This window comes from Paraburkholderia sp. UYCP14C (genome assembly GCF_004197395.1).
In the GTDB taxonomy this organism is placed as follows: Bacteria; Pseudomonadota; Gammaproteobacteria; order Burkholderiales; family Burkholderiaceae; genus Paraburkholderia.
Window position 1 is genome coordinate 1 of sequence record NZ_SELS01000042.1, and the last position, 55699, is coordinate 55699.

Here is a 55699-nt window from a genome sequence, read left to right on the forward strand (position 1 = left end):
AGCATCGAGCGTACCGAAGCGCTTTCAGGCGCGGGCGTGACGCCCGTCATCCCACCGCCAGCTCACGCTGTCGTACACGGCGAGGAGCGAACCCGCCGGCATGACCAGATCGTCAGATACATCGAGGACAAAGGCATCTATGCATTTCACAAGAAATACGGCTACGGTGTGCGCTCGCTGGTCGAGGCGCAGATCTCGCGCATCAAGCGCGGCATCGGCGAGCGCCTGCTGACGCAGGAGCTTGCGTCGCAGGAAGGCGAAGGCGTAATCATCGCCAACCTGCTGAACCGGTGGAACGCCTTCGGCAAACCGGTTTGCGTCAAAAATGCATAGTCGCGTCCATAGCACGGGAACTCGTACCCATCCGGACAAAGCCGTTGGCATGCACCCCGCAGACAAATTCAGCAATCTCCAAAAACTAGCAACCAGTTGACTGTTAAGGATCGTCAGGCGCGAATCTCATCGTGGCGCGGGGAGCAATCCCCACAACGACGCCGAATAGATTTAAGCAAGCCAAACTCGCCATTGAAAATCAGGGTTGCAAAAATGGGGTGGACCATAGATTTGGCACATTGATGCCGCTTCGGGGGGGGGACGTCCATCCCATTAGTTCCGACTTTAGCTCCTGTGACGGTGGGCCTTACCGCATCGTCGATTCAGGTCCAAACGACAGAACGGGCTCGTGAGGATATCGTCCACGCGACTAGCAGGAAAAAGCGAGCGGAGCGCCACCTCAATTGCTTGCCAGTCGGTAAAGGCACCGCTTTCGGCGTATTCGAAGGCCTTCCTGCGGATATCCTCGCGCCACTCCAGCGTGTCGGCATTGATGATATTCTTCATCGTCGCATTCGCTTCTGGGCAATAGTTCGTGTGCCATCGTACGTAACCTCTGAGGCGTTACCACGGCCGCCGTGCGAGGTCGACTGCTTTCCGCTCCTAACCATGGTGCGCCATGCTTTGAAAGCCTGCCGCCTGCTCGCGCACCCACATTCGCAAAGATACGCGTGTGTTTCGCCTTCGACGTTGATATGCGTCAATGCTGAGAACAGGCCCCCCGGCGAAGTGAGGCCGGCCGGAAAAAGTGGAAGCCAACATTCCGTAAAATTCAGGAATGGAGGCATACATGAATCGAATCCCCAAAGCCGTCTACACGAAGGAATTTCGTGAAGAGGCAGTGAAGCTTGCAATGACCGAGGGTGTTGGTGTCTCGGAGGCTGCGCCTCAATACAACGCGCTTTCGGCCCTCAATGAAGGCCTGTCGTGGCGCGAAGCCATCCATGCGGCGATGGGTGATGGTCCATTGACGTTGAAGCGGGAGCGTCGAAGCAAAGAGGAGATGCGTGGCCACGTCGCGAGTCGCGTTCGTGAGTTTATGGACAAGCTGAAATAAGGATGACTTACCACGTGGCGGACCATGCCATGGAGGTGGACTGGTCCGTCGCATGTTCGGGCGTTCCAAGGAGAATTCCCATGATCACGTATTCGCCGCAGGTCCTCAACAGGAGACTGGCTATTTTTACCCATCCCCCGAAAACTGAAAATCCCTCTCAATCCCTTGTCTGGCAAGGTTGCTGGGCAAGATAGGCGGCGGATCCGGGCCCCAGGTGACGGAATTCCAGTCGCCGGGATCCTGCCCGTCGATCAGCAGGATCAGCCGTCGCTCGTGCCCGTTCTGGCGCGTGGACGTGGCGTCGCGGCGGATGAAGCGGCAGGCGCGGCAGGGATGGGTTCAAACAGTGCTTCGAGGTCGTCGGCCGAAAACTTGACGGCACCGGCGGCGTCCTCGGACAGGATTGCATCGGCGAGCGCGGCCTTTTGCTGCTGCATCACGACGATTTTCTCTTCGACGCTGCCAGCCGTAATCAGCTTGTAGACGAATACAGGCTTGTCCTGCCCGAGCCGATGTGCGCGATCGGTGGCCTGATTTTCGACGGCGGGGTTCCACCATGGATCGTAGTGAATCACGGTGTCGGCCGTCGTCAGGTTCAGGCCGACGCCGCCGGCCTTCAGGCTGATCAGGAAGAGCGGCACCTCACCCTGCTGGAAACGCTGCACGGGCGTCGCACGATCAGTTGTTTCACCGGTCAGGACTACGTATGGAATTCTGGCGGCATCCAGTGCGGCGGCGATGAGCTCGAGCATGCCGGTAAACTGGGAGAACAGCAGGATACGCCGACCTTCCTCGATCAGTTCTGGCAACATGTCGAGCAGCAGTGCCAGCTTTGCCGACTCCTTGATGTTGTCAGCCTGCTTAAGCTTGATGAGTCGGGGGTCGCAGCAAACCTGGCGTAGCTTGAGCAGCGCCTCAAGCACGATGATGTGACTGCGTGCGAGTCCTTTTGCTGTGACTGCGGCCCGAACCTTTTCCTGCATCGCTGCGCGTACGGTCTCATACAGATCACGCTGTGCGCCTTCGAGTTCGATGGTGCGCACGATGGTCGTTTTCGGCGGCAGTTCGGTGGCGACCTCGTCCTTGCGCCGTCGCAGCATGAAGGGACGAATGCGCCGCGCGAGCAGGTCCCGCCGCACGGTGTCGTCGCCTTTTTCGATGGGCGTGCGCCAGCGCCGCGTGAAATCCTTGTGAGCGCCAAGGAAACCCGGCAACAGGAAGTCGAACTGGGCCCACAGTTCGCCGAGATGATTTTCGAGTGGCGTGCCTGTCAGGCACAGACGGTGCCGGGCGCGCAGCTCGCGGATTGTCGTCGCTGCCCTGGTGGCGGCATTCTTGACGTACTGGGCTTCATCAAGGATCAGCAGGTGGTATTCGTGTTCGGCGAGTGCTGACTGGTCGCGCCACAACAGTGGGTAGGTCGTGAGAATGAGATCGTGTCCGGCGATTTCATCAAAGCGCTCATGCCGCTGCGGGCCGTGCAGGTCGAGCACGCGCAGATCCGGCGTGAATCGCTGCGCTTCCTCGCGCCAGTTATGCATTAGCGTGGTCGGCACGACGATCAGGGCGGGCCGATCCAGCCGGCCGGCTTCCTTTTCGGCAAGGATGTGGGCGAGCGTTTGAACTGTTTTGCCCAGCCCCATGTCGTCGGCGAGCACGCCCGACAGATTGTGTTCGCGCAGGAACTGCATCCAGCTGAGTCCCTGACGCTGATAGGTGCGCAATTCGGCCCGTAGTCCGTGCGGCACGGGTACCTCGCCCACGCCAGCCCCCGCCATCAGGCGCTGCGCAAGCTGTCGGATCGATGCGTCGCCATGAAACTGCCAGCGACCGGTCCGGTCCAAGGCATCGAGCCGGGCTGCATCCCACTCCGAAATGCGCAAATCGCCTTCACCTACGCGATCGAACAGGTCGATCAGCACTCGCACAACGGGTTTGAGGCGATCGGCCCGCAGGTGGAGCCGTTCATTGCGATCAGTCTTCAGAACGACCATCTCATCGTCCGCGATCGCGTCAAGTTCGCCGGAGAGCCAGCGGGCATCGCGCTGGAACAGGTCGGCCAGCAGCGGTTCGAGACGAACCTTCCGCTCGTTGACCGTGATCCCCATCTCGACATCGAACCAGCCGTCACCTGCCTGATGGAGCACGCCGTCGATTGCGTCGATCTCCGTCGCATTGAAGCGAAAGGTCTCACTCATCTCGATGCGCCAGCCACGGCGTTGCAACACGGGTAGGTCGTTCTGGACGAACTGAAGCCAGTCCCCGGCGGATCCTGGAACCAGCGAACCGGACGGGAAAGGTTTGGGGCCTTGCGCCTCGCTCGCCGGAAGTTTTCTGAAACCGGTCTTCTGTAGTTCCTTCAGGTACTGTTTCTCGACATCGGGCTGACGTTTGATCTGCACCACGTCGCCGCCTTCGGTTCGGACGAGGGTGACATTGCCCGTCGCATCGACCAGCTGGCCTGCATAATCAAAACTGACCGTGGCAAAGTCCAGCAGCGTGTTCGACGTGGCACGTGCCGACGACCACGCCGTGGTCCAGGTCGGTCGCGAATCGAGCATCAGCACGGGAGTGGGTGCCACGTCGATGACACGCGCCGTTGAAACGGATGCGGGAGGTGCGGGCAGATCGGGAGCGATCTCACGCAAAACGTTACCGACCAGGGCCGACTCGTCCGGTGTCAGGGGCGGCATCGACAGGTATAGCCGGAGCTGGCTCGCGGGCCAGGGGAGTTCAACGGGGCCCGCCTTTCCAGCGTCGAAATCCAGATACCAGCACGGTTGCGTGGCCGTCAGCAGCTGGATCGAGGGTGGATCGGTTTCCAGGACGGGCCTCACCCGGGCGTCGGGCGTCGTCTGCCACGCAACCTGCCCGTGGCGGATCGATCCCCGCCGCAAAGGACGGAATGCATCGGACGGTGCGGTGCCGCGTGGCGCAGCGGCGAATGCCCGGCCGGTCGCGACGAGTTGCTCCAGAATGGCTGCGCCGGCAATCCCCTGTAGCGGCAGATCGTCCCGATAGCTGTGTGTGCGGCTCTGCCACAGCCCCCGCAGAATCGGCATATCGTCGTCGACAATCAGCTTCGGGGGCTTGGCCAGAACCCGGTCGATGTTCCAGTTTACCCGGTCCATAGCGCCGAGCGTGCCGTCCGCCAGGACACGTGCCTTATACAAGACCACTTCCGCATATTCGCGATACGCATCGGGAACAATCACATAAACGAGCGTGAGCGTCGTTCGTGCGACCGTTGCCCGGCCATTCTGCATGGACGGTTGCGCGTATTTGACACGAAATCCTTCCAGCCAGCTCACCAGCGCGGGATGTACACCGGTGGCGGGTGCAGCTGGCAGATGCGCGAGTCCCGCGATGAGCAGCGCGGCCATGTGCTTGCAACGGTAGCCGACCGGACAGGTGCAGTCTCCTTCGATCTGCACACTCCCGCCCGTTCCGACAAAATGGATCTCCGTTTCATAGGGTCGGCGCTGTGAGCCTTGCACCTTCCCGCTCAGAACGTTGTCCCGCCAGTTCAGGTCCGACACTGCATGCGTATATGGCCGTGCCTTGAGCATGGTATGCGGACCCAGCCAGGCTTCGATCTGTTGACGGTTGTAGGAGACAGGCATGCGGAGAAATTCGGGTTGAACGGGCAGCGCCCATTTTACGCAGGGTGTTCGTCAGGCGGGATGATCGCGTCCGACCTGGGCATCATGTTCGTCGTCTGCGTGTGACGTCGATCGTCCTCGGCGTGCAGATAGATGCCGGTCGTCTCGATCGACGCATGCCGCAGGTTTTTCTGGATGAAGCGCAGATCGGTGCCGGCGTCCGCCTGATGCGAGGCCGCGCTGTGGCGCAGCCAGTGGGTCGAGGCGCGACGTAGCGTGGTGGCGCCAACTGGATCGATTGCATTGAGCGCGTCAGCGGCCCGACGAAAGACGTCCCTGACGATCAGGTAGATCGCCGCGGGTGTCAGATGCCGCGCATCGTCACCGGCGATGCTCATCACGGCAGGACCGGTCTCGCTCGCGGCCGGTACCGGCGACAGGCCGTGAAAGGCCCGATAGCGCGCAAAGTCGGCCATCAACGCATCGCCAACCGGCACCTCGCCCTCGGCGCCGCCTTTGCCGACGACGTGCAGCCACCAATTTCCACGGCGCTGATAGAAGTCCGCTGCCTTCGCGTGGGCGGCTTCCGAAACACGCAGCGCGGTGTGATACAGCAGGCGGATCAGCCAGCGGCTGCGCTCGTAGTGCTGCTCGTCGCGTTCGGTCAGACGCGGCCACTGTTCCACGCTCGCGAGCACGTGATCCCACAGCGTGTGATCGAGATAGCGTTCGACCCGGCGGGTTCGCCTGGCTGAAGTCGTTCGCCCGCGGCGCAGCGCGAGCGGATTGCCGGCCAGATAGCCGGCGCTCACCAGGTACGTCATCAGGCCCGAGAGGATGCCCAGAGCCTGATGCCGGCTACGCTCCGACAGCGGCCCCTCGAACAGTCGCCTCGTGCTTCCTTTGCGTGGCCGGTCGGGATCGGCCCAGTCGCCAGTTGGCGCCACCAGAAAGCGCTCGTAGAGCAGGAAGTCTTCGCGCGTGAGGCTCGACAGCGGCTTGCCCAGCGCCTGCGTAGCCCACAGCAGCAGGCGTACCGCCTCCTTGCGATAGCTGCGCAGCGTATGCGGTGACGCGGTGTATTCGGCAAGCCACAGGCGCACGGCCTCGACATCGGTGTCAGCGGCGATCTGACGGTGTCGGCCGCTCGCGCGGTTGGTGCCGAGGCTGCCGTCGAGTACGGCCGGCAGCGCGATAGTCAGAACGGGGTCGACGGGCGTGACAGGCAGGTTCATGGTGTGACGCGTTTCGAAATCGGGTTTTCGCAGCGTACAGCAAAGTAACTTGCGATTATGCGGATAATCATGAATTTCATGGCAGAATCGTTATGTACGTAATGTGATACGTGGATATATGATCAGGCTTTTCGCCGAAACGCCACTTCCCTGACCATTTTCGCGCCCGAATCTACCCATGAGCCGCATCAGTGACACCCGCTTTCGCACCCGCGACGCCGCCGCACGACTCGTCGCCGCCGGCCGGCTCCCGCATGAGCTCACCGTTGACCTGATCTACGCCGCGATCCGCCAGGGCAGCCGCACCACCATCAACGACGAACTCAAGCTCTGGAAGGACGAACAGGCGCGCAACGATGCCCTGAGCGCCGCGCTGCCGCCGGCGGTCGCCAGTGCGATGCTGTCCGTGTGGGCGGTCGCGGTCGAGCAGGGCGAACAGGTCTTTGCGCAACGCGGCGACGAACTTGAAACGGAAGCAGCGGCAGCCACCACGCGCGCCGGGGCACTCGAGACCGCCAATGCGGAACTTCAGGCCGAAGTTCGCACCGTTCGCGCCCAGCTTGACGATCAGCAGGCGCGCCTGAGCGCGGCGCTCGCCGAGCTTGCACGGGTTCAGGCCGGGCGCGACACCGCCATCCGGCAGGCCGAAGCCGCCGCGGCTGAACGCGACGCCGTTCGCACGCAATCGGAACAGGCTCTACGCGACGCACAGGCCGCCCATGTGCACGAACTTGAGGCCCGGCAGGCGGCACAAGCTGACCGTGAAGCCACGTTGCGGGAGCAGGTCGACCAGGCGACCGCGCGACTCGAAGGCGTCCAGAAACGCGTCATGCTGCAGACCGAGGAGGCGCGCGATGCGCAGCGACGCGCCGAAGCCGCGCTGTCGAAAACGCAGCAGCGCAACGAACAGCTCGCGGGCGACGTCCAGCGGCTTTCGGCCGAGGCGGCCGAGCACCGGCGCAGCGCCGGGCGCCACGAAGAACAGCTCGCCAGCGTCACGGGCGAGGCGCGCGAACTGCGGCGCGAACGCGACTCGCTGGCCCAGCAGTTTGCTTCGCTGCAGGGGGAACTCAAGGCGCGGGTCGAGCCGGTCGTCGCGCGGCCAACCAAACGCTCACGCTGAACTTGATGGCACAAGTCATCACCGCGCCTCCACGCATAAAAAAACAATTCCATCATGGCCGCCAACTCGCATCGACTGTCGATCCTGACCCGCCACGAGATCGACGAACTGTGCGCGTTTCCACGGTTCACCGACGAGGACCGGCATGCTTGGTTCGAACTCGGCGAAGCCGAGCAGCAACTTGTTCATTCACGCACTATCCAGGTCGCAGCCCACCTGATATTGCAGCTCGGCTACTTCAAGGCAAAGTCCCAGTTCTTCGGCTACAGCCAGGATGCGATCCGGGACGACCTGCGCTACGTTCTGGCCCGCTACTTTCCTGAGACTGACACCGATCCGGACACCATCAGTGCACCTTCGGCACCGACCCGGCGCGCATTGCAGCACTGCATCCTCGAATTGTTCCGCTTCCGTCTGTGTGACAGCACCGCAAGGGCTGAACTCGAACGCCGTGCGCAACGCCTCGCGATGCTCTCCACGCAGCCGCTCTTTATCCTGCGCGAAACGCTCCAGTATCTGAAGCAGCAGCGCATCGTCGTACCCATCTACACATTCCTGCAGGATATGGTCGGGCGTGTCGTGAGCGCCGAACGCCGGCGTGTCTCGGAGCTGCTCAGCCACGCGCTCACCACAGAAATTTCGCAGCAGCTCGACGCGATGCTCTGCGCCGACGAGTCGATGTATCAGGTCAACATCCTCAAGCGCGAGCCGAAAGACTTCAGCTACAAGGAGCTGCGTCAGGAGTCCGGACGCAGGGCATTTTTTGCGCCGCTGCATGAGTTCGCCAGGCAATTTCTCGCGACCGCCGGGATTTCCACCGAAAGCGTCCGGTATTACGCCTCGCTCGTGAAGTTCTATACCGTGTACAAGCTGCAGCGCATGCCGGTCGCCATCACGCGTCTGTACCTGCTGTGCTTTGCCTTCCACCGGTTTCGCCAGATCAACGACAATCTGATCGAGGCCTTCGTCCATCTGGTCGACCAGTACGAGCAGTCGGCCCGCCAGGCAGCCGGTGAAGCCGCGCAGAACACGCTCACCGAGGCCAGTTCTCACCTGAAGGCCGCCGGTCAGGTCCTCCACCTCTTTGTCGACGACTCGATTCCGCGTAACGCATCATTTGCCAGCGTCCGCAAGAAAGCTTTCACGCTGCTCGCGCCCGAACGCTTCGAGCCCGTCTCGCGATACATGCGCGACGTCACGTTCGACAAGACCGGCTTCGAGTGGTCGTACTATACCGCGCTCTCGCACACCATCAAACGCAACGTCCGGCATCTGTTCGCCGGTCTGGACTTCGCCGGTCGCGTCGAAGATGCGCCGCTGCTCGAAGCCGTCGACTTTCTGCAGGACCTGTTGTGCAACGGCAAATCGCCCCGCCAGTGCAAGCCGCCCGCTTTTCCCACCGCGTTCATCCCGAAGCCCCTGGAGCTCCATCTTTATCACGCTGAAGCCGGCAAAAAGAAACGGCTCGACGTCGATCGCTACGAGTTTCTCGTCTACCGGCTGCTGCGCAATGCCCTCGAGGCGGGCGATGTGTTCAGCAACAACAGCAACGAATATCGCCGCTTCGAGGATGACCTGATCAGCGACGCACGCTGGCAGAACCGGGACGAGATCCTGCGCGACATCGGCTCACCGGTCCTGCTCGCACCCATCGAGGAAACGCTTGCCACGCTGCACGACGACATCGAGGCCCAGCTGAAACTCGTCAACCATCACATCGAGCACCGCGACAACCCGCATATCAGGGTGCGCCAGCAGGGCGACAAGCGCCGCTGGAGCCTCGTGTACCCGGACACCGACGAATCGGTCAACCATTCGTTCTACAGCCAGTTGCCGGGGATCGACGTCGCGAGGCTGCTGTGGTTCGTCGCCGAACGCACTGACTTCATGAAGGCGTTTACCCATGTACTCGACCGCTATGTGAAGCATGACGCCGACCCGCGCGAAATCCTCGCCTGCGTGGTGGCCATGGGCACCAACATGGGTCTGAAAAAAATGGCCGAGGTCAGCGGCCTGAGCTATGCATCGCTCGCAAGCACCGCGCGAAACTATCTGCGCCCCGAAACCCTGCATGCGGCCAACGATGCCATCAGCAACGCCACCGCGGGTCTGCCGGCCTTTCGTCTGTTCGATATCGACGATCAGCTGCATTCAAGCAGCGACGGCCAGCGCTTCGAAACGCAGATCGACACCTTCAACGCACGGCACTCGCCCAAATACTACGGTCTCGACAAGGGCATCAGCGTCGACACGCTCGTCGTCAACCACGTGCCGGTCAACATGACCGTGATCGGCGCCCATGAGCACGAAAGCCACTACGTCTTCGATCTGCTCTTCAACAATACGTCCGACATCCGCCCACAGCTTCACTCCACCGATACCCATGGCACCAACCAGGTGAACTTCTTTTCCCTGTACACCTTCGGTTACCAGTTCGCGCCGCGCTATCGCGACGTGCATAAAAAGACCGGCACCCTCGTCGGCCGGCATCCGCCCGGCTACTACGGAAACTGGCTGATCAAGCCGTCGCGCAAGGCGAACGACGAGCTGGTCATTCGCGAGTGGCCCAACGTCCAGCGCATCATGGTCTCGCTCGCACAAAAGGATGTCAGCCAGGCCACGCTCGTGCGCAAGCTCAGCAGCTACGCACGCCAGAACCAGACAAAAAAGGCGCTCTGGGAACTCGATAACCTGTGCCGCACGCGTCATATTCTCCGGTTCATCAACGACGTCAACCTGCGCCAGGCCGTGCAGAAGGCCCTGAACCGCGGCGAAGCGTACCACCGGCTACGCCGCGCAATCTCGTACGTCAACAGCGGCAAGCTGCGCGTCAACACCGAAGCCGAGCAGCAGATCTGGAACGACTGTTCTCGCCTGATCGCAAACGCCATCATCTACTACAACACAACGCTGCTCTCGCGTGTCCATGACCAGAAACGGGCCGCCGGTGACCACGCCGCGATGGAACTCATCGCCGGCATCTCGCCCGTCGCCTGGCAGCACGTGAACCTGTTCGGGGCCTTCGAATTCGGCCACGCCGGTACCACCGTCGATATCGACGCGCTCGCTGCGTACTACAACGATCCCGCGTACTGGGCCCGCATCCTTCAGGCCACCACCGAACCTGACGAGCCCTGAGCTTCCGAGGCGAAAACCGTCCTGCCCGATCTGTCTGCCGCCCTGAAAACCTTGCCAGACATGGGATTGAGAAGGATTTTCAGTTTTCGGGGGATGGGCAAAAATAGCCGACTACGATAACCCCACGCTGCGGAAACCTCGGTCACCCGTAGCAGCGTAGCGGCGATTCGCTCCCTGCCGAAGATCTTCTCGGCCAGCGCAACCCGTTTCACCTCCCCCAGGCTGGGAATGTCGTGGAAACAGTGCAGCAGGTATGCGACGGCCATCAACGCCTGTCGCTCGCCACCAGCGTGGGGCCTTGGAACGTGAGCGGCGTAGAAGGCCTCCTGGGTGGTCCCGATGACCTTATGCCAGGTCGTCGCATCCCATGCCCACAGCGCCGTCCCTCGCATCGCACAGTGTCGAAGGAGCATCAGCTTTACGCGATCGTTGTATAGATGCTTGCCGTCAATCATGGCCAGCGCGTCATCGATTGGTGCGAGCAGACGTTCAAGGCCTGACAGTCTGGCGAGGACCGCCTTTACCGTCCGTTCACTGGCCATGGCGCGAGGAAGCTCACGCGTCAGCATCTTCCGCTCCGTAGCCGTCAGCTCGTTTCTGCGATCATAGTCCGTGATCTGGATCGGCCATGTCCATAGGCAGGCCGCAGGCTTGGCGATGCGGACCCGCCCGGGATGAGCTCATCATCTTTACTCCGCGTCGGCGACACACGTCAGTGCATCAAGACGCCACGCGTGAATCTGGCGCATGGTCTTCACGAACCGGTCGGCCAGATCCTGGCCGGACAGGTGTACGTATTGCCTGGTCGTCTCCAGATTCTGATGACCGGCAAACCGGGCAATCTCATGCAGTTGCCAACCCGATCGGGCGAGATCGGTCAGACAAAGATGGCGCAGCGTATGGGTCGAAAACGCCGGAACGTCGGCGCGAAGCGCAATGGATCGGACGACCTTGGACCACGTCCATAGCGTGATCGGCGCTCCATGGTTGCGGGGCGATTCGGACAAGAACAGCGCGTGTCGATCGCCGGCAAGGCCATGTCGGTGCCGAAGGTAGTCGCGCAACAGTTCGCCGGAAGTATCGGAATACGGAACGACACGCTCGCGGTGGCCCTTGGTCGTCTCCGCCCTGATACGCAGCAGCCGGTGGGCGGGATCGAGATCGCTGCCCCGAAGCTGGCATAGCTCCTCCCGACGAAGCGCCACATCATAGGCAAACGCGAGCATGCATCTGTTGCGCTTCGGCTCGTCGCGGACCACGGCCAGCAGGGCCGTCCACTGCGCCTCCGTTGGAATCCACGGCAGCTTGTGAAACTTCTGGATGAGGCTTCGTTCGCCGCGCGCGCCGAAGTGGCTGGATGCCGTATAGCGGCCACGGCTTACAGGGTTGGTCCTGATGAGCCCCTCGTCAACCAGAAACTCGAACAGCAACCGGACTGCGGTAAGACGCTGCTGCAGCGTTGCGTTTGACAGGAAACCACCTGAGTCGATGCGGACCACATTCGCATTCGCCCGTCTCGGCTGGCTCCTCAGTTCGCCGACATACTGCGCGATGGTTTCGCGCGACATGCTGCGCAGATCAACGGAGTGACCCTGTGCAAAGCGAAGGAAGCCTTCTGCCGCGTACATGTAGGCCGCGATTGTATTCCGAGCCAGGCCGAGCATCACGCAACTCTGTATCCAGCGTCGAGCATACGAGTTCGAGGCGATCAGTGGATACCGTTCCCAGACCGGTTCGACGACAGCGTTGCCTGCAACCATGATTTGCTCCTCTCGCGAGGGGATGCTGAGTCGTCACCAATAACGATTCAGCTCGAGCAGGTAAAAGCGGGCATCGCCTTCGGCACGGGTTATCCACCGGGCCGCTCGCCTCTCGCTACAGAAGAGCGGGCGGCGGCCCCGTGGATAACCCTGCGTGATCTCGTTTCAGGACGCTCAGCGTGCCACGCCAACAAAAACGTTGCCTTACCGTAGCACGAATCCAATTCCAAATAACTTATAGCAATCTCGACTTCAGCGAATGGGGCGATGCGTTCGCCGGCAACCGCATCCTCGGCGCTGCGACACTCGATCGCCTGCGCCACGGCGCCTATCGCATCGTGCTCGATGGTGACAGTTTCCGCACGCCCAGACCAATGCCCGAACCCGACCAGACGCGGCTTGCGAAATCGGCCAAAAAAACGCATTCTTGAGTCCGTTCGAATCCGCGTTTTACTTCACTTCAAACTGGCGCCATTACGGCGATCATCCCCGGCGTCATTACGCCGATCCGTGACAGGCCGCCAGAAAGCAGGCTGAGTTGGGGAACGACGAACGCATTTTGGGGCTTCTCCGCGACCGTTGGATCGACTACCCGCGCGCCACGCAAGCATTGCAGCAACTTGAGCGTCTATACGAGAGTAAGCGATCCACTATCGACGTCTACCCAACAGCACTCTGAGCGAGGAGCATAGGTGTCCACCTATTTGTGAGGTGGACACCTATGGCTGACAAAGACTCAGAGCTGAGAGTAGTTCGGCAAAGCAGCGACGGCCGTCGCCGCTACGATGAAAATGGCAAACGAGCATTGATCGAGGCGGCGTTACGCCCCGGCGTCTCGGTGGCCCGCATGGCGCAAGAGCACGGGATCAACGCCAACCTGCTGCGCAAGTGGATCACGAAATACCTGATGGAGCGCGAGAAAGGCGTCTCGCCGACGCCGCAGGATAACGGCGACGACTACTTGCCGCATTCGGGTGATGCGACTGACAGCCTGGCGATCGATCCTCCGAGTTCTCACCAACTCGTCGTTGCCGCGGCACCACCACCTGCGTTCGTACCTGTCGTTGCGGTACCGCCTGCGTCCACACCGCCGCCCCCGTCGATGACGCTCACGCTACATGTGCATCTCTCGAACGGTGTCGAACTCGAACTGGGCAAAGCCATCGCGACCATTGACGAACTGACAACCCTGGTTCAGATCCTTGGGAGGATGCCGTGTTCCGGTTCGACGACAAGCTGAAAGTGTATCTGCACCGCGATCCTGTCGACTTCCGGTACGGCATGAACAGCCTGTCGATTCTCGTTGAACAGTCGATGCGCCTGAATCCGATGGACTCGTCGCTTTACATCTTCGGAAACCGGCGTCGCGACAGGATCAAGATCCTTGGCTGGGACGGCAGCGGTTTCTGGCTGATGATGAAACGATTGGAGGCCAGCCGTTTCATCTGGCCCGACAACAAGGCTGAGGTCGTGACGATGACGACCAACGTGCTGCACGCGCTGCTCGATGGCGATGACATCACTACGATTCGACGACATCCGAAGCGGGAATATCTGCGTGTGAGCTGAACAGGCAGACGGTGTGCTGGTCTAACCCAGCATGCCGGTCAACGTCACGATCACCGCCGACGAACTGAAAGAGCTGCTCGCCGAACGCGATGCCGCTCATGCGTTGCGAGAAGAACAGGAGGCATTACGCGGCGCCCTGCGGCTCGTGACTGCGGAACGCGATCTCGCCGAGGAACGACTCCGGGCCTACCGTCACGAGTTGTTCGGCGCAAAGAGCGAGGCACGAGATTCGGATCAACCCAGCCTGTTCAACGAAGCCGAGGTGCTCGGCGCAAGCAGCTCACCTGCTCAGGAAGATACGCCAGAATCGACGGTCGGCGCACATACGCGCAAGAAGCGAGGCCATCGCAAGCCGCTTGATCCCAACCTGCCGCGCGACGTGGTGCGGCACGAGCTGCCTGAGGCTGAACGCTTCTGCATGAACGATGGTCACGCGCTCGTCGAGTTTGGCGTGGAGATCAGCGAGCAGCTCGACGTGATTCCGGAGCAGCTTCGCGTGATCCAGCACCAACGCGTCAAATATGCGTGTCCGTGCTGCGATCTCGGCATCAAGGTGACGCCGGCGCCGCCTCGCATCATCCCTCGCGGCCTGTTGAGCGAATCGGCGCTTGCATGGATCGCCGCCGGCAAGTATCAGTTCGGGATGCCACTGTATCGCCAGGCCGGTCTGCTACGCCGCTTCGGCGGCGACATCTTGTCGAACACGATTGCTGCGAGCATGGTCCGTGTGGGTCTCGGAACGCAACCCGTGATCAACCTGATGCGCGATGCGTTGCTCGATGCCGAGCTGATCTACTGCGACGAGACGACACTCCAGGTGTTGAAGGAAAAGGGCCGTCGACCGCAAACGAAGAGTTACCTCTGGGCGCAGATGACCGATTCGGGCGTGCCCATCCGATGCTTCACCTATACACCGGGGCGTGGCACCAGGCTGGCCGACAAGCTGTTCACCGGGATCCGCGAGGGCGCGGTCATGATGACCGATGGGTATGAGCCCTACAACGACATTGCCCGGCGTCACCAGCTCGTGCACCTTGGATGCTGGGTTCACCTGAGACGGTACTTCGTCAAAGCAGAGGATAGCGTACCAAAGGCTGCCCGAACGCCCGATCTGTTGGCGACGCGCTTCATCAGATTGATCGGCAAGCTGTTCGCGGCCGAGGCGCGCAGTACGACGTGGAGCGCACAGCGACGACAGCGGTTGCGACGACGATACAGCGCGCGCGTACTCAATGCCATCCACGCGCTGATGCTCGAGCAATCGGCCGGCGTCGTACCGAAAAGCCTGCTCGGCAAGGGACTGACTTACCTGCGCGCGCAGTGGCCCAAGCTCATCCGTTACGTCGAGAACGGCGACTGGCCTATCTCGAACAACGCTGTTGAGAATGCGATTCGACCATTCTGCGTGGGGCGCCGCGGATGGCTGTTCTCGGACACCGTCGGAGGCGCGAACGCGAGCGCCAATCTCTATACGCTCGTCGAAACCTGCAAAGCAAACAGCATCGATCCCTACCGGTACCTCACCTGGCTGTTCCAGCGCCTGCCTATGGCGAAGACCGTCGACGACTACGACGCGTTGCTTCCCTGGAAAATGCCGGCCGACCTCCGCTGACCCGCATCACTACCACACCTCACGCGCTCCGCCACCTTACTCTGAGGGGCGTCGTTCGTGGATCGCATACATACGAGACGCCTCGCCGCGACCGGATGCCGTGCCTGCTCTTGCATGGTGATTCAAATATCGGCAAGACAAAAATCACCGCCAAATTCCGGCGTGCCCATCCCAACGAATTTGACGACCGGAGCGGGGTCGAACGTTGTTCGGTCGTTTCCATGCAGATGCCGCCGACTCCGGACCAGCATCGATTTTATTCGGGCCTTCTTTTCGAGCTAGGCGCTCCTCACAATGCTGCGGCTGGTCTGGCGTCCCTTGAGCGACTGGCTCGTGACATTCTCAGACGCGTATCCCCACGGATGTTGGTTGTCGACGAGGTCCATCATCTGCTAGCGGGCAGCTATCGCGAGCAACGTGCGTCCCTGAATCTTCTCAAATTCCTCGCCAATGACCTACAGATCAGCATGGTTCTGGTCGGAACACGCGATGCAGTATTGGCGCTTCAAACCGATACCCAGATGATCAGCCGTTATACGCCATTTGAGATCCCTCGCTGGCGCGAAAGCGACGGTCTGCGGCGGCTGCTCGCCGCATTCGAGCGGGTGCTCCCGCTGCGCAAACCTTCGGATCTCGCGCGACGCGAGATCGTTCAGTTTGTCTTGAGCGCAAGTGGGGGATTAACCGGCGAAATATCTACGCTGCTGAACAATGCCGCGGAGCTAGCGATTCGCAACGGCGACGAATTGATCGACATGACGCATCTTGAGCATGTCTGCCGGATCACGCAGTAACTCGGCCCCGTGGCCGGTCGCTCCACGGCCATTTTATGAAGAAGCTTTCGGAAGCTGGCTAGGCAGGGTTGCTGCGCGCTATCAGATCAGCGTCGGGACGTTATGGGAAATCAGCGTTTCGGAAAAGATGCCTGTACTGGGAACTGCGGGCTGGATGCTTTTCCCGGCGATTTCGCACTCAGCGCTGCAGCGATTCGCGACTCTCGCGCGTCTTGATGACGACAGGTTGAGCCGCATACAGACGCCACCGGACTGGCTCACCGACCGTCGCTGCATGCCATACTGCTTCAGATGCTTCGTGCTAAATGACGCGGACGTGTCGGCTCCTCGCTGGAAACGTGAGTGGCTTGATCCGACAGCCGAATTCTGTCGCGTACACCACAGGCTCCTGGAAACGGTGCCGGCGTCCGTGTTCCGGCTATCAAATAACTTCGATGCCGCGCATCGGGCGATCAGCCGTTACCGAGAGAGATGCCTGTTGCAGGCCACCGGCCGGCTACGCTAGCAGAATTAACGGACAGCATTAGCGCTCCAATGGACACCGCTAGCAAAATTAACGATCTCCAACAGCAGGCGTAGCAAAGCGGTTCCAGCGTTTGACGAACTCGGGCGTATAACGCCTCACCCAGCGCAGGATCGTCGTGTGAGCCAACGACAAGCCCCGTTCGGCCATCATCTCAACCAGATCGCGAAGGCTGAGCTTGTAGCGCAGGTACCAGCGAACGCACAGAATGATGATCTCCCGATCAAAATGGCGTCCGCCGAACAACTTCTCCGGACTCTTCAGCTTGCTCATCGCGGCTCGTCGGTTCGTTTTGTTCCGACAACTCTAACCCATTCGCCGGCCCTATTTGCACCAGCGCCGTGCGACACGTGTCGCCGTCCGCCGAGCGTTAATCGGCAAGCCGTATGGATGGCAAAGTTCTTTCTTGTCTTGTCACACATTCGATGACCAATATGTCGGTGGTCGAGGCTGTGACCTGTTGTACGGCCAACAGTTGCCTACTTGGACATGCGCGATGGGTAACCGTCGGGTGTGAAGCTCCGGGGACAATGTACTTCTCGAAAGAAGACTCACCTCGGCGACGAGGAAGGAGTCGACACTGCCAGCAGCCGTGCGGTGTGAAGGCTAGGCAAGTTCCGCATGCACAACGTAAAGTGAACTGTCGTTCGAATTCTCGTAATGCAAGATGAGCCAAAGCTGCTGTTAGGCTCAAACCAAAAGGTGAATGGCTGGTTACGCTCCTGGCTCTTGAGCGTACGCCGTCGAAGTGCCATCGGGAAAGAGGCAGGTGCTAAACGGATAGGCTCGCGCAACTGGCGGGTCGGCAAGGAAGGGAACGTGGTAAGCCCGATTCTTCGCCTTGATTTCGGTTCATCGCAATCAAGGCAGGCAACCCGTGAGGGGCGCTGTTGAGGAAGCGGGTATGAGAACGTGGAAAAAGCGAACGGCGGCCGGTAATGGGCCGCATAGGGGTTCAAAATTTGCCCTGATCTGAAAAGATGCAGACTTCCGCGTGGTGCAGTTGTCGTAGGCCTACATTTGAGATTCCGCGAAGGGCAGCTTGTGAGTGGCCGGTCTGACTACGGTTCAGCGCCCTTCGCCTCAGTAATGAGGCGAATCAACGATGTGACGTTTGCGAAGGGCTTGCGCTGCAATGGCAAGACCGGCGTCAATACGACGCTTAACGCTGTGCTCGAGCTGTATGCAGGGAAACTTGCACGTACAGTTCCTCGGGGGCCGCGTTTCCGAGAGGGAACGTGGCTACCCTCTCTTGAGAGGATCTTTCATTCTCTAGTCTGAGGCTTGATTCAGATATGGCATCAACACGAACATCTGCGGCTTGTCGACCCCATTGGTTGGTTCAATCGAATATGGATAGTTGCCCCATAGCGGACCACCTGCCCAATATGCAAATCCTGTCCACACATGGGCGTTCCCGTGCAGGAATGCCAACACATTGCCAAGAGCCTGGTTGCAGGTATCATTTGCACCCGTGCCGATTTCTCCGAGGAACCCATGGTAACCGTTACTTTCCAACCACGTGGTGAAGTCTTGCAGACGCTCTACGCCGATGCTGGCGCTCACACAATCTGGCGAACTTCCCGCGCTGTTGCTGTCGAGATATTGATGCACCTCGAACACGAAGTTGTTCCCCGGATCCCTAACGTCCTTCATCACCGTTGCATTGGGAGTGCCGTACCAGTTCTGAGTCCAACTATGCGCCCCCGTCCACGCATTACCGGGTACGAACACCATATTGCTCGCGCCGGCAGCGCGTATCGCGGCCAACGCGGCGTTGGCCGCTGATAGCCATTGCTCGGTCGGCATGGAATTCGGCTCGTTCATCAGCCCGAACACAACTCGCTTATTGTCCTTGAATTGGGATGCGAGGCGCGACCAGAAATCGGCGTAGGCGCTATCAGGTACGGCGCTCGAGCCAATCACATTGCCGCGATAGCGTGCATAGTTGTGTGGATCTAACACTACGGTCTCGCCGGACGCCGTCACGGGTTTGACGAAGGCGACAAGGCGTGACAGCTCTGTGACATCAAACGGCCCATTGAGGGTCGGCTGCAGCCGCTCCCAGAGAAAAGGCAGACGCACAATGTTCATACCTTTGTTCTGGTAGTACGCCACACTGTCGGCAGTCGGATACCTATAGTCACTGCCGTAGTTGCCCGGTAGGCTGCCAGGCGCGAATTCGGCGCCGGCCAAACTGACGCCGCGCCAGAGCAGACCGCGAGTGCTCTGAAGCCGTTGGCAAACCTTCGGCGCACCGGAGAGCGGATTCTTCCCAAAGAAGCCAGAGTCACATCGCCCTGGATCATTTACGGTTTTCTCGACCCAGACGGCGCCTGCACCAAAACGCACGTTCTGCGCGGTGTCTACAGTGAGCGCGTCGCCCTCGTCAGCGACCGTCAGCCAGATAGGCGATCTTGATGAGAAAGGTTTCGCCGTCGCGTTATTGACGCTGTCGGTGCGAGACTGGCTTTGCGGGGGGGGTTGCTCCCCGTTGTCGCCACCACACGCGCCGAGCAGGACAGTGATGAGAGCTGTCCCCAAAAAGTTGCGCCAACGCCCAGATTCGATGAGCCAGTTTCCGGGTTCCAATTCCATGATGCAATGAACTCCACGACTAGGGTCTGTTTACATTCGATGAAATGTGTTTACATCTTGTCTTTTGCGCGAGCAGGCCAAGATGATTCGAACGTTGTTGAGCGATCAAGTATGGGCACGAATCGAATCCGTCTTGCGGGCAAGGAGGCGCGATCCAGGGCGAACGGCGACCGACAATCGTTGGTTTGTCGAAGCTGTCCTCTGGATCGGCCGGACCGGCTGCCCATGGCGCGATTTGCCGAAGGCGTTCGGCCGATGGCACACGGTGTACATGCGTTTCTCCAGGTTGCGTCGCAAGGGTGTGTGGGAACGCGTGATCCAGGCCGTGGCCGACCAAACCGAGATCAAGCATGTGTTGATCGATTCGACCATCATGCGCGCACACCAGCATTCGTCCGGAGCTCAAAAAAACGGACTGCAAGCGCTCGGTCGCTCGCGAGGTGGACTGACCACCAAGTTGCACCTGGCCGTCGATGATGCCGGACGTCCCCTGCGGTTGATTGCCACCGAGGGACAAGTTTCCGAAATTTGGTGCGCGAATGAACTGGTTGAGCACTTGCGCGCCGGCGCGGTCATCGCTGACAAGGGCTATGACTCGAACGCCTTTGTGGAGAGTATCCGCACTACGCTTGCAACGGCCGTAATCCCGCCGCGTTCGAACCGGAAAACCAAACGTGGCTATAGCCGCGTGCTGTATCGGACCGGAACATCGTCGAACCCTTTTTCAGTCGTATCAAACATTTTCGTCGTGTCGCCACTCGCTATGACAAGCTCGCAGGGAACTATCTCGCTTTCGCGTCGCTTGCCTGTGCCTTTGGACCGCTCGTGAGAATGTGAACAGAACCTAGAGAATGAAAGGGACTTCCCCTCTCGCTGGTGTCGCTGAACGTTCGCAACTTCATCTTGGCACATTGATGCCGACTCGCGGCTTCCGCCGCAGCCTCGGGACGGGGAAGTCCCTTCATTCGCTAAGCCTGTGCCTCGGAATGTAGTAATGCATAAACGAATAAACAAGGACCAAATCAGATAGGTGAAGCCTGAACCACGGCATTGAGGGGAATGAAAGCGCCGCTGCAATCGACCGGCGCAGCTTGACCGGGTGATCCGGACACCTGAACATCCTTGGACGTTGAGGTCACAATCTTGTCAGAAAAGCTCACTGGGCCGGGACCGAGCGCATAGTGCGTTGCAAAACTTTCCGCGAGAGCTGGCTGATTATCATCGAACACCACGTTGTCCAGGCTGATCACGAGCGGATTCTTCTGCTTCCGGTTTTCATACCCCGAGAACGTCAGCCGTCCGCCCCCATACTTCTTGCTGCCGAGATAGTGAAATCGGTGGACGGCAATCTGAAGGAAGTTCGGGTACTGTGTGCCTGAGGATGAGCTGTAATATGGGTCGAACACTAGTGGCTCCGCGACGTTGCGCATGCACACATCGCTGTACGATACATCGCTCACATTGCCACCTCGCGACGAACTAGACTTGATCCGCAAGCCGTTTCCGTTTGGACTGTCTCCTCCATCCACCGTTAGATCAATGACCGCGACGTTGCTGATTCCCGCATTCGTCTCGCTGCCAATCGACATGCCGTGTCCATAGTAGAAGTGGTTATGCGCGAACATCAGGTTCTTGCTGCCAGGTGATGCACTAGCCTTGATGGCGACGTGGTCGTCACCTGTGCTGATATACGAATAAGCCAGCAACACGTTGCGTGACTGAGCGGGATCGAAACCGTCAGTGTTCCTCACGGTGTCCGGCGTGAAACATGTAGCGGGTGTGTTCTTGTCAGGTGTGGTGCCAGAGGGACAAGCATACCCGCTGACGCTGTACGCGAGGCTTGGTGCTAGGATCTTTATATTCCATGCGACTACTCCCGCAACGCCATCGGTGACAACATGGAAATTGGGCGAGTTCTGCACGGTGATGCGATAGAGTGTGAAAGCGGAGCCTCCCGTCACCTGGACAAGCCGGGGATTTTGCTGGTGTAGTCCGGATATCTTATTTTGATAGGCGATGTCCCACCAGGTGCGCCCGCCCGTATTGGTGCCGCTGGTGAGCAAGCTACCACCACGACCGTCAATCGTCCCGTCACCCAGAATCGCGCTGCCCGTGGTTGTCTGTGCAAGTATGAGCGGATTGCAAGATTTTTTATTAGATGTAGTCGCAGTACCGCACGTTCCCGCACCATTATCGAAGTCTGCGGGATTGCGAGAGGCGAATAGCGTCACGCCTCGGTCGATCCACAACGATACTCCGGATTTTAGCCTGAGCGGACCGCTGAGAAAGCCGGTATCTCCTGATGCACCGATGACAAGCTTAACCGCTTGGCCTGCCGGGCAGGCGTTGATTGCGTCTTGGATGCGCGCGGTGTCCGGATTGGACGAAGATGCATTCGCGTCCCACATATCGATGGAGCCGTTGACCGGCGCAAGCGATGCTTCGAGCCGCTTGCAGACGGTTGCAGGTAGTGACGGTTCGTTGACTGTGCCCCATTGTGTCTTTATGGGCGGTAACTTGTCCGCTGACGTTGATGCCAACGCGGGCGCAATCACGAGAAGTGACCATATTGCGATGCGCGCGAGCCTTTTGCCGGCGAGTCCACGCAAGACGATCCCGGATGTTGGCATTGTGTTCTCCTTAGGGTCCTGTTTCAGCGCTTCTGTAACAGGATGTACAGTTCAGTCCCGTGCTCATCGACTACACGCCATAGCAGGTAAGGTTTACCGCTCAGCTTCTGCATCAGCTCATCCCGATGCTAGGTCGAGCCCGGCGCGCCGCGTCTTTCCCGTGAGGTATGCAACCCTGTTTATTCTCTTCACTTCAATCGGCCCCTGTTGGTTGGCCAGGAGCATATGCAATAGCTGAGCCAACGTCACGATATGCGCATTGATCACCAAGGCACTTCGAGAGCAGCCGGATCGGACGCTTATGCAAAACGGTTTCTGGGACACTGGAGGGGCGGGATCAATTGTCTGGATGGTCGTCCTGTTTGTCCAACTCCCGACGACATAAGTCGACATTGTCGCGTTAAAGCGTTCTCTGAAGTTGCAGTTGGCCTGTTGCAGAAAACTGCAGAACACAACTCCGACGAGCATTCCTGTCGGATCACCATCACGTCGCTTCTTAGCCTCGCCCGGAGTTTGCGTGTCCTAGCCCGCAGGCGTCGGCCGAGGACAGCTTGCTCGGCGGGGAGGCATCATGGACACAAGTCACGTTTCTGGAGTAAATGCAGGTTGCGCTTCAACACGGATTCACGACGAAGTCGGCCGTTCATACGGTCAGCGCCGCAGGGCGGAGGACGTGGGGTTGCAGGCCGTTCTCGATCTGATCCGGGCACGAACAGAAGTGGTCAAGCAGTCGCAGCGCATTGGCCCGCTCGGCAAAGCCATCTGCATGGCTTACCACGGCACCGACCACCAGCCCTGAGCGATTCTCGATCAGGATATGCCCGGGTAGGCGTAAGGATTCGTGCGGAAATGCGTATCATCGCCCGGCAAGCCTTGCCAGGCGAGGAACTGACGGCACTCTTCGCATCCCACTCAATGGCGGATGACGTTGGCCGGTGCGGCGCCGATCACGGATGCGATGCCTTCGCCGTCGATCGTGTTCAATGCCTCCGCGAGTGCAGCACTGTCGGTAGCAAACGCATCATCCCATACGGTTGAATTGCCGAACTCGTCGACAATTTCGAGCAGCCAGCCGCCTTCGCCATCGTCGTAGATTTCGATCTCGACGGCCGTGCCGTCACGTGCCAGGCGCTGGCTCAGCGGCGAGTGAACCGGACCCTCTTCGATGCCGCTGGGAAGGTGTTCGGCGTGCGACCAATCGAAGTGCTCGCCGGATTGTGGCGAGTCGCTGGTTGCCTCCACTGCGCCGTGGCAGCGTTTGTATTTCTTGCCCGAGCCGCATGGACACGGGTCGTTACGTCCAATCTTCGGTGTAGGGGTAGTGACCACATAGCTGCCAAAAGTGCCATTTGAGTCGTCCCTGTCGCTGGCGGAAATGAGTCGACCTGTCTATCATATGCTTCTTTAATTAAATAGAGAGACAGTCCGGTGAAGCGACAATGGGATGAGACCGAACTCGATGCGCACTGGACGCTGACCGCAGAGGAGCAGGCACTGCTGCCCGGGCGAACTGGCCACGGCCGGTTCGCGTTTGCCATACTGCTCAAATATTTTCAGTACGAGGGCCGGTTTCCTGACTCGCGCCGTGAGGTGCCAGCCGAGGTTGTGCGTCACCTGGCCGAACAGTTAGCGATTCCCATCAAGACGCTCGACAGCTTCGACTGGCAAGGACGAACCGCAAAGCGTCAGCGTACCGGGATCCTGTCGTGGCTCGGCATCCGGCGGATGACGGTCGCCGACTGGGACGCCCTGGCGTTGTGGTTGCGTGCCGAGTTGCTGCCCGGAGCTCATTCCCTTGAGCAGTTGACGGAACGAACGGACGACTGGTTACGAAGTCAGGGTCTCGAATCGCCCGGCACACATCGACTGGACAGGTTGTTACGCGCCGAGGCACATGCGTACGAATCCAGGCTGTTGACGGATATTGCCGATCGCATTTCCGATACGTCACGCACTGCACTGGATCGCCTGCTGGGTGCCGCAGATGATGGTGTCGACGAACCGGAGAGTAGCGATACGTCGGCGCCGGAGCGGGAGATCAGCTTTTCGCATTTGCGCCGCGATGCGGGGCGCAACAGTCTCGAAACCCTGTTGCAGGAACTGGCGAAACTGAAGGCAATCCGCGAACTTGTGCTGCCGACAGTCACGCTGGCAACTGTGCCCCCGAAATGGCTGCAGAAATTCCGTCAGCGAGCAAGCGTTGAATCGATCTGGGATTTGCGGCGACATCCCACACACATCCGCTATGGCCTGGCGGCCTCGTTCTGCTTTCAGCGGCAGCACGAAATCGTTGATGGCCTCATTGATCTGCTGATGCAGATCATCCACAAGATCGACAACAAGGCCGAGAAGAAGGTCGAAGAGCAACTGCTGGAGGACTTTCGTCGTGTGCGCGGCAAGACCGGCGTGCTGTTTCGTCTGGCGGAGGCCGCCGTTGATCATCCTGACGACTCCGTCAAACAGGCACTCTATCCGGTCGTCGGGCTAGAGACGCTCAAGGATCTCGTCAAGGAGTTCAAGGCGACGGGGCCGGCTTTTCGGCGCGTCGTTCATACCGTTCTGCGGGCTTCGTATAGCAACCACTATCGCCGCATGTTGCCTCACCTGCTCGATGCGCTGGAATTTCGTAGCAACAACGAAGCGCATCGGCCGGTAATCGACGCACTGAACCTTCTGCGCCAGCACCGCGATAGTCGCCAGCAGCATTTCGCCATCGACGAAGTGCCGGTCAAAGGCGTTATCCGCGACAAATGGCGTGAGATCGTGATCGACGAAGACAAGGGCGGCAAGGAGCGCATCAACCGGATCAACTACGAAATCTGCGTACTGCAGTCGCTGCGTGAGCGCCTGCAGTGCAAGGAAATCTGGGTGGTCGGTGCCGAACGCTACCGCAATCCTGATGATGATCTGCCGGCGGATTTCGGCGAACGACGCGAGGCTTACTACGAAGCGCTTGGGCACCCTGCGGATGTCGAACTGTTCATGGCCGGTATCCGGCAGACGATGATCGATGCACTGACTACGCTGAATCAGGGACTGCCAAAAAATTCGCGTGTCACCCTGCGCCCGAGCGGCAAGAACCGCATCTGTCTCACGCCGCTCGACGCACAACCCGATCCACCGAACCTGCAACGTGTGAAAACGGAGATATTCAAACGCTGGTCATCAACCGGCCTGCTCGATGTGTTCAAGGAAGCAGATCTGCGCATCGGATTCAGCGATGCGTTTCATAGCGCAGGGACGCGCGAAGTCGTGGATCGCGCGACGCTGCAGCGCCGACTGCTGCTCTGCCTATATGGTTTGGGCACCAACACCGGACTGAAGCGCGTGCTAACCGACGAACACGCAACCACCTACAAGGAACTCCGCTACGTTCGCGAGCGTTTTGTCCGCAAGGACGCGCTGCGCGATGCCATTGCTCGCGTCGTGAATGCCACATTCGCTGTGCGGCAAACCGCCATCTGGGGAAACGGCAGTACCACCTGCGCGTCCGACTCCAAGAAATTCGGAGCGTGGGACCAGAACCTCATGACCGAGTGGCATATCCGCTACGGCGGTCGCGGCGTCATGATCTACTGGCACGTCGAACACAAATCAGTCTGCATCTACTCGCAGCTCAAGCGCTGTTCGTCGTCCGAGGTCGCGTCCATGATCGAAGGCGTGCTGCGGCATGAGAGCGACATGGAGATACAGAATCACTATACCGACAGCCATGGCCAGAGCGAGGTTGGTTTCGCGTTTTGCCATCTGCTCGGCTTCGAGTTGCTTCCACGCCTCAAGGCGATCGCCTCGCAAAAGCTGTATCTCCCGACTGCGGGCAGCGGTATTGACTACGCGAATCTTGAGCCGGTACTGACGCGCCCGATCAACTGGATACTGATCCGGCAGCAATACGACGAGATGATCAAATACGCGACGGCGCTGCATCTCGGCACTGCCGAAGCAGAAGCCATCCTGCGTCGCTTCCAGCGCAGCAACCGGCAGCATCCAACCTATCAGGCGCTTGCCGAGCTCGGCAAGGCAATCAAAACGATTTTCCTGTGCCGCTATCTGGATTCGGAAGCGTTGCGCCGAGAAATTCATGAAGGGCTCAATGTCGTAGAAAACTGGAACAGTGCGAACAGCTTCATCTTCTTCGGCAAGGGCGGAGAGGTCGCGACGAACCAGCTGGAAGACCAGGAACTGTCCGTGCTGGCCCTTCACCTGCTGCAGATCTGTCTGGTCTACGTCAACACGCTGATGATCCAGCGTGTACTGTCAGAGCCACGTTGGTGGCGAATGATGCAGGCCGCCGACTTCCGCGCACTATCGCCGTTGATCTACGCCCACATCAATCCATACGGTCGGTTCGATCTGGACATGGGAAAGCGGCTGCCGCTCGAGGCGTTAGCGGCCTGAGCGAAAGCGCCCTACTATCAATAGGGCTTGCCCTAATGATCGATTGGAACACCCATCAAGAAGCCTATCAATGAAGTCAATTTTTGTTTTTGATCGACATGCCGTCGCAACCTCTCAGATTCCTGTGATCGGAACATGATTGTCGGCTACGCACGTACTTCCACCGTCGATCAGCGGGCCGGGTTCGACGCCCAGCTCAAGGAGTTGCGCGCGGTTGGTTGCGAAAAGCTTTTCCAGGAACAGGTTTCATCGGTTGGCGAGCGTATCCAGCTCGCCGCAGCGCTCGAATACGTGCGCGAAGGTGATGTGCTGGTTGTCACGAAGCTGGACCGGCTGGCCCGATCGGTCACCGACCTGATGATGACGGTGCAGACCCTCGATCGCAAGAACGTCGGATTGCGCGTGCTCAACCTGGGAATGGACACGCATACACCAACCGGCAAGCTGATGCTGACGGTCCTCGGCGGTGTCGCACAATTCGAGCGGGAAATGATGCTTGAACGCCAGCGCGAGGGTGTCGCCAAGGCCAAGGCAGCCGGCAGATACAAGGGGCGCAAACCCATTGCACCGGAGCTCCGGGATGCGGTGCTGCAACTGGCCGCAAGCGGAACGACGAAAGTCAGCATTGCCCGCCAGCTCAACCTCGGCGAGGCCACAATTTATCGGATTCTGGCTGCGGCGAAGGCCGCGGCCTCCGAATGAACATGGCGTTGGCGACCACTCGCATCTGCAAATGGCACTTTTGGCAGCTATGTGGTCACTACCCCATATAGTCAGCTTTACCGACAAGGCGCTGCACACCCGCACCGGCACGATCGTACGGCTCAACCAGAAGACGGCGGCCATCACTTGCGCCGAAACCGAAGGACACTGGCGAGTCTCCTACACCTTGCTACGGCGGAGCAAGGCAACGGAATGATGAGACCGCCACCAGATTTCGCTTCGGCGGGCTGCATCTATTTCCCCAGGGATTAAGCATGGCTAACCCACTGAATCAAAAAGACTTCCAGCAAATCTGGGCGTCCGGCTTATAACCCCTGAACGGCACGCCAATACGCTCATCGAACTTGTTCAACCGGCCATACAGCGCATAGTCGTCCATGTTGCGGATCTTTTCGACGGCGGCGACCTTATGGTTGTGGCCCCACTGCGGGATGAAGTACAGATGACGCGGCAGGCTTGTGTCAGCCTGGTATCCCTCTGAATCCTGTGGCTCGAATACCCATCGCCGGCAGATCCGTTCGCCGCTCATGCCCGCGCTGGACTCAGACCAGTCGTCAAAGAAGCGTTGCGATTTGTTCGGATACTTATCGAAGTCCGGATTAAATTCGGCAAACGATTGTGTCCCGGATTCGCCCGTCTGCAAATTGGTGAATTTGAGGCGGCGAGCTGCTGCGACGCGCCGTTCCTCATCGGCACACGTCGCGGCCACACGAAGGAAGATCTGCATGTCGATTGCATCATAAAGACTGTATCGCTCTGCGCCCAACGGCCGAGGCTCAATCGTATCCCCGAGATAGTCGTGATACACCAGAAGGTCATTTGGAGTCTGCGGCCGCCGCCAGTCAGCGGTTGTAAAGAGGTTTCGGGTGATCGCCTCGGTCTCCGTGAAGATGCGCAACTGCGTGAAGTTGTCGAGGGAGCCGCCGCGGTCGTGCGTGAAGAAATGCAGTACCGGCTGGACCTCGGACAGCAGATAGCCCTTGTCCTTGTTGCGCTCCCACACTGCGGCGACGTCGCCGTTGTGCGCCTCAATCTCGGCCTTGACCCATTCGCGATAGCTTTCCGCGATCTTCGTTCCGGACGCGTCAAAGACAGCGCCTGGATGCGCCGCATAAGTGTCGCGCGACGTCACATACGCGACCGACCTGTACTCACTGCGAGTAGCAAGCGTGGCCAGCAGTGCGGCATGTCGCGGCTCGACCCGGGCCGCGGCTACGATGGTTTCGAGGGCATCCGTCTGGACGCAGTATTCGTGCTTCATGTCTGTACCTTCGTTCGAGCCTACTCGTCGTCAATCGGGTCGTTAAAGGTCGGGCTGTCGCCGCCTGTGCGGTTCACGCCGGGTGTGACCTTGTGCCAATGGAAATCGTCAGCGGACTTCCCGGCGGTATTTGCAAGATGTACGGCTTCCTCGAACGTCGTCGCGGGATCGAGCCACTCTTTGGCCTCTTCGAGCGTCAGCACAAGAGGGCGCCGGTCGTGAACGTCGAGCATGCCGCTATCGGCCGCTGCGGTCACGATGACAAAGCCGAACACAACCCCGGGCGTTTCTGACGGAACTGCGTCTGGCCGCACGCTGCTTAGCCCCGCAAAATAGACAGGAGGCCCGTCATTCGATTTGATGAAATAGGGCTGTTTTCTGCCGTCAACGGTGACCCATTCGTACCAACCGTCAGCGGGAACCAGGACCCGCCCCGAGCTGAACATCCATTTCCACGTGCTCGATGCAGCTTTGTCAATCCGCGCGTTGATCATCATTTTGGTCTTTCTAGCCACCGCCCATGCGGGCCGAAATCCCCATATTTCAAGCCGTGGGCCGTCCGGGCCGATGATCGGCTGTTTTGTGCCCGGCGAAACGTTCCAGCTCGGGCGGAATATCTCTGCGTGGCCGGCAAATCGCTGATCGCCAGCGTCAGACATCAGTGGCTCGACGTAAAACAGATCTTTCTGCCCGCGTGAATATCGCCCACACATGAAGAACCTCCGGCGACGCCGTTTGCTAGAAGAGCGACTGCTGTTGAGACGGCTGTATAACCGCCTTTTGTGCCTCGCCTGACTCGCTCATACGGACCATCAGCGGCACGCCCATGCGGTCGATCGTCAGACTCAATCCGTAGACCCCGGGGCCGAGGTGCGTCAGCCGCTTCCAGCTTGGCATGAAGCCCCGATCACGGGCCATCCTGGTGATGTCTGTCCGGCCGATACCCTTCACGCAGTCCCGTACGAACTGAGCCCCGGCCGCTGGCATCAGATAGGCAGGAAAGGTGTCCGGCAAACCGAACGATTCAAGCCGCTCCATGGGCGACCCCTGCGTGGTGCGTGGCGAATCTCATGCGACCAATCTGGATCATGAAAACTCCCGATTCCCTGAAAACCGTCGTTAAGGGGTTCGATGCAGTAACGCAACTAACTATCAACCTTTCTGTCTACCCTACTGCACGCGCTCCCGAGCGACGCCCCGCCCCAAGCATCCAGGCGGACCGGTTGCAGTCTCGCGCTTAATGCTCGACACGCCCGAGACGCACCAGGCGGGAGTCGATCGCACCCTTTGTGCGCCCGTGTTTCGCGGCGAGTTGCTTCGGCGACATGCCGGCGTCGAAGTCTCTAAGCAACGCCTCGTCTTCTTCCGGTGGCCACGCCCGGCCAGCGTTCTTTGGCCGTTCACGCTCCGCTCGCGCAGCCGGATCCGGTTCTACGAGCTTTTCGATCTCCTTTGCGGCAAAAAACAACGCCCGGATCACCTGCGGGTTGTTGAACGGGCTCTGTTCGGGCAAAAGCTCGCCAGTTGCGGGATCAATGCCCCGTGCCAGCGTCTCCAACGTCGTTTTTGCTTCAACTGGATTCATGCTCAACCGCTCCGCCTGTCTTGTCCTGTTCGCGTGGCGATCGTGCTGAGATCGCCACTGGTTCATTTGAAAAGCCGTCGGTCCAGCTCAAAGCGCTGCTTGTGAAGCACCACTACATGCTTCATACCCGCATGCGCCGGATTCAGGATCAGATTGTGATCATTCGGGCACACCACTGATGGAACCCGCATCACAAGCCGCTTGCCGTCCTCCAGCCACTGCCGCGCAAGGTCTACCGTCGACGCCGGATCATGATCGAGTGCGTTCCAGTCGTCGGGCAGCTCGGGCACGTAGGCGCTCGATACGGCCTTGTCCGGCACCTCCAGCGTAACCAGATAAAAGTTGGCCACCGGCAGCAGGCCCGACGCATGAACGCGCGCTTCGAGTACTGCAGTAGAGGCGTGGCAGCACGTGTAGACCACGGGCACGCCCCGCGGATTCCAGCGGCCGCCGGCAAGAGCAGCGCCGTTGCCACTTAGGTCATCGGCCCGGTACCTGCCGGGCTTCTCTTTTGCGAGACGGAACACCTTCATACGGTAACGCCGTGTTCGAGTCGCACCAGAATGTCACGTACACGGTCGAAACCTGTCTGCGTATCCAGCATGTCCAGCGGACGCTCGCCCCGTAGCTGGACGTTAGGCCGGAGCAGCCATTCGGCGGCCAGCTTGTCGTCTTCGAGTACGTCCCTGGCCTGTGCATATGCCAGCATCGTGCGCGCAGCACGGTCCGACTCGCTTGCGCTGAGACGCTCGCCCTGCGAAATCTTGCGGTTGATCGTGCTGCTGGGCAGGCGCAGACTGGACAGCAGCGTTTGCACCGGAATATCCAGCAATTCATTGGCGATCCGGCTGACAATCACCGCCTCCATGCCGTCACGAATCAGTTGAGACTGTTCGATCGGGTCCAGACCAAGAAAAAACGTGAAATCGTCGTCCTGCGCTCCGAGTCCGTTGGTGCCGATATGCGCAAGCCGAGCAGCTGCTGCTGATTTCGCGGCCGAGGCGCCTTTTCCCCGGCGGGCGTGCTGCCGTCCCGCGATTGCTTCTGCTGACATGATATTCTCCCGAATGAGCAAGCGTCTTTGACCAACTGGTAGAGAGTATATACCTATACCAAACGGGAATCAACGCAATCCCGTTTGGGAGTTTTTCGCGTTTTTCGGGTTGGCAAGTCTGGCAGCATCTATGCTGCTATATGTCACCCAGGCGCACGGAGAGAATTATGGTGGATCTGACCCCGGAAGCATGCAATTACCAGATTGGGATGCTGTTGCGGGACTTGCCGCGCGGCACGGTTGCTGAATTGACGGATTTCGCGGTCGCGTATTGGGATGGGCGACGCGTGGTGTACGCGTATTTGCGGGACGACCGTCCCGAACAGATCGAAGAAGAATTCGATCTGTTGGACTGCGTCTGGCTCGACCTGCAACCCGGGTTTGCTGCATGGATCGCAGCGCCGAGATTTAGCGTACGAGACGAAGTGATGAACTGGCTGAAAGACACACCGCCTTTCGACGAGGCATCAAGCCGTTAGTAAGGAGAGCAGGCGAAAAAAAGCCGACCGCAATAGTCGGCTAAAGGTTCTGCCAATTCCGAGGGCCGTAGCAGAACCTGAGAGAGGCCGAATTATGCCAGCATGCCGGCCGCGCCATTTCGTCCCTTTTTTCGCATCCGAAAGAGTTTGCTCGCCATGCTCCTGCATTAGCCGTGCGAACCGGAAATATCCGAGTACCGCGGCAACAGATCCTGATCAACAAGGCGTACCTCGATGCGGTTGGCAATCTCGACGTGTTCAGGATGGACCAGGGAAAAGACCGCGTCCGTCACGCTCACGATGATCGTGCCGGTTTGCCTGCCGCCGCCGGCGGACACCGGAATCAGGGCGCGAGCCTCCTGGGTGCCGTCAAGATTCGGACGTTTACGTACGCTAAGGGCGAAAACTGTCAGTTGGGGGTCTCTGATGCTGATGCAGAAGCGTCAACCAATGACGAAAGCGGCTCTACTACTCGTATCTAATCGGCTTTTTCCCGGGCGGCATATGGTAAGCGATGAACATGCGCGCCACACGGTCCCTATCGTGAGACCAGCTGATATAAGTGGTGGCAAAAACTTGTCCGCCGCCTTGTTGTTCTCGCGGCTCCGGTGCGTTGAGAAACTTTGCCCATCCTTGGGCGCACTCCTGTTGAGGACCAGGCGGACACGCTCCGGCTCCGACCACACTGTCCCAGTCACCGAGGTGTATCGCCACTACCTCAGCGGTGCTCGGTATCAGCGCAGCGAGCGGAGCGCAATTTCCATACGGCGTCCGTGGCCCGTTCGCATCGAGAAAGCTTTGAAAGCTTCCGCCGACCTTATTGCGGACCTCCTGATATGCGTAGTGTTTCGCGATTTCCGCCAAATTTCCCGACCCGCTTGGATCGACATACGCTCTCACGCCGGCAGCAGCAACATCAAAGAAATTTACGACTGAATTGTCGCCACAGACGGGATCCGCAGTACCAACCACTACCCCCGTCTTCGGAACAAATACCTCTACTTGCTGTATGTAGCAGTCACTGCAGCTTGGTTTATATTCGCCATCAGAAAAGGTCCCCGGCTCCCACAGTTTGTTCGTTTGACTCATTGCGAGCGAAGCTGCGAGCGACGCTGACAGACCAAAGACCAACTGTAAAGTCACGTTTTTCATGGGCCCCTCCTTGTGATTCGCAACGGGACTAGCGGATGGCAATATCCGCACTCCTTTATAGGCCCTTTTTAAACAGAGGGGGACGATTCAAGTCATGATTTCCCTGAGAATTCCCGCTGTTTGTGCGCTACCGCACGGTGCATTGCGCCGTTCGCTATCTGCAATAGAGGTTGATGTCCGACGTGCGCTGGCAGCGGTCATTAAGATCCCAGCGGCTTCAACGGATGGGTTGCCGGTCGAGAGACGTGCGAAACGCGTGGTTGGGGCGCTTAGGACCCCTACCTGCCTAGAATGGCAGGATGCGAACAGTTGGGCCGCGGTGACGCCATCCGGTCATGCTGCGCGTGGCTGCTCAAGCATCGCTTCTGCGAATTGCCGGCGCAGCGCCATCGCCCTCCCCTGAGAGCACCGGAACAACTTCCGGATCTCGGCAACTGTCGCGCGCGTTCGACCGGCGGCCACCTCGGTGGCGAGCATCGCAAGATCCGCACTAACGGTCTTCGCTACCATCATCGTTACGGTCTGATCCTGATCCCTCGCCAGTTGCCCATCACTGCGACCGGATGCGACCGATCCGTTATTGACGGGAATGGCGCGGTTACCTGCAGGAACGCCGTCAGCCAGGACGGACATCCCGTCGTTACCCGCGCCGTGTGCGAGGTTACCTGCCACGACTGCAGCGTTACTATTAGTTGTCGAGGGCGTGTCGGTAATGGGAGCGCCGTGCAGCGCGAGCAACCAGCCAAGACATGCAATGCACTCAAGCACCGCGCCGAATCCAAGACCCACAACCAGGTTGATTGTGTCCGTTGACGTACCTAGAAGAAGAGCGACGCGACCGGTTACCGGATCGCTCATTGCATCCGCTCGCAGAACCGCCTGGCGATCGCGGACCACGCTCAGCTTGTCGTCCGCACGTTCGCGACGGCGTGCTTCCTCCAGCGCGGTGTTCAATGCGTCTAGCCGGGACGACAACGCCACACGGCGTAGCGTTTGGGTTGTGCAACGGTCGACACATTTCCGGGCTGTCGCGCTGGCCAGTTCCGTTGTAACGCGTGCACGCTCAATGGCTATTGTCGTCAGGTCCGGCCCGCTTGAAACCGGAGATGTGGCGATCGAGGCGCGCGCGTCGACGGCTGCCGCACGAAGCTCACCGGCATGCCGCTGCGCCTGCATGAAAAATGTGGCGTGCCCGTATCCCGTTGCGACCATCGACAGGACCCACAGCATGAGCGCAGGAACACGCAACATCATCGGTGCGGATCGCGCGAGTGCTGGCAAGAGATGCGCGCCGAGCAGCAGGACAAGACCCACGCCAACCCAAACGAGCCGTTCGGAAAACTGGCCACCGCGCTCCCATGAGGCGAGGAATGATACGCACGCAGATGTACCAGTCGCAGCCATCGCGAGCGCTGCAGCACACCATTTCGGCGACGACGCACCGCGAACAGGTGCCCGGAGCACCGTCGCGGCACGGGAAACGTCGACGGGGCTAATTGCGCGATCGGCCAATGCTGGCGCCGATTGCATGAGCGTGGGGGAATGCAGCGACTTGAGCGGCTGGATGGAATGTGGATGCACGGTGCGGCCTCTTGTGTGAGCGTTACCCGGCTTCTCATCGCCAAATGAGGTGAGCGGGCGCATGGCAGGGTTGGCGAACCGGTCACACAAGCAGCCGGCAGACCCGAAGGCCTCCCCACCAAGGCCCGCCCATAGAAGACGGCGCGCACAGGCAATACGCACAAAAAAAGCCGCATAGCGCGGCCGTGCGCTTGTATGAAACGGGTCGCCAAACCCGGCACTCGTTGTCTGGAGTGCGTGATAAGTATACCGCAGCTATCGCCCCGGCCAAAGCCCCGTCGAGCGCAATGCGCGGCCAAACGAGGTGCCGATCACGATGGCTCAGCAATAGTTGACGCAGGCCGGTCGCCGGGGGGACGGGTCACCGCAAAATGCGTCTTGAGAAAATCTCCAATCGGGACGTTTCCTTTCTCGTCCAGCTCGCAGAAATAGTAGACACCAAGGTGTACCAAGGCGAGACTCGCGGGGCCCACGATCAGCCCGTCTGACAAGCCTGCGCCGCCCACCCGCGCCGTTCCATTCGCAGCGACGCAAACATAGCCAAGATATACGTCAACCGGAAAGCCCGCGATGAATGCGAGCGTGAAGATGGCCGCGGCCGGCACTTCCAGGTTGCGCCCGCGCGCCCTGGGCAGCCACAGCGCAACGCACAGCAGGATGGTGCCGGGAGCGACGTGAACAGCGTGGCTGTCGCAAAAGGAGAAGTGCGTCGAGACCAGCATGGAGAGCCCAAAGATCGCGCCGTAAAACCATCCCAATGCGCGCACGGTGCGCGGCAAATACAGCAGAGAAAAGGCCATCGGTAGCAGCCCGCCTACGGCATCGATCGAGACGTTATTCAAAGACTGATCCTTCCTCGTTAGAAGACGTTGGCAGGCCGACAAGTGGCCGTGGGCTCTTACGATTCGAAGCGGTCCGCGCGGATCGCTGCGATCGCCTTCTCACGGGCAATCCTCTCAGCCGTCGGCTTGCGCGAAGCTTCGCCTCGATAAACGCCCATGACGCGATTTTCCTGTCGATGCCAAACCCGAACGTCGCAAACGTAGTCGCGGCCGCCATCCCGCTCAGGCATGCTGTAGGTGATGTCGTACTTGTCCGTAATAGTTTCTGTCGCCATTGTTTTTCCGTGCTTCCTCATGCGTGCGGGATCACTTACTGATCGCCAAAAATCACTTCGTACCGGCACGACGCAACGTCAGTTCAGTAAATGGTGTTGTCAGTCATGTTCTGCCAAAGAATCTTGCGCTCCAGCTTCTTGCCTCGATATATCACCTCGCCAAAAGTGTCATCGACGACTCGGCGGGGACCGTCGCCCTCGTAGACGTGGACATGGATTCCGCGCTCTTGCGGACGGTCTGCCGTCCATAAGACGGCAGGCGTTGAGGACCACATTTCAAAGTGACTATCTGGATAGTCGTCCAGATTCAATCGCCGATCCGGCGTCACGTAGGTATTGCTGTTGTTGAACTGGTCGTGAAGCGGCTTCAACGGCGTCGAAACAATCTTCCCGTCACTCCACACACTATCGTTCCCACAGTTCCCACAAAAATGTTTGGCATGCGGATGAACTGCGAAGCTGCCCAGGTCCAAGTGAGGGTAGCCGCACTTTTTGCACGTAACGCACGATGTTTCATAGCCCTGTTCAAGCGACCGGACGAACTCAAAGGCCGCAGGCGGCGTCACCTGAATCAGCGTGATTTCAGTGCTGTCAAAGAGGCCCGTGTCCTGGTTGTACGAGCAAACAATTGCGTCGAAGTCGCGATCGAGCAACTTTTTATCAGCACCTGAGAATCGCTTGTGCACGTGGATTTTTGGCGAGCGCTTTACGATGGGTCGGCTGGACAACGCTGGAGGCAACGAGCACCAGATGCCGATCTCTTCGTAGTCGTTGAACTCCACCTGGAGAGGGTCAACGACATAGCTCATTTCCATCGAGTGGTTACTGCACCGTACGTCACCGGACTCTGGCAACGCGGCTAGATCGGCGTTAGTTCCCCAGTGAATCTGGTGTGTCTTGCAATACCAACGAGCAGCGCCGTTTCGGAATTTTCCGCAGGGCACCACATGACAAGGAAGAATCGCGTTGGTGCCGGCCTTACCTTCGAAGTGTCCGAAAACCTCTTCTGAGCTTACCGCGATATTTCCGATAGTCCTTCCAGGCGCCCAGCAGATCGCCGAAGCCGCTGAGTATTCGTCATGCTCGAATTCCACCTCACCTTCGTCGCCATGCTTGCGAATGAATTCCTTCTTTGCCATGCCCGTGCCCGGGTTGGACCACTCACACTCCCAGACCTCGACGCGGCCGGTATCCCTATTCAATTTGCGCGAATAAAACATTATTGGCTCTTTTGAGATTTGAATGGGTTACGCGGCGTGCGGATTGATCGGCGCGAAGTTGAGTTTGCCGGCGATCAGGAACAGCACGGTGCGCATGGTTTCGAGGTTTGCGTAGCCACGAGCGCGTCGTTTGGCAGCCTGAAACAGGCCGTTGAGTGCTTCCAGAAAGCCGTTGGTCTGGCGCGTCTGGGTCCATGCGACGATGCCGTCGAAGTGTTTTCGGATCATGCGGGCGACCTCCTTCATGGGTTCAACCTTGGATCGCATCACGTTGGTACACCACTGCTCGAGCATCTCGGAAACGACGTTGATCTGCTTACGATCAAGGATCTCGCGCAACTGTTCTCGATAGAGCCAGGCACGGGCCGTACGTTTGGTCGTGACGTTGGCGACCAGCGCGTCCAGATCGGCTCGCTGTGCCACATTGAGCCGCTCGCGGTCTTTGAGCAGCGCCCAACGCAGGCCCTTGAGATCGGGATCGGTCTTCTGTTCGAGTCGCCGGGTCTTGTCCAGGGCGGTCGATGCCTGGGCGACGACGTGGAACTTGTCGAAGGTAATGCGGGCGTTCGGCAGATGTTCGCTGACACCTTTGATGAAGGCGGGAGACATGTCGATGCTGACCGAGGTGATCTGTTCGGGCTCTGCGCGGTGCGCTCGCAGGTGGCCGGCGAACTGCTCGATGGTGGCGGCATCCTTGCCTTCGGTGACGAACACGACCTTGCGTTGTTCGGCGTCGGCCACGAGCGTCAGATAGTTGTGTCCGCGCCTGTAGGAGGTCTCGTCCACGGCGACGCTGGTCATGCCGGACAGGTCGATTGCGGCCAGCGCAAGTTCGACGTAGCGCTTGCAGATCGCATGCACGCGATGCCACGATTCGCCGACGGCGCGGGCTACAGCTGCAAAGGGCATCTGCTGGGCGAGCGTGAGCACCATCGCCTCGAACAGCAGCGTGAAGCCGCTGAGCTTGCCGGCCCAATCGGGCTCGACAAGCGCCACGCGGCCGTCGGGCAGCTTCACGCGCGGCGTGCGCACTTCGAGGTAGCAGTCATGCTGGAAAAAGTTCAGGTGCCGGTAGCGCTTGACGACGGTGTCATGCACAGGGTGCACTCCGGCCACCTCAGGATGCGCGAAGCGGCTTCCCGCAGTGAAGTCGATCTGGATCGTCAACAGCTTGGTGGCCGCGTCGAAATCGACGCCGCTCACGAACCACGGATCGCTTATGCCCAATGCGGCTTCGAACAGCTTGCTATGCATGACCTGCCTTCGTCTTGTTTATGCAGAAAACGGGACGATACCACCCACTGGAAATTCAACAGAGGCACATTATTCAATATCCCAAAAAATACGCATCGGCAGGCGTCAAGTTTTCTCTCGAGTCCGCGCGATGAACGCTTCTAGCCCTTCCGCGGTGTGAAGGCAGCCTTTGGCCAAAGGACGAGCCAGCCGTCATTGCGCAATGGAAGCGGCACTATGTTCAACGCCGACGCCGGTAGATAGATCAGGCCGGCCAATGCAACGCCTGCGGACAGCCAGGCTGGCCCCGGCATGGCTAGGCCGAATATCAGACAAAGCAAGCCTGCCAATACGTCGGATAGCGGGCCACTTACGGCGACCAATCGGATTTGAGAACACGTCAGGCGCGCGAACTCACCATCATCAAACTTGACGCCCATGACCGACAGAAACCAAACCTTCGACTCCGCCCGGCGCGTGAAAAAGCCGATTGCGCCGGTTACGCCAAAGGCCCGTGCCGTTAGCCAGTGCGCGCACTCGTGCAGAATCACGAACCCATACCCCACGGTCAGCGCAATCAGGCAAGCCGCCGTCGCCACGCCGGGCGACAACCGGAGAAAATAGACGAATGCAAAATGGAAGCGGTCAAACAGATTTAGAGACAGGCTCATCGCAATCTATCTTGTAGGTTACTCGAAAAGGGCGAAAACACCGGGCGCTGTTTTACGTGTTCAGCTGGTGACTGCCGAACCCCGCTGGCTGTTCGTTCGCGTCAGGGCCGCAACGCTGTTTTCGTGCTGCAGACTCCAGTTGTTGACGGCGATGTCTTCCGCATGCAACTCGGCGAAGCCGCGGGCCATCAGAGCGGATACGGCTTCGTTGACCAAGTCACATTCCCGTTGGTTGAAGCCTTCCATACATTCATCGTTCAACGTAAGCATGCGATTTTCCGTGGTGTCAGCGAACGGAGTTGCCGCGCTTGAAATATCCCATCCAGTAGGCGGCTCCGACCAGGCAGGCCACGCCAACAACGGCCAGCAGCGCGTCGGTCGCGGTGTCGCTCAGGTGCAAAAGCTCTTGAATCATGTTCGTATCCTTGGTTACTCGGTGACGGCTTCGGCGCGAAACTGGATGCTTAACGAAACCATCGAATCCTTGTCGCACGACGGGCACTTTAGCTGATCGACAAAGCCAGACAGATCACCTTCCGCACACGCGCCTGCTGCTGCGCTTTCAAAACGGTGGCGCTCCTTGCACCAAGGGCATTTCCAATCATCGATGGATACGGTCGGGCGTGGCATGTCGTTTCCTTGGGCGTTCGCTTCAGATTTTTCGCGCTGTCGGCTTCAGCCGCGAAAGGCTCTCATTAGCTTCAACGATTGCATGAAGCCGTGTCTCCCGCACCAGTCTGTCGTATTCGTTGACGACGACACCAAGCTCATCGACTAACGCGGCAGCGAATTTCCATTCGCCCAGGCCTTCGCGATTTAGCTCGGTCAACAGCCGTTTTTCCACGCCGTCCAGAAAAGCGACATCGAGTAGTCCGAAACCACTTTCGGTCAGAAATCCAGTCAGCAGCAGAATTTCCGCCATGCACACCGCCGCGTCCCGATCAACTTTTCCGTGACGTATCCGCTCAAACGCAATCCTGACAGGCAGTACGAGTTCATTTGCTGTCCCGCGATCCATCGGCAGAAAAAGCGCCTTCTTATGGCGAGACTGTTTGGCAAGCCCTGAGCGTCGGGAGCCGCGTTTGTCGGTGCGATTCACGAATCTATTTTCCTCGATCACTGATTGCGGCTCGCCGCGCGCTCTTGCCTGTCAAACCGCGCGCTGCAAATCGCGATATATGCGCTGCCTATCGTGCGGCCCGCCAACGTATTCGAGCGCCACGCACTGAACGAACGTTCCAGTCGCGTTTGGCCGTCTTGCCCGGTGACGATGTGCGACTCGACGCCGATCCGTGTTATCGAACGACCCAGCACCACAAACACAGCAGCCGTCACGATTACGAATGCCCCAACAACGATGATTGTCTGCATGGATTTTCCTAGCCGTTCACGTTGGCGTCGGTGGCTGCGGCGACAGCACAAAAGGTGAGCAGTCCAGCCAACGAATAGTTGATCAGATGCATTTCGGGGTCGGCATGGAAAAGCCCGACCAATGCAGCTTCGAACAGCACCGTAACAACCGCCGCGAAGAAAATCGGCGTGAAGTTGTCGCGTCGCTTAGCTTCCGTCCTTTTTCGCAGCCGAAATCCTGTGATGCCTTTCATGGTCTTGTTTTCCTTCTAGTCGGGTGACGGGCCATACATGACCCCGTGTGCCATGTGCGTGAGGAACGCGCGCACGCCCTCAACGGTCGGTCTGCCATCAAAAAGCACGCCGTCGATCCCGTAAGGATTCGTGTACCACGTCATACCATCCTCGTTATCGTAGTCAACAAAATGGCCATTGATGGTTGCGGACTCCCCATCCGAAAGCGTCGCGGTCAACGCTTCTGGCGTTGGCAAGTCCAGCGCTGACCAGTCGTTAGCTGCGAGCACGGCATTGATCCGTTCACGCTCGCGCTTGCGTTCAGCTTTGCGCTCGGCCCGTTGCCTTTCCGCCTCGCGTTCTGCCTCAAATTCGGCCAATTCCTCTAGCGAGTCAGCGGCGGAGCGGTCAAAAACATCGCGCAGAAACGGCACATCCGCAAACAGATGCGGGGTTGGGGCGTTTGGAAAGGTCCAGCCGGCCTCCCATGCCAGATGCTCGGCGCGCTCCATTCTCACCCCATACTCAGCGTAGTTGCCCGTGACGTCGGGATTAAAAGCGTAGGTCGCGAGAGCCCATTGCACACGCGCTTCCAAAACCCGCGAGAAATCGACAAGGCTCTCAGGCTTGGGACATGTGTTGGTCGGTTCCATGCGTTCTTCTTTCTCCGCTTTCCGTTCCGTTAAACGTCTTCAAACACGCCGAGCCAGCCCTTTACCGAAACAGTTTCCCGAGCGTCGAGGTCAAACGCCGCGAACTCGGTGTCGAAGTCGGTATCGGGCGCAATCAGAAGGTTGAGGTCTTGCGACCAAGATGAAGCTGTGACCTCGCGGGTGAGACCTGCCTCGCGAGCCTGAGATTCTGTTGTCATGCGTTCAGTCGTGGTCATTATTCCGTCCGCTTTTATGCTATTTAATGCGCGAGCATCGCGGCGAGTTGCAGTTCCTCCGCAACTTTCTTCAATCGCTTGTCACGTGTCCAGATGGTGATGCCGGGTTGTAGCCGGGCGGCCGCCAACAGTGACGTGTCGACATATCCGATTCCACGATTGAACAGGCCTTCACGCTCGATCAGGTAGAAAGTCTCCTCCGGTGTTGCAACCGGCGCGCGTGGCAAATCGAGCAAAGCGCCGAGCACGACGTCACGGTCACGCAGACTACCGAGCGAAATCTCACCGATCACGTATGGATGAGCCAGCACACGCTCCTCGCCAAGCAGGGTGGTCAGCATCGGATCGGCAGCGTTGATGTGGTCAATCCAGACAGACGTGTCGACAAGAATCATTCGACGTCCTGCCGGCGCCGCGGCGCCCCCTTGATACCAGGTTGACTACCGCCAAGGTTCGCGAGCCGTTTCGCGGCTTCACGTTGGATCAAGGCCCTAAGCGCTTCGCGCACGAGTGCCGTTTTTTCCTCAACACCTGTGTAGGCTTGAGCCTTGGCAATCAAGTCGTCATCAAGCGCAATAGTCGTACGCATGGCATTCTCCGCAAATGTAGGCATCGATTATAGCATCGTTTGATGCTGCATTGATGCATTCAGCCGCTGGTGATGCGCGCGATCGCCCGGCGTTCCGGAAACTCAGACATGGCTCCCGGCGGGCACGTGCAATGAGCGCCTTGCCTGAGCCTACGGTGGCGGATTAGACCTCGGAGACGATGAAGAAGAGCACGGCAGCTAATCACCCGTTAGCGGAGAAAAGTCCCTTATGTCCCCGCTCGGCTGCCCCGGATTCTGGCCTTCCTCTAGACCGGCGGCTCGCTGCGTTCCGCAGTAGTCGGTCGGTGGCGATCGAGCGTATGAAAAGCAAGGATGAATACGGCGAACAACCATAGCAAGCCGGCCATGACCCCGATCTGCCCGACCAGGGGGAGGATCGCACGAGACATGATCTGCCAAAGCGCACCGCCGAGTAGCAGGAGCGCAAAGTAGACACCGCCAACCAGAATGGCCCGTAGCCGCTCCATCGTGGGAGCAAGCGCAGGGTCGAGAATGACGTCACGACAGATGAAACCAGCGAGCCCGGTAGGCGCCGCCACAAACGCGCAGGCGAAGGCGATCTGAAGACGTGTGTCGAGTGAGTCGCGGCTGACGAGCGCTAAAACTATCGCGAAGGCGGCAGTTGCGGTACCGAGCGTTGCGAGTTCAACCAGCCGCAGGAAATGCGTGGGGCGTGAAGATCGCTCCCCGGCAGCGGTCGGTGGAACAGAGGATGAATCAGGAGGATTTGAAGCCACGGCGATCGCAGTCCATCAACAAGGCGTTGTGCACAGCGATCGGCATACTCGACCGCATCAGAGGCTCGAGCGTGGTGACGCCCCGATCAACGATCTCGGTGGCCCGCGCGATCGTCATGCCTTTCAGGCAGGCGGCAAAAAGTGGCTTGGTCTGCCCGAAGAAGACGCGATCGTAGTCGAGTGCGCCCGCAACGTAGAACTGACGCTGGTCGATCGGCAGCTTCGGGTAGAGGTCCGGCGACACCGCCTGCAAAAGGGGAACCGGGGCTGCGGCCGTTTGCGCGAACGCGCCAGTGGCTAAGACGGTGGTGACAAGCGCCGACGCAAGCAGCTTCACGTGCATTGATTTTCTCGGGTGGACAAGTTCAACCCGGCTTAACGGCCGCCTGCGTGGGACCTTTAGCCAGTGGCTCCCTAAGGGCCGTGAGCGCTATATCTATCTGTGTGTCAGCGCCGATCCCACATGCGCGGCGTTTTCGCATGCGAAAGCGCTCTCGCCTGCCAAGAATGCAAATCGCCACATCTGATAACCGGAGTTATCACGAATGATCAATTTGCTCGTCAGATTTTGCACGTTCCGCTACACTTCGCTGGAACGCCCGCCGGGCAAGGGGCCGCGGGCGATTGCAACCTTGCGATGCAAAGGGGTTTCCGCTGATGACGCCACCGAAGATCGACCCGACGAATCCCAAGGCGCTGCTGCAAGCGCTGTTCGACGACGACCGCTGGGTCAAGGATCAGTTTGCCGAGCGACTGGGCGAACCGATCCTCGACCTGTGCGAGGCCCTGGCGGCCTGCTTCCGCCTCGTGCCGTCGCTGAACGAAGCCGCCAACAGGACGGGAACGATACGCGCCGCGTTCGTCGCGGGGTTCGTGTATGGCGTGCTCGACGACATCCTGATCTCGACCAAGCTGCTGCTGACCGGCAAGCTGCCCGCTTCCGGCAACGTGATGCGCCAGGTGGTCGAAGGCATTGCCATGTCAATCCTTTGCTCCACTGACAGCCCGGCGATCGTCAGGCAGGCAACGAAGAAAAAGAACGAGGTCAGGGCGCTGTACTGGGAGCGGCTGGAGCAGGACGACACCTGCACGCAGGGCCATCTTGCACTCAGCCAGCTGGTATGGAACGCTCGCGCGCTGGGTGTGAGCGCCGGAGCGGTCGAGCGCCTGCGTCTGGCCAAGAACCACTACAACATCTTCAGTCATTGCGGCAAGCTGACGATCGCCAGCCGGATGGCCCTCGAGCAGGTCGGCACAGCCTACGTCGGCGGCCACTTCGACCTGGCAAAGGTGGACGGATATCGCAACGAGCTAGAACAGCGCATCGGCCTGTGCCAGGTGCTGCCGCCCTTCATCGAACGCATGCTGGCCGCGATCACCCCACCGGCCACCGCGCCCGGCGCGACCGCGCAACACGCGGAGCCGGCATGAGGCCCCCTGTACGCCGCCTCACGCGCCAGCATTTCGCGCTGTATCGCGGCTGGCTGGAAGGCGCGATGATCGAAGGGTTGCATGCCGCCTACGGCGAGCCGGGCACCGACGTCCGAGTCACACGCCGGCTGGTCGCCACGCTGCGTGATGCGCTCGCTGCCGCCGCGCGGCGCGCGCGCGACATCGAGGCCGCGCACCTGCTGCGCCTGAAACCGGGCAGTATTCCGCCCGCCGAACTGCACGGGCGTGACGACACGCCGTCCCTCGAGGACTATCGCGCGCAGGTCGATCCGGACGGCGTGTACGGCGAGGCCGAGCTGCTGGAACTCTACCGCGCCGATTTCCCCCCCGAGAATTCACCCCGCGTCGACCGGAAAATCGCCCGCAATGCGCGCCTGCGAGCCCGTCAGGCAGCGGCGCTGGCCCGTATGGAGAAGGCGCTGGCAGAAGCGCCCGCCCCCGGTCACCCGCTCGACGGCTGGTTTGAGCCAGCGCTGGCCGCGCGCCTCAGAGCCGCAGGGCTTTCTACCATCGCCGACCTGCTCGCGCTGATCCGGCGCCGCCGGCATCGCTGGTACACGGCTGTTCCCCGACTGGGCCCCAGGGGCGCGCAGCGCGTCACCGCCTGGCTGTCGCTGCACGCCGCGTCGCTCGGCGAGGAGCTGTCGGTGCTCGCGATCACGCCGCGGCGGCAGCTTGCGGCCGGTCACCCGGCACTCGCGCGGCCACGCCAACTGGGGACATCGGTGGACGTCGTGCCGCTCGAATCGCTGCGCGTGCCGAACGAACTTGACGGCTCACGCGGCCTGAACCGTGCGTCGTTGCCCGCGCATCAGGCATCGCTCAACACCGATCTGGACGCGATCAATGCGTGGATTTCGATCTGCGGGTCGCGCAGCGAGCACACGGCGCGGGCGTACCGGCGCGAGGCTGAGCGCCTGCTGTTGTGGGCCGTGATCGTCAAGCGCAAGCCGCTGTCGTCGCTGAACACGCCAGACTGCGGCGAGTACATCAACCAGTTTCTGGCTGACCCACAGCCCGCCGAACGCTGGATCGGCAAGGGCAAGGCTGAGCGGTTCGATCCGGCATGGCGGCCGTTCGCCAAACCGTTGCCAGAGGGGAGTCGGGAGACTGCGCGCAAGCTGCTGTCCGCCATGTGCGGCTGGCTGGTCAGACAGCAGTACCTGCAGGTCAATCCGTTCCACGGCCTGCCCAGGGTCGGCACCCGCAAGGCCGATCTCGACGCGACCGGCCGCGCGCTGACGCACGCGCAATGGCGTTTTGTGCTGCAGACCGTGAGCCGACCCAGACCGACGCCCGCGGAGCTGCGCGACCAGTTCGCCCTGCTCTTCGCCTATGCCACCGGTCTGCGGCGCGCGGAGCTGGTCGCTGCCACCACCGGCGCGCTCTCCCGCAAGGCGCTGGACGGTGCGCTTGAGGATGCCTGGACGCTGAAGGTGAAGGGCAAGGGCAAGCGCGAGCGGGTCGTGCCGATGCCTGCCCGGCTGATCGACACCCTCACCGGCCTGCTGCGCTCGCGCCCGACACCGTGCACGCTGGAGACGGCCCCGAAGGACACGCCGCTCATCGGCCATCTGAAGACGGGCCGGCCGCTGACCCCGGACGCGCTGGCCCGGCTGTACAAGCGGATTTTTGAACGGGCAGCGCAGCAGCTCGAGCCCGCCTATCCCGGCGCCGCAGCCGATCTGCGGCAGGCGAGCACGCACTGGTTGCGCCACACCCACGCGAACCATTCGCTGGATGCGGGTAGCGATCTGCGCGACGTGCAGGCTGGCCTTGGCCATGCCAGTCTGGCGACTACGACGCTCTACACGAAGGGCGACGCGGCCCGCCAGTACCGGGCGGTAGAGAAGTTTTACGAGGCAGGACTCATGGACGCTCCGCCCGTCTAGGGGGAAAGTCTTCCGCGAGAAACCGCCTTTACGGCAATTTTTTTTTCGCATGCGAAATGGAATCCGCAATTCGTCTGATCTCAAGCGCTTTGTGACCTTTCGCCCCGAAACCCGCGCCCTACAAGCGTCCGCCGAATTAATGGTGTGCGTTTTGCCCCATTTTTCACGTGTGACAGGCGACCGGCGTTGCGCCAGATACTGGTCGAGTGCCCTACGCGCCAGCGCCGGGAGCGCCACCTTCCCAGTCTTGCCGCCCTTGCCGACAAGGTGCAGCCAGTGATCGCCATGCTCGCCGAGGCGACGTCGCCGAGCGTTGTGCCAGTCAGCCACTGGCTCTCAGGCCGGTCGCGTACCCGAAATCCAGCAGGAATCGAAGGCGTTGTGCGGCCGTCTCGCTCCAGCCGTAAGACCAATCGAGGCCATCTGCGACCGTGCGGAGCAGCAGCCATTCGCCTTCTGCAAAGCGGCGGTTGACATCGAGACCCGTCTTCATGCGCCCTCGCGCCTTGACACCCGCGAACGGATTGGCGAGGACGCAGCGTTGCTCGACCGGCCCAGCGAAACAGTGCCGCAAGTACGGTCCGCGCGTGCGCGGCAGAGCGCGTCGATAATGGTCCGCTGAACGGTCGCCATTCCACGCTTTGTCGCGACCGCGCCGCGCCGACCCAGCGTTCGAGCGGTGTCGGCCGTCGCAGAAACGCCCGGGAGGTGATCGCGTCATCGGTGGTCAGCGAAGACAGCGTGCAGCCCCGCTCGACGATCGCCAACAGAATCAGGCGTTCCGCCTCCTTACGTAGGCGCGCTGTGTGGCTGTGGACTCGTGCAGGGAAAGCCTGCACGGCCTCGTAGTCGTTCGACGCCTTGAGCAAGCAGACGAGCCGTGGTGCGCGAAACTGTCCCTGCGAGCCGTCGACCTCGTGCGGCATGCGCAACTGCTCCCACGGCACGACCGGCCCGGGAGGTGCTGCCGCAACAAGTGCACAACTCCCGCGTCCTTTAAGGACACGCTTCGAGGCGCCATGGCACGCAGGCTATTAACGATCTCACCGTCACTCAGTGTCCTTTAAGGACACGCACGCGCGCGGAGGCATCGAATCCGGGCTCCCGCGTCGAGAATGCGCCGAGAGTGTCGTGCTGCCGTGTCCTTTAAGGACACATTCCGACGGGGTGAAAAAAACCCCTCACGGAGAGGGGCTTCGACGGTCTGATGTGACTTCAGGCGTTCGGCCCGTCGCCGTACAACTCGGAAATCAACGCACGAATGCGCTCCTCCTGGGCGGGCGTAACTGCCGAGCTTTTCAACTTCACGGTGAAGTTCAACGCATCTTTGGTGATGCTGCCTGCCTGCGATTTCCCCGCGTAGACCTTGTGAATGTCACGCTGAGAAGTTTGATTTGCCGATGAGGATTCCCTCCGGGCGACAGCAGCCGTCAGCGTCGGCGCGAATTTGGACTGGTCCAGACTTCCGGCCTTGAGTTGCTCCCACAGTTCTTTCGCAGTGACGTCCGCCGCCGCGCCAAGCTTCTTTAGCACCGCCACCGTGTCACTTGCCGCATTGCCGCCGAACAACTCGGGAGCTTCTTCAAGGTCGGCAATCATGTACGGAGGCAGCTGGCTGAACGACAAGAAGCGATAGAGAGTGCCACGGCCCAAACCCAGCGCCTCCGCCATGCGCTTGCGGTCCGGAAATTCGTTTTCTACACGTTGCATCGCCTTGCTGATTTCATAATCCGTCAGGTCTTCACGGCTGATGTTTTCGGTCAAGGCCATGACAGCCATCTCAGCGTCGGTGGCTTTCGTGATGATGACGTCAATCTCGCTCCAGGCAAGAATCTGATGCGCTCGCCACCGACGTTCACCCGCTATCAGCTCGAAGAACTCTTCGCCATTTTCCTCGTTCACGCGGCGCAACAGCACCGGCTGCATCAGCCCGACTTCCTTAATGCTCTCCGCGAGTTCCTGAAGCCTGGCTTCAACAAATCGCCTCCGCGGCTGCCAGGGGTTCGGGCGAATTCGAGCGACAGCGACCTTGCCAGCCGCCCCTTTAGCGGCCAGTTCCGCTTCGAGTTCGGCAATGCGGCGGTCGGCCTGGCTGAGCTTGTTTACCAGACCGATGCCTGTTTTGGGACGTGTATCCTCGGCCGTTTCCGTGACCTCTCTGTCCGCAGCGGGAGTCAGGTTTGCCGTGTTCGCCTTGAGACGGTCTCGCATATTCATTGTTCAGCTCCCAGCTTTGCAATGTAAAACTCGTCTAACCAACGGCAATACTCCTCCAGTGGGTCCTTAACGCGGGCAAGGGTCTTGTTACCGCCCTCCCATTTCGAAACGTCGAAGACGGTAGAAAGACCGACGGCGCCGGTGCTCATCACCGAGCTTGCCGGCACCTCTGTTTGACTCATCCAGGGGCCGTACGCAGCCTGAACCCAGCTTCGAACAATCGAAGCCGACGAAGTCGCGCTATTGTCGACTCGGGACAACAGCACACTTACGAAATCGAACTTTTTGCTTCCATCGCCGCCGGCCCTGAACGTCGCCGTCATGTCGTTGAACAAACTCCAGAACGACACCGAGCTGATAAAGTCCAGGCTCTCTGGGACCAACGGCATTACCATGCTGTCAGCAGCCATCAGGCCGTTGATAGTCAAGAAGGAAAGCGACGGTGCGGTATCGAGAATGATGTAATCGTATTTGCTCCGGAGCGACCCCAAGCCATTTTGAAGGTAGCCCCAGAAGCGGAACGAGGCATCATTTTTCTTGATTTGCGCGGGAATGAAGAACTCGGCCGCATAGAGCGTGGGGTGTGCAGGAATAACGTCAATGCCATCCCAGTAGGTATGCTGGACCACATCCTCAAGCTGCACCTCATTCGGGTCGTAGATGTATGGAAGCACGGTGTCGTCTTCCCCGAGCATCTTTTCCGCGTACAGACCACACAGCTCCGTGAGCGACGCCTGAGGGTCGAGGTCTACCAGCAGCACCTTGCGCCCGCGCAAGCTCAGACCTTGTGCAAGACACATGGTCGTCGTTGTCTTGCAGCTGCCCCCCTTGAAGTTGGATGTCACCAGAATCCGGCCCATTCCTTCGCCCTTTTCCAACAACGGCGATTTCGGGATGGGCGAGACCTGCTGAATCCATTTGCGCGTCTCGGCAAGCGTAAAGTTCCGAATCCGACCGTTGCTCTGCACTTCTCCCGGCGGCAGGTCGGCGCCTTCCCTGGTTGCCAGGTATTGAAGTTTTTGGCGGTCGATACCGCACATCTCAGCAACTTGAGTCGACGTAAACGTCGGGGGATGTTTCCGTGGATTTGGAGTGAGGATGTCCTTTCTCAGGTCTCGCGTTAACTCCTCGAGTTTCCTCGAAAGAACTTCGACCGATTCTAGCGTGACGGTTCTGTTGAGTTCGGGAAATTCACTCTTTACTAGCATATTCTTCGCTCCCCTCGAAATTTGCGTTGATGCGTAGAATAAGCGATGGATGGGAAAACTTCATCCATTACTTTAAGCTTTTGGTAAAAGCGACGCCCACAATCGCGCTCCACGGTCCTGGCGAGTGGTCGGAAATGGTCTTGTGTGGGCGAAAGCGGCAAGCCGACCACGAGCCTATAAAGCGGCTTCTCGCCGCTCGGAGCAGATACCGAGTGCGCGAACGGCTTTTGTATCTAGCTGGCACCTCCTCGCGGAGGGGAGGGCGTGCCGGGTGGACTACATCGTACTAAATCGCTGCGTGCGGAAAGGTCACAGTAGGAGCGAGCTCTAGATGGACGTTTTCATCGGAAGCAAAGTCACCGAAATTGTTCTGACCGTTAGCACAACACGCAAGGTCACCAAAATTGTGGGACCTGCGCTCGAGCAAAGTCACCAAAACTGTTGGATGCCTTCGACTTCCAGGGCGACCGCGCCCTCAACGGGCGCGCATCCAGATACGCGGTCCCCCGACGATACAATTCTTACAATTAAACCTGTACAGTGCGCTTGACACCAAAGGAACATAGGACGTGTCGCCCGGCAAAAGCATGCCTTTATGGGGTTACGGGCCTTCAGTTCTACATTTTTGGTGACTTTGCCTCGTACGCCTTTGTCCGGCCCAACAATTCTGGTGACTTTGCCGTCAACCTGCGTTACCAAGGCGCACGACAGGGCCGGCTCGCCACATTTTTGGTGACTTTGCTGTCCAAGGAGAGGTGTTGCCTGAGCGCGAAGCCGCCGAGCTTACATTTCTGGTGACTTTGCTAGGATGCGGGAGGGGTACGGGGGATCTCGGCTTCACAATTTTGGTGACCTTGCCGCTTGTGCTTACCGGGTGACGCCTCTTTTTTGAGCGTGGTGGATTCCCAGCGGGCCGCCTCGAGCATCCTGAACAATTCTGGTGACCTTTCTCCGCAAAAAAATCCCCCCAAACCCCCGTCATTACAAGCTCTTGTGGCTGTCAGCACAATTTCGGTGACCTTCGCCACAATTCCGGTGACCTTCACTTACGGCTGCGCCGCGCACGATACAAATCTGGTGACCTTCCTGCCACAAGTTATGACCTTGACGAACAATTCAGGTAACCACGCGCCCCAGGAATGTGACCTTTCCGAGCTAACTTCTTGATTTTTAAGATCACGCATTTTCTTTGGTTAGTATGTTTTGTTTCTTTAAAAACACAAACTACCAAACCAAAACACCAACCTGGGCGGGAAGCGTCATCGGCTCCGACCTGAGTATCGGCACAGTCGAAGTTGCGCCGAACGGCCCCGAAGGCAGAAATCGAAAGGTCACCAAAATTGTGCTGATGTACCTAACCCCGGGCCGGACCGAATAGTTGAGGCCCGCGGGCTAACAACCGCACCACCAAGGCAAAGTCACCGGAATTGTTTTGACATATCGACCTTACTAGGTCACTCTCCCGCCCAGGACAAATGGAGAGGGTATGGAGAGCGCGGCACATCAACTCGCGCTGGCCTTGTTCGAAGACTACACGGCCAGAAGCGAAAGCGTTATAACGGCGCCCCATGACTTGGGTTTCCGACGGAGCAACGCTTTCGTCAAAATCGTGGACCTGAGTCTGGCCGCCCGTCGCCTTGTGGATGTCGCGTATTTCCTTGTTGCTGACGACCCTGAGATTCGTAAGGAATACCGGGTCGACTTTGGCCTCTTCAAATGGCTGATGTGCACAACGAGCGAGAACCGTCGGCACCTGACCAAACTCATTCGGGAAGCCCAGAAGGCGGCAATCGAATTGAACGAAATCGACGTTGCGGACCCGACCAAGGAACGGTGGGGTTCGGTTCCGTTGATGGGCCCAGCTTTCGTCGACGACGGCGAGTTCACCTTCGAGTTGGCTGAGCGCCTTCAGCGCGCCATCAAGAATCCAAGCGCCTCGCACTTTCTGAGCTTGCGCTACGTTTTCAAGTCGATTCACTCCAAAGTCCTTTTCGACCGCATGCAACCCTACATGGCTGACGGTGTCACTCCGTGGTTCGAGGTCACAGCCATGCGAGCCTTGATGGGCTGCGAAACAAAGACCTACGACCTCTTCAAACACTTCCGCAGCAAAGTGCTTGAGGTCGCCATGAGCGAGATTCTGGAGGTCACCGGGATTCGTATCGACATGCTCACGCAAAACGTTCCCGGGTCAAAACGCATCGGCCAGCTGCGCTTCCGGCTTCAGGGGGCGCACCCCTCAGATGAGCAGAAAACAGCACTCATCGTCCTCAAGTCCCTGTACGACACGCTACGCACGGAATTCGCACTCAACAAGACGGAATTCAACGAAATCATCGCGAACAGGTCGACCTACACGGACGACCGTATCAACCAGGCTATCGAGTACACGCGCCATGCCGCTGCTCGAGGCAGGGTGAAGCTCCGCGCCGGAGGCTATTTCATGAAGGCGCTGCGCGAAGATTACCTGCTGGGCACCATCGACAAGGACATTCATCAGCAGGCACTCGCGCTTGAATCAACCCAGCAGGGCATCCAGCAAGAGGCTGATAGCCGCGAGGCTCAATTGTCGGCTGCGGACGCCGACAAGAAGCAGAAGGAAGTGGCGCTTGGCTGGGAGCACTACAACACGCTCTCGCACGAGGAACAGACGGACATGGCCGCCGCGTTCACTAGCAGCCCGAGCGCGCGACTCATCGCAAACGTAATCAAGGTAGAGCCGCAGTCGCTGCTCTCCCATCTGACCGACCCCAAGGTGCACAGCACGTTCGGCTCCTTCGTTGCGAGCAAGGTGCTGAATAAAGCCAAGGCCAGGCGAGCCACAACCGCAGCAGTCGTCGACGAAGCATAGGCGGGCAGGATACTCGGCTCCGCCGGAGCGCTGGTGCGCAGACGGCACCTAGCCACCCACTTTGTAGACCTGCTCACGGAGGTATCAGGAATTTTGTGTGCTGAGGTCGGTCAAAAATCTCAGCTGACGGCGGCGGTGAATCGCTCGCCGAACAGGACAGCTCCAACCTGGCGCACGTCCGGCTATTCAAAAGGCGGACACCCGCCAGCGCAAAGAAGAAGGGGAGCAGCGCGCGCAATTTCACGGAAGCACTTCCCTCACGCACGTCATGAAAATGCGCAAGGCATTGAAGAACCGTCGCCTTGCCGCGCTTCCGACTCTTGACCCGCTTGCGCACAGTACCCCTTTGTCGGCAAGATGCTGTACCAATGCTTCTGCTGGGTCGATATCGCACCCACGGCGCCAGTCGAGCTAGAAAGGATGTCTACGTAGCGCTCGCCTCGTTCGACTTCCGAAACATAGGACTGGTCGACCTTCACGCGCCCAGCCAGGTCGACCTGGGTCAGTCCGGATGTGAGACGAAGTTGTCGCAAGTGCGCTTGCAGCTGTTTATAGCGGGGATGATGGATCGTTGTAGGCGGGAGCATAGGCCAAATACTCCCCGCAAATCTGCAATAGGCCCGGCTATCATGTGGTGGAACGAGGAAATCAGCAGACGTATCAACCAGCGGCGCCGTTGGTCACCAGACTTTTCACGCGAATAACGAGATTCGTGTTGTACGTCACAGCCTCAAGCAGCCCATCAGCAAAACTGGTGAAGACGTCGCCTGACGTCGAATTCATGTGGTCCATCACCCTCACTCAGGCTACTTGCGGGTTCGCGTCGCAGTCGGTGACCCGGCGGATCGAGGCTTGACGGTCCCCAGCAACTCTGCGCGCAAGGCATCGGCAGCGGAGCGCGCATCCTTCAGGTCCGCCCGCACGCTCGCCAGTTCGGCATCCTTCTCCTGTTCATGACGCCTCGCTTCGCCGAGCGTGCGCTCGATCGACTGCCGCGCCTCAAGCGACGCTTCGAGCTTTGCGACGGCTACGGCGGCGGACTGTTCTGCGTTCACCCGAGCCACACGCTCGCTGTCGAGCTCAAATCGTGCGTCGTTGAGATCCTTTTCAAGTCGTGGCATTGCCTCCAGGCGAAGCAATGCTTTCGCAAGGTCGGTGCGCGCCGATTCCGCGGCCCTGCGCTCGGCAGCCGCCTCCTGGCGCGAAGCGTCACGTTCTGCCTCCACCTGGCCGAGACGCCCCGATAGCTCGGCCCTTTCCGCGTGCACCTTCTCAAGGGACGCAGTCAGATTCTCGACGATCAGACCTTGTCGCTCGGATTCGATAATGAGGTCAGCGTTGGCCTGGTTCGCGATGTCCAGTTCCGTGCGCAACTCGGTCCTGCTCCGGTCGACCTCGGCGGCGACGAAATCAAGCAGCCCCCGCTGCAGCGCCTGCGGAAGGGCGGCGGGCGGCTCGGCAGGCTTGACCTGCGCGTCCTGCCAGGCCTGAAAAAACCTGAGCACCGTCGCCATTGATCCAGTGCCGAGGCGTTCGCGTATGGCGCGTGCCGTGGGCCGACCGCCGGATCCACGGATACTCTCCGCGGCTTTGCTGACCTGGTCCTGGGTGATGTTGGGTTCGCGAGCCATAACATACCAAGTTAATGTAACGTTATGTTATGATATGTTATTTTTCGAAAGAACGCAAACCTCGCTCGCGCCGGTTTCGCAAAAACTGCCGGGCGCGGGCGCCGGTCGCCTGGCGCCGACGAGTTCGCTTGGGCGCGCAGGCCCGCCCGACCAGCCATACGACCACTCGAGACCGTCCGCGATTGGACCGCGACACCCCGGTCGACCGGCCAAGATGGTTGTCCCGGTAAACACGACCGGCCGTGCTGCTTGACGCTGTCCACGCGATGGTCCCGCAGCATCAGCCACTCGCCTTCTGTGAAGCCGCATGTCGTGTCGGGTTCGGGCGCAGCGCCGCACCCGCGTACCTTGACGCCCGCAAACGGGGTGGCCAGCACGTAGCGCTCCCCTGTGAGCCCAGCAAAACAGCGCCCGGGAGGACCCGTCAGTGCGTAAGCCGGTCGGGCGCGCCGGGAGCGCCTGTCACGCTGCGGTTTCAGTTTGAATTTGTAGCCGTTTGTGGCTTCACTATCACTGAATCTTCCAGGAGTCCGTCATGGCTATCCAGCATCCGACCATCCAGACCGATACTGTCGTGCGTGCGCGCGTCTCGCCCGAACTGAAGCGCGAGGCCACCGATGCGCTCGAGGCCATGGGGCTGTCCGTGTCCGATTACATCCGTATGGCGCTCGTGCGCGTCGCGCGCGACAAGGCGGTGCCGTTCGCCGTCGAGGTGCCCAATGCGCTGACCACCCAGACGCTGCGCGCGAGCGAGCGGGGCGAGGAACTGAACGAAGCCGGTGATGCGGATGACCTGTTCAGGCAACTGGGCATCTGATGCGCACACCGGTTTATTCAAACCAGTTTCGTCGTGACGTGAAGCTGGCCCAGAAACGTCGCAAGGACATGGAGAAGCTCAAGACGCTGATCGCCCTGTTGCTCGATGGCTCACCGCTTTACCGCTGCGTATCATGATCATCCGCTCAGGGGCGAGTGGGGCAGTTTCCGCGACGCCCATATCGAGCCGGACTGGCTGCTGATCTACAAGAGTGATGGCACGACGCTTCGCCTCGAGCGAACGGGCACGCACGCCGATCTGTTCGACGAGTAGGAGATGATGTGGACCACGGACCGGATCCCGCTGTCACCACCCACGCTGTCGTGCTGTCCGCGCTAGGCAGGTCCGGCTGCGTCAGGTGACCCGCGCGAGGCGTACGCCACTGCTCGACGCGCTGCACGGGCTCGGGCTGATTGACTGGATCCGGCAGCCATTGCGGGCTTCGCACCATTTGCTGTCCGCGCGTGCGAAAGCCCACCTCGTGCCGGATGAAATTGCACAACTGAGCGACGCCGGCCGTGCGGCGCTCGAACGGCTGACAGCGCTCGAAGAAACGGTGGACTGGCCCGGTCTCGCCAGACAGCCCTATGACCAGGGCCGCCAGGGCCGGTATCGCGATGCGCCGACCAACTGAACAGCTCGTCCCTCCCGCCGCCGCGCAGCTACACGCGGACCGACTTCGCCGCGCTGCGCGCCCGTCGTGCAGCGCGTACCGCCTCTCACGATCGCGCGGCTATAGCTCGAACCGGAGGCGTCTCGCCCGCGGCGTCATCCGAGGCGATCGAGCGCTACCTGAAGCCAATGCACGTTGACCTGGTGCAGCTCGCGCTGCTGCACCGCTCATCGGTGCTCGCCGACAACCTTGAGCAGTCGATCCGTCGACACGGCAGCGCGAAGCTCACCACGCTCAGACTGCGCATGGGCGAACAGGCGTCGAAACTCGCTGCGCCGACTCCGGCAGCGGCGCATGCCGTGGGCCTGTGGTTCAGGCCGCTCATTGCGCAGCGCCTCACAGGCGAGGGCATCGCCTCGCCTGGCGAGCTCGTCGCGACCTGCAACCACCGCGACGGCAACTGTGGCGATCGGTGCCATGCATCGGTCTGCTGCGCGCGCGCCCGATCGTCGCGTGGCTGCCATGGGCGATGCCGACTGGCCGGGCGGGCGCAACTGCGTCTCATGCCAGGTCCGTCCAGCTGGTTATCACCTTGAGCTTTTCCTGAGCCTCAGCAATCCGCTGCTTCAATTGCGCCGAAATGTTGTGGGTCTTGCCCAGCATGGTTACGGCATGCTCAGCCTGCCGGATGCGAATCAGGGCATCGCGGCATTCGCCGATACTGGCAACCGAAGCCGGGACTTTCCCGCT

58 protein-coding genes and 7 pseudogenes are annotated in these 55699 nt (G+C 59.9%); 23 read left to right on the forward strand and 42 right to left on the reverse strand.

Annotated features, from left to right (window positions below):
- Positions 1–333: hypothetical protein (locus EVC45_RS47005; RefSeq protein ID WP_248295308.1), on the forward strand; the 333-nt coding region annotated here is incomplete at its 5' end.
- 285 nt (positions 334–618) lie between these two features.
- Here the strand turns inward: EVC45_RS47005 and EVC45_RS29785 are convergent.
- The gene (locus tag EVC45_RS29785) at positions 619–840 is read right to left on the reverse strand and encodes a hypothetical protein (protein WP_129961775.1); all 222 of its coding nucleotides are present in this window, start codon (positions 838–840) and stop codon (positions 619–621) included.
- Between the two features lie 283 nt (positions 841–1123).
- Here EVC45_RS29785 and EVC45_RS29790 point away from each other — a divergent pair, with 283 nt between their 5' ends.
- Positions 1124–1390 carry a transposase gene (locus EVC45_RS29790; RefSeq protein ID WP_129961776.1) on the forward strand — a complete coding sequence of 89 codons (267 nt, stop codon included), beginning with the start codon at positions 1124–1126 and terminating at the stop codon, positions 1388–1390.
- 260 nt (positions 1391–1650) lie between these two features.
- On the opposite strand, the gene EVC45_RS29795 is transcribed toward EVC45_RS29790, so the two are convergent.
- Together EVC45_RS29795 and EVC45_RS29800 are read right to left on the reverse strand one after the other, a co-directional pair.
- Entirely contained in the window at positions 1651–5013 is a 3363-nt protein-coding gene (locus EVC45_RS29795) for a DEAD/DEAH box helicase (RefSeq protein ID WP_129961777.1), read from the reverse strand.
- 35 nt (positions 5014–5048) lie between these two features.
- Positions 5049–6227 carry a tyrosine-type recombinase/integrase gene (locus tag EVC45_RS29800; protein ID WP_129961778.1) on the reverse strand — a complete coding sequence of 393 codons (1179 nt, stop codon included), beginning with the start codon at positions 6225–6227 and terminating at the stop codon, positions 5049–5051.
- A 178-nt stretch (positions 6228–6405) separates the two neighbouring features.
- Here EVC45_RS29800 and EVC45_RS29805 point away from each other — a divergent pair, with 178 nt between their 5' ends.
- Positions 6406–7350 carry a DNA-binding protein gene (locus tag EVC45_RS29805; RefSeq protein WP_129961779.1) on the forward strand — a complete coding sequence of 315 codons (945 nt, stop codon included), beginning with the start codon at positions 6406–6408 and terminating at the stop codon, positions 7348–7350.
- A 54-nt stretch (positions 7351–7404) separates the two neighbouring features.
- Positions 7405–10488 (forward strand): Tn3 family transposase, encoded by a 3084-nt coding sequence (locus EVC45_RS29810; RefSeq protein WP_129961780.1) that lies wholly within the window; start codon positions 7405–7407, stop codon positions 10486–10488.
- On the opposite strand, the gene EVC45_RS29815 is transcribed toward EVC45_RS29810, so the two are convergent.
- Complete coding sequence (locus tag EVC45_RS29815) at positions 10458–11057, reverse strand: hypothetical protein (RefSeq protein WP_129961781.1); 600 nt, start codon at positions 11055–11057, stop codon at positions 10458–10460. The genes EVC45_RS29810 and EVC45_RS29815 overlap by 31 nt on opposite strands.
- A 120-nt stretch (positions 11058–11177) precedes the next feature.
- The gene (locus EVC45_RS29820) at positions 11178–12248 is read right to left on the reverse strand and encodes a tyrosine-type recombinase/integrase (protein ID WP_129961782.1); all 1071 of its coding nucleotides are present in this window, start codon (positions 12246–12248) and stop codon (positions 11178–11180) included.
- Positions 12249–12427: 179 nt separating this feature from the next.
- On the opposite strand from EVC45_RS29820, the gene EVC45_RS29825 reads away from it, so the two are divergent.
- The 6 genes and pseudogenes from EVC45_RS29825 (at position 12428) to EVC45_RS29855 (ending at position 16728) form a co-directional block, all read left to right on the forward strand.
- Complete coding sequence (locus EVC45_RS29825; RefSeq protein ID WP_373683092.1) at positions 12428–12679, forward strand: ATP-binding protein; 252 nt, start codon at positions 12428–12430, stop codon at positions 12677–12679.
- A 290-nt stretch (positions 12680–12969) separates the two neighbouring features.
- Entirely contained in the window at positions 12970–13488 is a 519-nt protein-coding gene (locus tag EVC45_RS29835; protein ID WP_129961783.1) for a transposase, read from the forward strand.
- Entirely contained in the window at positions 13464–13817 is a 354-nt protein-coding gene (gene tnpB / locus EVC45_RS29840) for an IS66 family insertion sequence element accessory protein TnpB (RefSeq protein WP_129961784.1), read from the forward strand. Before EVC45_RS29835 ends, tnpB begins: the two co-directional genes overlap by 25 nt.
- Before the next feature lie 31 nt (positions 13818–13848).
- Positions 13849–15429: an IS66 family transposase gene (locus EVC45_RS29845; protein WP_129961785.1), complete on the forward strand. Its 1581-nt coding sequence runs from the start codon at positions 13849–13851 to the stop codon at positions 15427–15429.
- A gap of 71 nt (positions 15430–15500) precedes the next feature.
- Positions 15501–16223: pseudogene (locus EVC45_RS29850) on the forward strand (TniB family NTP-binding protein); the annotation flags it as partial.
- A complete protein-coding gene (locus EVC45_RS29855; RefSeq protein WP_129961840.1) occupies positions 16201–16728 on the forward strand; it encodes a TniQ family protein in 528 nt (175 codons plus the stop codon). The pseudogene EVC45_RS29850 and the gene EVC45_RS29855, both read left to right, overlap by 23 nt.
- A 78-nt stretch (positions 16729–16806) precedes the next feature.
- Here EVC45_RS29855 and EVC45_RS29860 read toward each other — a convergent pair.
- Both EVC45_RS29860 and EVC45_RS29865 read right to left on the reverse strand, forming a co-directional pair.
- Positions 16807–17019 (reverse strand): annotated as a pseudogene (locus EVC45_RS29860) (IS6 family transposase); the annotation flags it as partial.
- 999 nt (positions 17020–18018) lie between these two features.
- Positions 18019–19344, reverse strand: a complete 1326-nt coding sequence (locus tag EVC45_RS29865; RefSeq protein WP_129961787.1) for a glycoside hydrolase family 5 protein — start codon at positions 19342–19344, stop codon at positions 18019–18021.
- 82 nt (positions 19345–19426) lie between these two features.
- On the opposite strand from EVC45_RS29865, the gene EVC45_RS29870 reads away from it, so the two are divergent.
- A protein-coding gene (locus EVC45_RS29870; RefSeq protein ID WP_129961788.1) for an IS5 family transposase occupies positions 19427–20181 on the forward strand; the annotation gives its coding sequence in 2 pieces (ribosomal slippage) (positions 19427–20045 and positions 20045–20181; 756 coding nt in all).
- A gap of 185 nt (positions 20182–20366) precedes the next feature.
- Here EVC45_RS29870 and EVC45_RS29875 read toward each other — a convergent pair.
- Positions 20367–21974 carry a glycoside hydrolase family 28 protein gene (locus EVC45_RS29875; RefSeq protein WP_129961789.1) on the reverse strand — a complete coding sequence of 536 codons (1608 nt, stop codon included), beginning with the start codon at positions 21972–21974 and terminating at the stop codon, positions 20367–20369.
- A gap of 571 nt (positions 21975–22545) precedes the next feature.
- Between EVC45_RS29875 and EVC45_RS46250 the strand changes: the two genes are divergently transcribed.
- Positions 22546–22773 carry a hypothetical protein gene (locus EVC45_RS46250; protein WP_211193496.1) on the forward strand — a complete coding sequence of 76 codons (228 nt, stop codon included), beginning with the start codon at positions 22546–22548 and terminating at the stop codon, positions 22771–22773.
- Between the two features lie 446 nt (positions 22774–23219).
- On the opposite strand, the pseudogene EVC45_RS47990 reads toward EVC45_RS46250, so the two are convergent.
- Positions 23220–23285, reverse strand: a pseudogene (locus EVC45_RS47990) (SEC-C metal-binding domain-containing protein); the annotation flags it as partial.
- A gap of 117 nt (positions 23286–23402) precedes the next feature.
- On the opposite strand from EVC45_RS47990, the gene EVC45_RS29895 reads away from it, so the two are divergent.
- The gene (locus tag EVC45_RS29895; RefSeq protein ID WP_129961790.1) at positions 23403–26372 is read left to right on the forward strand and encodes a Tn3 family transposase; all 2970 of its coding nucleotides are present in this window, start codon (positions 23403–23405) and stop codon (positions 26370–26372) included.
- Between the two features lie 135 nt (positions 26373–26507).
- On the forward strand, positions 26508–27074 hold the full coding sequence (locus EVC45_RS29900) for a recombinase family protein (protein WP_129961791.1): 567 nt from the start codon (positions 26508–26510) through the stop codon (positions 27072–27074).
- Positions 27075–27366: 292 nt separating this feature from the next.
- Here EVC45_RS29900 and EVC45_RS29905 read toward each other — a convergent pair whose 3' ends face one another.
- The 6 genes from EVC45_RS29905 to EVC45_RS29930 all read right to left on the reverse strand — a co-directional run bounded on the left by EVC45_RS29905 (position 27367) and on the right by EVC45_RS29930 (position 30995).
- The gene (locus tag EVC45_RS29905; protein ID WP_129961792.1) at positions 27367–28356 is read right to left on the reverse strand and encodes a hypothetical protein; all 990 of its coding nucleotides are present in this window, start codon (positions 28354–28356) and stop codon (positions 27367–27369) included.
- 20 nt (positions 28357–28376) lie between these two features.
- Positions 28377–29069 (reverse strand): SOS response-associated peptidase, encoded by a 693-nt coding sequence (locus EVC45_RS29910; RefSeq protein WP_129961793.1) that lies wholly within the window; start codon positions 29067–29069, stop codon positions 28377–28379.
- Between the two features lie 25 nt (positions 29070–29094).
- Positions 29095–29394, reverse strand: a complete 300-nt coding sequence (locus tag EVC45_RS29915) for a hypothetical protein (RefSeq protein WP_129961794.1) — start codon at positions 29392–29394, stop codon at positions 29095–29097.
- Between the two features lie 199 nt (positions 29395–29593).
- Entirely contained in the window at positions 29594–29941 is a 348-nt protein-coding gene (locus tag EVC45_RS29920) for a hypothetical protein (protein WP_129961795.1), read from the reverse strand.
- Positions 29942–30003: 62 nt separating this feature from the next.
- Positions 30004–30474, reverse strand: a complete 471-nt coding sequence (locus EVC45_RS29925; protein ID WP_129961796.1) for an RES family NAD+ phosphorylase — start codon at positions 30472–30474, stop codon at positions 30004–30006.
- Positions 30471–30995, reverse strand: coding sequence for an antitoxin Xre/MbcA/ParS toxin-binding domain-containing protein (locus EVC45_RS29930; protein ID WP_129961797.1), 525 nt, complete (start codon positions 30993–30995; stop codon positions 30471–30473). The genes EVC45_RS29925 and EVC45_RS29930 overlap by 4 nt, the downstream gene beginning before the upstream one ends.
- Positions 30996–31162: 167 nt before the next feature.
- On the opposite strand from EVC45_RS29930, the gene EVC45_RS29935 reads away from it, so the two are divergent.
- Positions 31163–31474 carry a hypothetical protein gene (locus EVC45_RS29935; protein WP_129961798.1) on the forward strand — a complete coding sequence of 104 codons (312 nt, stop codon included), beginning with the start codon at positions 31163–31165 and terminating at the stop codon, positions 31472–31474.
- 167 nt (positions 31475–31641) lie between these two features.
- Here EVC45_RS29935 and EVC45_RS29940 read toward each other — a convergent pair.
- The 19 genes and pseudogenes from EVC45_RS29940 to EVC45_RS30025 form a co-directional block, all read right to left on the reverse strand.
- Positions 31642–31833, reverse strand: a pseudogene (locus EVC45_RS29940) (hypothetical protein); the annotation flags it as partial.
- Positions 31834–31942: 109 nt separating this feature from the next.
- The gene (locus EVC45_RS29945; RefSeq protein ID WP_129961799.1) at positions 31943–32626 is read right to left on the reverse strand and encodes a hypothetical protein; all 684 of its coding nucleotides are present in this window, start codon (positions 32624–32626) and stop codon (positions 31943–31945) included.
- A gap of 333 nt (positions 32627–32959) precedes the next feature.
- Entirely contained in the window at positions 32960–34207 is a 1248-nt protein-coding gene (locus tag EVC45_RS29950; RefSeq protein WP_129961800.1) for a hypothetical protein, read from the reverse strand.
- A 311-nt stretch (positions 34208–34518) separates the two neighbouring features.
- Entirely contained in the window at positions 34519–35049 is a 531-nt protein-coding gene (locus EVC45_RS29955) for a hypothetical protein (protein ID WP_129961801.1), read from the reverse strand.
- 56 nt (positions 35050–35105) lie between these two features.
- Complete coding sequence (locus tag EVC45_RS29960) at positions 35106–35345, reverse strand: hypothetical protein (RefSeq protein WP_129961802.1); 240 nt, start codon at positions 35343–35345, stop codon at positions 35106–35108.
- Positions 35346–35407: 62 nt separating this feature from the next.
- Positions 35408–36544: a hypothetical protein gene (locus EVC45_RS29965; RefSeq protein ID WP_129961803.1), complete on the reverse strand. Its 1137-nt coding sequence runs from the start codon at positions 36542–36544 to the stop codon at positions 35408–35410.
- Positions 36545–36571: 27 nt separating this feature from the next.
- Entirely contained in the window at positions 36572–37798 is a 1227-nt protein-coding gene (locus EVC45_RS29970) for an ISL3 family transposase (RefSeq protein WP_129961804.1), read from the reverse strand.
- A 140-nt stretch (positions 37799–37938) separates the two neighbouring features.
- Positions 37939–38448: a site-2 protease family protein gene (locus EVC45_RS29975; RefSeq protein ID WP_129961805.1), complete on the reverse strand. Its 510-nt coding sequence runs from the start codon at positions 38446–38448 to the stop codon at positions 37939–37941.
- A 60-nt stretch (positions 38449–38508) separates the two neighbouring features.
- The gene (locus EVC45_RS29980) at positions 38509–38718 is read right to left on the reverse strand and encodes a hypothetical protein (RefSeq protein WP_129961806.1); all 210 of its coding nucleotides are present in this window, start codon (positions 38716–38718) and stop codon (positions 38509–38511) included.
- Positions 38719–38734: 16 nt separating this feature from the next.
- A complete protein-coding gene (locus EVC45_RS47705) occupies positions 38735–38863 on the reverse strand; it encodes a hypothetical protein (RefSeq protein WP_306770802.1) in 129 nt (42 codons plus the stop codon).
- 14 nt (positions 38864–38877) lie between these two features.
- Complete coding sequence (locus EVC45_RS29985; protein ID WP_129961807.1) at positions 38878–39078, reverse strand: hypothetical protein; 201 nt, start codon at positions 39076–39078, stop codon at positions 38878–38880.
- A 22-nt stretch (positions 39079–39100) separates the two neighbouring features.
- A complete protein-coding gene (locus EVC45_RS29990; protein WP_129961808.1) occupies positions 39101–39547 on the reverse strand; it encodes a Fis family transcriptional regulator in 447 nt (148 codons plus the stop codon).
- Positions 39548–39827: 280 nt separating this feature from the next.
- Positions 39828–40052: a hypothetical protein gene (locus tag EVC45_RS29995; protein WP_129961809.1), complete on the reverse strand. Its 225-nt coding sequence runs from the start codon at positions 40050–40052 to the stop codon at positions 39828–39830.
- Positions 40053–40067: 15 nt separating this feature from the next.
- Positions 40068–40685 carry a hypothetical protein gene (locus EVC45_RS30000; protein ID WP_129961810.1) on the reverse strand — a complete coding sequence of 206 codons (618 nt, stop codon included), beginning with the start codon at positions 40683–40685 and terminating at the stop codon, positions 40068–40070.
- A 29-nt stretch (positions 40686–40714) separates the two neighbouring features.
- Entirely contained in the window at positions 40715–40921 is a 207-nt protein-coding gene (locus EVC45_RS30005; protein ID WP_129961811.1) for a hypothetical protein, read from the reverse strand.
- Positions 40922–40944: 23 nt separating this feature from the next.
- Positions 40945–41316 (reverse strand): type II toxin-antitoxin system VapC family toxin, encoded by a 372-nt coding sequence (locus tag EVC45_RS30010; RefSeq protein ID WP_129961812.1) that lies wholly within the window; start codon positions 41314–41316, stop codon positions 40945–40947.
- Complete coding sequence (locus EVC45_RS30015; RefSeq protein WP_129961813.1) at positions 41313–41510, reverse strand: type II toxin-antitoxin system VapB family antitoxin; 198 nt, start codon at positions 41508–41510, stop codon at positions 41313–41315. The genes EVC45_RS30010 and EVC45_RS30015 overlap by 4 nt, the downstream gene beginning before the upstream one ends.
- Positions 41511–41776: 266 nt before the next feature.
- Positions 41777–42268 (reverse strand): hypothetical protein, encoded by a 492-nt coding sequence (locus EVC45_RS30020; RefSeq protein WP_129961814.1) that lies wholly within the window; start codon positions 42266–42268, stop codon positions 41777–41779.
- The gene (locus EVC45_RS30025; RefSeq protein WP_129961815.1) at positions 42249–42611 is read right to left on the reverse strand and encodes a hypothetical protein; all 363 of its coding nucleotides are present in this window, start codon (positions 42609–42611) and stop codon (positions 42249–42251) included. Before EVC45_RS30025 ends, EVC45_RS30020 begins: the two co-directional genes overlap by 20 nt.
- Positions 42612–42925: 314 nt before the next feature.
- On the opposite strand from EVC45_RS30025, the gene EVC45_RS30030 reads away from it, so the two are divergent.
- Both EVC45_RS30030 and EVC45_RS30035 read left to right on the forward strand, forming a co-directional pair.
- Positions 42926–43699, forward strand: coding sequence for a hypothetical protein (locus tag EVC45_RS30030; RefSeq protein WP_168991557.1), 774 nt, complete (start codon positions 42926–42928; stop codon positions 43697–43699).
- A complete protein-coding gene (locus tag EVC45_RS30035) occupies positions 43696–45612 on the forward strand; it encodes a phage integrase family protein (protein ID WP_129961816.1) in 1917 nt (638 codons plus the stop codon). Before EVC45_RS30030 ends, EVC45_RS30035 begins: the two co-directional genes overlap by 4 nt.
- 132 nt (positions 45613–45744) lie before the next feature.
- Here the strand turns inward: EVC45_RS30035 and EVC45_RS30040 are convergent.
- From EVC45_RS30040 to EVC45_RS30050, 3 genes and pseudogenes are all read right to left on the reverse strand, one after another.
- Positions 45745–46565, reverse strand: a pseudogene (locus EVC45_RS30040) (tyrosine-type recombinase/integrase); the annotation flags it as partial.
- A gap of 262 nt (positions 46566–46827) precedes the next feature.
- Positions 46828–47829 (reverse strand): ParB/RepB/Spo0J family partition protein, encoded by a 1002-nt coding sequence (locus EVC45_RS30045; protein WP_129961817.1) that lies wholly within the window; start codon positions 47827–47829, stop codon positions 46828–46830.
- On the reverse strand, positions 47826–49037 hold the full coding sequence (locus EVC45_RS30050) for a ParA family protein (RefSeq protein ID WP_028370713.1): 1212 nt from the start codon (positions 49035–49037) through the stop codon (positions 47826–47828). Before EVC45_RS30050 ends, EVC45_RS30045 begins: the two co-directional genes overlap by 4 nt.
- A 1486-nt stretch (positions 49038–50523) precedes the next feature.
- Here EVC45_RS30050 and EVC45_RS30055 point away from each other — a divergent pair.
- Positions 50524–51888, forward strand: a complete 1365-nt coding sequence (locus tag EVC45_RS30055; RefSeq protein WP_129961818.1) for a replication initiation protein — start codon at positions 50524–50526, stop codon at positions 51886–51888.
- 339 nt (positions 51889–52227) lie between these two features.
- On the opposite strand, the pseudogene EVC45_RS30060 reads toward EVC45_RS30055, so the two are convergent.
- From EVC45_RS30060 to EVC45_RS47995, 4 genes and pseudogenes are all read right to left on the reverse strand, one after another.
- Positions 52228–52475: pseudogene (locus EVC45_RS30060) on the reverse strand (helix-turn-helix domain-containing protein); the annotation flags it as partial.
- 73 nt (positions 52476–52548) lie between these two features.
- On the reverse strand, positions 52549–52680 hold the full coding sequence (locus EVC45_RS47710) for a hypothetical protein (RefSeq protein ID WP_306770803.1): 132 nt from the start codon (positions 52678–52680) through the stop codon (positions 52549–52551).
- A gap of 14 nt (positions 52681–52694) precedes the next feature.
- On the reverse strand, positions 52695–53519 hold the full coding sequence (locus EVC45_RS30065) for a DNA-binding protein (RefSeq protein WP_129961819.1): 825 nt from the start codon (positions 53517–53519) through the stop codon (positions 52695–52697).
- A gap of 111 nt (positions 53520–53630) precedes the next feature.
- Positions 53631–53992, reverse strand: a pseudogene (locus EVC45_RS47995) (hypothetical protein); the annotation flags it as partial.
- A gap of 62 nt (positions 53993–54054) precedes the next feature.
- Here EVC45_RS47995 and EVC45_RS30070 point away from each other — a divergent pair.
- The 4 genes from EVC45_RS30070 to EVC45_RS30080 all read left to right on the forward strand — a co-directional run bounded on the left by EVC45_RS30070 (position 54055) and on the right by EVC45_RS30080 (position 54970).
- Positions 54055–54336 (forward strand): type II toxin-antitoxin system RelB/DinJ family antitoxin, encoded by a 282-nt coding sequence (locus tag EVC45_RS30070; RefSeq protein ID WP_129961820.1) that lies wholly within the window; start codon positions 54055–54057, stop codon positions 54334–54336.
- Positions 54336–54473 carry a type II toxin-antitoxin system YafQ family toxin gene (locus tag EVC45_RS47715; RefSeq protein ID WP_306770804.1) on the forward strand — a complete coding sequence of 46 codons (138 nt, stop codon included), beginning with the start codon at positions 54336–54338 and terminating at the stop codon, positions 54471–54473. The genes EVC45_RS30070 and EVC45_RS47715 overlap by 1 nt, the downstream gene beginning before the upstream one ends.
- Positions 54442–54609 (forward strand): type II toxin-antitoxin system YafQ family toxin, encoded by a 168-nt coding sequence (locus EVC45_RS47720; RefSeq protein ID WP_306770805.1) that lies wholly within the window; start codon positions 54442–54444, stop codon positions 54607–54609. The genes EVC45_RS47715 and EVC45_RS47720 overlap by 32 nt, the downstream gene beginning before the upstream one ends.
- 85 nt (positions 54610–54694) lie before the next feature.
- The gene (locus EVC45_RS30080; RefSeq protein WP_129961821.1) at positions 54695–54970 is read left to right on the forward strand and encodes a hypothetical protein; all 276 of its coding nucleotides are present in this window, start codon (positions 54695–54697) and stop codon (positions 54968–54970) included.
- Between the two features lie 206 nt (positions 54971–55176).
- On the opposite strand, the gene EVC45_RS47020 is transcribed toward EVC45_RS30080, so the two are convergent.
- Positions 55177–55428 (reverse strand): hypothetical protein, encoded by a 252-nt coding sequence (locus tag EVC45_RS47020; protein ID WP_248295317.1) that lies wholly within the window; start codon positions 55426–55428, stop codon positions 55177–55179.
- On the opposite strand from EVC45_RS47020, the gene EVC45_RS47025 reads away from it, so the two are divergent.
- Positions 55333–55545: a hypothetical protein gene (locus tag EVC45_RS47025; RefSeq protein WP_248295316.1), complete on the forward strand. Its 213-nt coding sequence runs from the start codon at positions 55333–55335 to the stop codon at positions 55543–55545. The two genes, EVC45_RS47020 and EVC45_RS47025, sit on opposite strands and share 96 nt — an antisense overlap.
- The last annotated feature ends 154 nt before the right edge of the window (positions 55546–55699 follow it).

Excerpts from the sequence above, each read along its gene's own strand:
- EVC45_RS29785 (WP_129961775.1), bottom strand. The coding sequence starts at position 840 with ATGAAGAATATCATCAATGCCGACACGCTGGAGTGGCGCGAGGATATC.
- EVC45_RS29790 (WP_129961776.1), top strand. The coding sequence starts at position 1,124 with ATGAATCGAATCCCCAAAGCCGTCTACACGAAGGAATTTCGTGAAGAG.
- EVC45_RS29795 (WP_129961777.1), bottom strand. The coding sequence starts at position 5,013 with ATGCCTGTCTCCTACAACCGTCAACAGATCGAAGCCTGGCTGGGTCCG.
- EVC45_RS29800 (WP_129961778.1), bottom strand. The coding sequence starts at position 6,227 with ATGAACCTGCCTGTCACGCCCGTCGACCCCGTTCTGACTATCGCGCTG.
- EVC45_RS29805 (WP_129961779.1), top strand. The coding sequence starts at position 6,406 with ATGAGCCGCATCAGTGACACCCGCTTTCGCACCCGCGACGCCGCCGCA.
- EVC45_RS29810 (WP_129961780.1), top strand. The coding sequence starts at position 7,405 with ATGGCCGCCAACTCGCATCGACTGTCGATCCTGACCCGCCACGAGATC.
- EVC45_RS29815 (WP_129961781.1), bottom strand. The coding sequence starts at position 11,057 with ATGCTGACGCGTGAGCTTCCTCGCGCCATGGCCAGTGAACGGACGGTA.
- EVC45_RS29820 (WP_129961782.1), bottom strand. The coding sequence starts at position 12,248 with ATGGTTGCAGGCAACGCTGTCGTCGAACCGGTCTGGGAACGGTATCCA.
- EVC45_RS29835 (WP_129961783.1), top strand. The coding sequence starts at position 12,970 with ATGGCTGACAAAGACTCAGAGCTGAGAGTAGTTCGGCAAAGCAGCGAC.
- EVC45_RS29845 (WP_129961785.1), top strand. The coding sequence starts at position 13,849 with ATGCCGGTCAACGTCACGATCACCGCCGACGAACTGAAAGAGCTGCTC.
- EVC45_RS29855 (WP_129961840.1), top strand. The coding sequence starts at position 16,201 with ATGTCTGCCGGATCACGCAGTAACTCGGCCCCGTGGCCGGTCGCTCCA.
- EVC45_RS29865 (WP_129961787.1), bottom strand. The coding sequence starts at position 19,344 with ATGGAATTGGAACCCGGAAACTGGCTCATCGAATCTGGGCGTTGGCGC.
- EVC45_RS29875 (WP_129961789.1), bottom strand. The coding sequence starts at position 21,974 with ATGCCAACATCCGGGATCGTCTTGCGTGGACTCGCCGGCAAAAGGCTC.
- EVC45_RS46250 (WP_211193496.1), top strand. The coding sequence starts at position 22,546 with ATGGACACAAGTCACGTTTCTGGAGTAAATGCAGGTTGCGCTTCAACA.
- EVC45_RS29900 (WP_129961791.1), top strand. The coding sequence starts at position 26,508 with ATGATTGTCGGCTACGCACGTACTTCCACCGTCGATCAGCGGGCCGGG.
- EVC45_RS29905 (WP_129961792.1), bottom strand. The coding sequence starts at position 28,356 with ATGAAGCACGAATACTGCGTCCAGACGGATGCCCTCGAAACCATCGTA.
- EVC45_RS29910 (WP_129961793.1), bottom strand. The coding sequence starts at position 29,069 with ATGTGTGGGCGATATTCACGCGGGCAGAAAGATCTGTTTTACGTCGAG.
- EVC45_RS29915 (WP_129961794.1), bottom strand. The coding sequence starts at position 29,394 with ATGGAGCGGCTTGAATCGTTCGGTTTGCCGGACACCTTTCCTGCCTAT.
- EVC45_RS29920 (WP_129961795.1), bottom strand. The coding sequence starts at position 29,941 with ATGAATCCAGTTGAAGCAAAAACGACGTTGGAGACGCTGGCACGGGGC.
- EVC45_RS29925 (WP_129961796.1), bottom strand. The coding sequence starts at position 30,474 with ATGAAGGTGTTCCGTCTCGCAAAAGAGAAGCCCGGCAGGTACCGGGCC.
- EVC45_RS29930 (WP_129961797.1), bottom strand. The coding sequence starts at position 30,995 with ATGTCAGCAGAAGCAATCGCGGGACGGCAGCACGCCCGCCGGGGAAAA.
- EVC45_RS29935 (WP_129961798.1), top strand. The coding sequence starts at position 31,163 with ATGGTGGATCTGACCCCGGAAGCATGCAATTACCAGATTGGGATGCTG.
- EVC45_RS29945 (WP_129961799.1), bottom strand. The coding sequence starts at position 32,626 with ATGAAAAACGTGACTTTACAGTTGGTCTTTGGTCTGTCAGCGTCGCTC.
- EVC45_RS29960 (WP_129961802.1), bottom strand. The coding sequence starts at position 35,345 with ATGAGGAAGCACGGAAAAACAATGGCGACAGAAACTATTACGGACAAG.
- EVC45_RS29965 (WP_129961803.1), bottom strand. The coding sequence starts at position 36,544 with ATGTTTTATTCGCGCAAATTGAATAGGGATACCGGCCGCGTCGAGGTC.
- EVC45_RS29970 (WP_129961804.1), bottom strand. The coding sequence starts at position 37,798 with ATGCATAGCAAGCTGTTCGAAGCCGCATTGGGCATAAGCGATCCGTGG.
- EVC45_RS29975 (WP_129961805.1), bottom strand. The coding sequence starts at position 38,448 with ATGAGCCTGTCTCTAAATCTGTTTGACCGCTTCCATTTTGCATTCGTC.
- EVC45_RS29980 (WP_129961806.1), bottom strand. The coding sequence starts at position 38,718 with ATGCTTACGTTGAACGATGAATGTATGGAAGGCTTCAACCAACGGGAA.
- EVC45_RS47705 (WP_306770802.1), bottom strand. The coding sequence starts at position 38,863 with ATGATTCAAGAGCTTTTGCACCTGAGCGACACCGCGACCGACGCGCTG.
- EVC45_RS29985 (WP_129961807.1), bottom strand. The coding sequence starts at position 39,078 with ATGCCACGCCCGACCGTATCCATCGATGATTGGAAATGCCCTTGGTGC.
- EVC45_RS29995 (WP_129961809.1), bottom strand. The coding sequence starts at position 40,052 with ATGAAAGGCATCACAGGATTTCGGCTGCGAAAAAGGACGGAAGCTAAG.
- EVC45_RS30000 (WP_129961810.1), bottom strand. The coding sequence starts at position 40,685 with ATGGAACCGACCAACACATGTCCCAAGCCTGAGAGCCTTGTCGATTTC.
- EVC45_RS30005 (WP_129961811.1), bottom strand. The coding sequence starts at position 40,921 with ATGACCACGACTGAACGCATGACAACAGAATCTCAGGCTCGCGAGGCA.
- EVC45_RS30010 (WP_129961812.1), bottom strand. The coding sequence starts at position 41,316 with ATGATTCTTGTCGACACGTCTGTCTGGATTGACCACATCAACGCTGCC.
- EVC45_RS30015 (WP_129961813.1), bottom strand. The coding sequence starts at position 41,510 with ATGCGTACGACTATTGCGCTTGATGACGACTTGATTGCCAAGGCTCAA.
- EVC45_RS30025 (WP_129961815.1), bottom strand. The coding sequence starts at position 42,611 with ATGCACGTGAAGCTGCTTGCGTCGGCGCTTGTCACCACCGTCTTAGCC.
- EVC45_RS30030 (WP_168991557.1), top strand. The coding sequence starts at position 42,926 with ATGACGCCACCGAAGATCGACCCGACGAATCCCAAGGCGCTGCTGCAA.
- EVC45_RS30035 (WP_129961816.1), top strand. The coding sequence starts at position 43,696 with ATGAGGCCCCCTGTACGCCGCCTCACGCGCCAGCATTTCGCGCTGTAT.
- EVC45_RS30045 (WP_129961817.1), bottom strand. The coding sequence starts at position 47,829 with ATGAATATGCGAGACCGTCTCAAGGCGAACACGGCAAACCTGACTCCC.
- EVC45_RS30050 (WP_028370713.1), bottom strand. The coding sequence starts at position 49,037 with ATGCTAGTAAAGAGTGAATTTCCCGAACTCAACAGAACCGTCACGCTA.
- EVC45_RS30055 (WP_129961818.1), top strand. The coding sequence starts at position 50,524 with ATGGAGAGCGCGGCACATCAACTCGCGCTGGCCTTGTTCGAAGACTAC.
- EVC45_RS47710 (WP_306770803.1), bottom strand. The coding sequence starts at position 52,680 with ATGGACCACATGAATTCGACGTCAGGCGACGTCTTCACCAGTTTTGCT.
- EVC45_RS30065 (WP_129961819.1), bottom strand. The coding sequence starts at position 53,519 with ATGGCTCGCGAACCCAACATCACCCAGGACCAGGTCAGCAAAGCCGCG.
- EVC45_RS30070 (WP_129961820.1), top strand. The coding sequence starts at position 54,055 with ATGGCTATCCAGCATCCGACCATCCAGACCGATACTGTCGTGCGTGCG.
- EVC45_RS47715 (WP_306770804.1), top strand. The coding sequence starts at position 54,336 with ATGCGCACACCGGTTTATTCAAACCAGTTTCGTCGTGACGTGAAGCTG.
- EVC45_RS47720 (WP_306770805.1), top strand. The coding sequence starts at position 54,442 with ATGGCTCACCGCTTTACCGCTGCGTATCATGATCATCCGCTCAGGGGC.
- EVC45_RS47020 (WP_248295317.1), bottom strand. The coding sequence starts at position 55,428 with ATGGCACCGATCGCCACAGTTGCCGTCGCGGTGGTTGCAGGTCGCGAC.